Below are 57,671 nucleotides of genomic sequence, written 5' to 3' on the forward strand. Positions count from 1 at the left end.
AGCCTTGAAAAATCCAAGTGAGAACAAAAGTAATACGCTCCATAGTTTTTGACATCGTAAAGACCTGATGGGCAGCATAACGATGTAAGAAGAATGATTGGAAAAATAAGCCACCATACCAAAGCACTAAAACAAAAATAATAATAGTCATATCTTTTTTTTGCAAAGATAAATTGATGTTTTGTTCGAAACAATGAACCTAAATCAATAAAAAGCCACAGGTTGTTAATATTTCAATAAAAAAGCTCCAAATAACAAGGTGAATAAGATTCTCATTCTTTAATTCAAAAAAATTGTGAACATTCGTGTCCACAAAGAGCCGAAACTAGCTCGCATTATTTAAGAATAAAAACGGCCAAATACTATATATAATTTTAGCTTCATTTCCATTTTTAAATTCAATTTCAAAAGATTAAATACGCTTTCTAATTCTGCTTAATGCTTGAGGTGTTACGCCAATATAGGAGCTAATATATTTTAGTGGGATGACTTTTAATAATTCTGGTCGTTCTTTGAAAAGACTCAAATAGCGTTCTTCTGCAGATAAATTCAATAAGTTTTGTTCACGTTTAGATTTTAATAAAAAGAGACGTTCTGCGGTTAGCCTGCCAATAAGATTTCCCATTTTTGTATTGTTGTAAACGTCTTGTAAATCTTTATAAGTAATACTGAGAATTGTTGTACCGGTTAATGCTTGTAGTTGATAAGCAGATGGTGTTTGTGTTAGAAACGAATCATAAGCACTGATAAACTGATCTTTAAAACTAAAACCAAAGGTGATTTCCTTTTCCGAATCTTCCTTTGGAATAAATAATCGCACCACACCAGATTCTATAAATGAAATATGATCTTCAATCTCATTTAACTTTAAAAAAATAGTTTTCTTCGTAATTTCGCGACGTTGTAATTTGGACATGAAAAACTGCCAATCTGAGTTAGAGATAGTAGCAATTTGATCTAGATAAGCTTTGATTTGTTTCACGTTTATGATAGTCGTAAATATTAAGTTAGCAAGATAAGGATTCCTATCACTAGACAAAATAATTAATGCTGATAAAAGCGCCCATTATCAGTATATCATAAAAGATTAAAATATTTATTTTATAAGATTTAGCTAAGTTAAACTGCTCATCAGATGTTGGTAATACAGAGGTAGAAAATACTATAGATCTTAATTTTATAAACCTTTCAATATTAACACCTCAATTTACTTGTGACAATTTATGTGGTTAAGTAGGTTAATAGTGATAGAGAAAGCCACAACATATACTTCAGTGAAGCTTATGAAACCTCTGTTTATGGAGACATAGAATTAAACAATGATTTATAATTCTCCTGAAAATAGCCCAATTGCTACTCATCTATAATCGTTACTCCATGTATCCTACAGTTATTTAATTATATTTGAAATAAAAATAAATACTATGAAAAAAATATCCATTCTATTCCTATTTTTTATATCGTGTTTAGTTTTTTCACAATCTTCAGCTCCAAACAAATCAAGTGATTTATATAAAACTGCCCCAGAATGGGCAAAACTTATGTATACAGATAATCCTAATGTTGATAATGTAGATAACTTGTATAAGGCGTATTTCCGAAGTGCTTCTTTTAAAAAAACATTTCATACACAGTACTATAAGCGATGGCGTAAAGCTATTAATAATTTCATAGGAGAGAATGGTTTTTATGATCCTTCAAAGAAACTTAAACTTAGAGATATTCTCTATGAAAGAGAAGCTAATAATGACCAAGATGTACATAGAAGGGTGGGAAATTGGTCTGTTCTTGGTCCTTTTCAAAATTTTAAACAGGGAGGTGTCGTTTCAAGTGGCGCACAAGCTAATGTGTATAGTATTGGCCAATGTGCTGCTATTCCAAGCGTCATGTATTGTGGGACGGAGAATGGAGAGGTTTATAAAACCTTAAACGGAGGAGATTCTTGGGTTAATGTATCACTTAATTTATTAACAGCACTTGCGCCTCAAGTTGTTTTAGCAAACGCTGGTATAGCAGCGTTAACTGTTCACCCTACAAATCCTGATGTTGTGTATATCGGTTCTGGTAGTGAGATTTTTAAGACTATAGATGGCGGTATCAATTGGAATGTTGTGTTTGATAGCGCTATTACTTTATCTGGATATATCGAAAATCCAGCAGAAATTTTTATCAACCCAAATAATCCTCAAATTGTACTAGTTGCTAGTAAAGCCGGTATGCATAGATCGACCTCTGGAGGGGCTTCTTGGTCACAGGTACTTAATTTTGAGTGTTTTGACGTAAAAGCCCAACCTGGAAACCCAAATACACTCTATACCATAAGGCGTAACAATAACAATACTATACACCAGTTTTTGAGATCTACTGATGCTGGTTTAACTTGGACAGCTCAAACAACAGGTTGGTACACGTCTACAAATCCAAACCGTAGCGTTGTAGGAGCAAGAATAGCAGTTACAAATGCTGATAACCAAAGAGTTTATGCGTATTTAATTGGTGATTCCAAACCTGAGGATAATGGTTTTATTGGTATTTATAGAAGTGACGATGGTGGTACAAGTTGGACTAACACGATGACTTATGATGGTGCTCCTTACACAGATCCAGAACATCCAAACCTTATATCTTCTACCCCTGTAACTAATAATTTTAGCTTTAACCAAGGTTTTTATAATTGTGCTATAATGGCTTCAAATACCAATGCAGACGAGCTTTTGGTTGGAGGTATTGGCATGTGGCGCTCTAGTGATGGCGGACAATCGTTTCAATGTATCTTTAATTATGGTTGTGGAGATTATAACCCGATGCACGTAGATATGCAAGATTTTAGAGCTTTTGGAAACGAATATTGGGCAAGTACCGATGGGGGTATTTATAAATCTTTAGATTTATTTAACTCGCAACCAGAATTTAAAATGAATGGCGTACATGGTGTTGATTTTTGGGGCTTTGGTTCTGGTTGGAACAATGACTTATTAATTGGAGGTACGTTTCATAATGGTGTTGATGTTTATTATGAAGGATTTCCTAATGGTGCTTTTTTAGATTTAGGAGGAGGAGAACCTGCTTCAGGTTACGTTAATCCTGGTAATGATTTACGAATTTACTCTGAAAATATTGGGAGTAAAATTATTCCGCAATCTATAACTGGTGCAGTCATCAATGCTCCAATGGGGCTATTACCTACAGAGAGTCCTTGGTTTGCAGAATCTTCAGAAATGGAATTCCACCCAAGTTGTTATAACCATGTGTATCTTGGTAATGCAAATCAGCTTTTTAAAAGTATCGATGGTGGTGCTAATTATAGTGCAGTGTATACATCAGCCTCTCCAAGTAATGACGTTTTAGGTATAGAAATTTCTCGCACAAACACAAATACTATGTATGTTGTAGAGCGAGTTCCAGGAAGCACACCAATACTTATGAAGACAACAAACGATTGGGAAACTTCAAGTACAGTCTCGTTGCCAACAGGTTCTAATTTTGGGCCACTAGCGATAATTAGTATGGATCCAGAAAATGATCAAATTATTTGGTTAGCGTATCCAAGAGGTAATGATGGTAATAAAATATTTAAGTCTATTAACGGAGGTGCTTCATGGGCTAATGAAACCTCTAGCGAGTTAGATGCTCAAAATATTCAAGATATGACGACTATTGGTGGAACTGATGGCGGTGTTTACATTAGTACAAGTGCTTCAGTATATTATAAAAATAATACGATGAGCTCTTGGGCTATTGATAATGCTAATCTGCCTGCAACTATTGGAACTCAAGGTATCAGACCTTTTTATCGCGATGGAAAAATAAGACTAGCGAGTTATGGGAAAGGTCTTTGGGAAAGCCCTTTATTTGAGACGCCTAGTCGTCCTGTAGCTAAAATCATGGTAGATAAGTTAGCCGCTAATTGTATTAATGACATCTTTTATTTTGATGATTATTCTATGCTTGATCATGATGGAGCAACTTGGGCTTGGACCTTTGACAATGGAACTACCCCTACATCAAATCTTAGAAATCCTCAAGTCACATTTACAACAACAGGAAGTCATGTAGTGACACTTACAGTTACAAATGCTGCTGGTATTCAATCTAGTGATTCAATAACTGTTGATGTCTTAGCGATAGAGTCTACTGCAGTTATGGAAGATTTTGAAACTGAATTTGTACCTCAAAACTGGACACTAAATACGACAGGGAATTTTACTTGGACATATAATAACACCGTTGGAGGATTTGGAACAACAACAAACTCAATGTCAGTCAATAATTTTGTAGTGTCAGACGTTGGCGCGTATTGTGATGCCATCATACCTATAAATTTATCCAACACAAGTACTTCAAATAGCACTTTAACGTTTGATGTGGCTTACGCTTTGTATGCAGATAATTATGCAGATGCACTTGAAGTATTGGTCTCTACAGATTGCGGCGAAACCTATACCTCAGTTTATAATAAACTAGGTGCAGATTTGGCAACAGCCCCAAATACGACGGAACAATTTGTGCCAACTGCAGATCAATGGCGTACAGAAAGTATAGATCTTTCAGCTTATATTGGATCAGACTCTGTATTTATTGCTTTTAGAAATATAAACGGATACGGACAGGTAGTATATGTGGATAATATTAATCTTGGCAGTACTTTAGGAGTAGAAGAAACTATTTTAAATACCTTAACCGTATTTCCAAACCCTGTATCTTCTAGTGGAGCCCTAACAGTGAAGAATAATTTAGAGGATGATATAGAATTTAAACTATTTAGTATTCAAGGTAAACTGGTAGGTACTAGATTTACACAATCAAATACACCAATTCCTTTAGCACCTTGGAATTTAAGTACAGGCGTCTATTTATATAGTATTAGATCAAGTAATAAAATTCAAAAAGGTAAAATAATTGTAGCCAATAGGGAATAATTACTAATCTCGATACATTAAAGAAGCCACAAATACTCACTATTTGTGGCTTCCTTAATTTTATATCATAACGGAAAAGCTAAATTAATTTGTTACTAGCAACGATTTCTCTTTGAGAAGTCGTGTTCTCAAAATCTTTTGAATATCTATATTATCTTTCTGCGGAATGAGGTAATTGTTTAATTCTTCTTGATGATTGACTTGTTCTTGTTTATCAATAAATCCATATCCTAAATACACATTATCTTTAATCCAGATAAATGCTTCTTCATTTGAGATTCTACCTTTTTCTTTTAAAACGATATCTTTCTTATCTTCAGAAATATCTTGGATGGCTTTTAGTACTCTTTCATTATAGTGATCGCTAGTTTCTTCATTTCTGCAAATCCCTTTGCAATCTGTGATATTATAATGAGAACATTCCCAAACCACTTCTTGTAGGTGGCAATATTTCGGACATAGATTATATGTAGAGCAAATGTCTTCCATATATAAGCGTACATCTCTTATATTGAAAAACGTAATAATAGGGTTGGGAACCAAACGACCTTTGTTCATCGCAAGATGAATAATTCCATTTCTATCTTCATAAGAGAAAATAGAGTAGGACTGGATGGTTCTTTTCGATACCTTATTATAAATAGGAAAGTTGTGTTTTATAGCAGCATCTTCCATTAATAGTGCAATAAGTTCACTACCTGACAAATCAAAATCAATATCTCGCGTTTCCCTAACCATATCGAGCGATTTTTTAGTTTTACTATAAAAATGGCTCAACACTCTTTTTTTGATGTCTTTTGCTTTACCAACATAAATAATAGCCCCTTTTTTATCCTTAAAATAGTAAACACCAGGCGTATTTGGTAGCGCTTCAAAAGTGGCTTTAGGTAAATTTGGAGGTAAGGTCGCTTCTCTAGAATTTTTATTCAAAAAATCACTGAACACTTCTGTCGCTTTAGGTTGCTTTAATAATAATTCAAATAAAATTACAGTCGCTTCTGCATCACCTCTCGCTCTGTGTCTACCTACTAAATCAATCTTTAAATCTTTACAAAGCTTGCCTAAACTATACGATCTATGTCCTAATAATAAGTGTCTCGAAAGTCTTACTGTACAGAGCTTCTTTCTTTTAAAATCAATCCCAATTCTTTTAAACTCACCTCCAATAACGTTATAATCAAAATTCACGTTATGAGCGACAAAGATGGCGTCTTCAGTTATGTTGAGAATATCTTGTGCGACATCAGCAAAAACGGGCGCATCAGCAACGAGTTGATTATCGATTCCTGTGAGCGCAGTAATATGACCAGGTATTGGGCTTTCTGGGTTGACAAGCGTTGTGAATTCATCAATGACTTCATCTCCATCGTACTTAAAAATGGATATTTCAGTCATACGATTCCCTCTGCCTGTAGTTTCAACATCAATAATTGTATACATCATTTCATTATTTTTTCTAAGGATTTCAACTCAATACCTAATTCATTAAACATAGTTATGATGCTACTCAATTTTAGTTCTTCTTTACTGTATTCTTGAGTATTAATACTACATGTAAACTCCCATAATTCTAAAATCTCATCTATTGGAACGCTATAATCATGATAGGTTTTATTGTCAGACATCAATAAAAGTGAGTTATTCAATTCAATATTATTATACACACGTTTATAAACCATACCATCATTTAGCGTTAACAAAATATAGGTTTTACCTGTTTTAATATCTCTTCTGTCTTCAATAAAGCGTCCAATTACAAACGAACCATCTTTCATAGGCAACATAGAATCGCCCCTGATGGGGAATGCGCGATGTTTTCCTGTGGGTAAAAAAGGAAGTTTTATTTTTTGGAGTTGTTCAATATATTCTGGGTCATCATAGCCAGACAAATAACCAGCAGAAGCTTTTACAGGAACCACTTCGATGAGATTCTCATTATCACTGTCAACCATAATTGGAAACAAAACCCGCTGATTTCCAATTTCAATAAAAGAGGCGCTACCAGACTTTTTTAAATCGTGCCGAATCAAAATATCAACAGGTATTTTTGAATAATCAGATAGCTGAATCAATTTTTCAATAGACGGTAATGCTCTGTTTTCTTCATAAGCACCTATTTGAGACTTAGACCAACCTAACTCGTCAGCAAACTGACTTTGAGAAAATCCTTTTTGACTTCTTATGAATTGAATATTTTTTTGAACAATTGACATAAAACTAAAATTTTGAGTTAACAAAGCTACAAATTTGAGTTAATTTTACCAAATGCAAAAGAACATTTTACATCTCGATCTAGACACCTTCTTTGTCTCTTGTGAACGACTCATTGACAGTCGGTTACAAAACAGACCGCTATTAGTTGGTGGCACAGGAGATAGAGGAGTTGTTGCAGCTTGTAGTTACGAAACGCGTTTATATGGCGTTCATTCTGGCATGTCCATGACCGTTGCAAGACGTTTATGTCCGCAAGCAGTGGTCATCAAAGGCAACTCTGGAATTTATACTAAATATTCCCATTTGGTCACCGAAATCATTAAAGAGCACGTTCCTGTATTTGAAAAAGCAAGTGTTGATGAATTTTATGCAGATTTAACAGGTATGGATAAATTTCATGGCACTTATAAATATGCGTCAGAGTTAAGACAAAAAATCATTAAAGATTCTGGGCTTCCTATTTCTTTCGGGTTGTCTTGTAATAAAATTGTTTCTAAAGTCGCGACAGGAGAAGCCAAACCCAATAACCAATTAAAGATAGATTCTGGTTTTGAGAAATCATTTTTAGCACCTTTATCTATTCGTAAAATCCCTTCCGTAGGAGAGAAAACATATCAAATTCTTAGAAATTTAGGGGTTGATACAGTGAGTGTCGTTCAACAAATGCCAGTAGAACTAATGGTAAGTGCTTTGGGTGCTAATGGGATGACAATCTGGAAACGCGCTCAAGGTATTGACAATGCACCATTAATCCCATTTCATGAACGGAAATCTATTTCTACAGAGCGTACTTTTAATAAAGATACTATCGATACAACACGATTGAGAACGACTGTTTTTGCCATGGCAGAAAATCTAGCATTTCAATTACGAAGAGCAAATAAATTAGCAGGAACACTCAGTATAAAAATAAGATATTCAGATTTCAATACCTATAGCAAACAGATTAAGATTACGTATTCTAGTGCAGACCACACCATTATTCCAAAAGCTTTAGAATTATTTGAAAAACTATATAACAGACGATTATTGGTGCGATTGGTTGGTGTGAAATTTACAGATATCGTCAGTGGCAACTACCAAATCAACCTATTTGATGATACTGAACAACTCTTAAACCTATATAGCGCAATGGATCATGTGAGAGAAAAATATGGTGATTTAAGTATCATGAGAGCTTCTTCAATGGGAGCAAAAACGATAGGGCGTTTTCAAAATCCTTTTAACGGTGAACCACCAGTTTTATTAGCACATAGAAAACAATAATGTATCTCAATTGTCACACCTATTATTCATTGCGTTATGGGACATTTTCAGAATTAGACCTCTTGGAACTTGCTAAAGATAATGGTATGTCTTGTTTGGTCTTGACAGATATAAATAACACCTCTGCCTGCTTAAATTTTATTAGACAGTCCAAAAAACACGATATCAAACCTGTAATTGGGATCGACTTTAGAAATGGTGCAAAACAACAGTTTGTTGGTATCGCTAAGAACAATGATGGTTTTACAGAGTTGAATGGATTTTTATCATATCATTTAGAACATAAGATTACGATTCCAGACAAGGCGCCAAAACTATTAAATTCCTTTATTATTTATCCGTTTGAACAAGTTTTAGAACTCGAAATAGACGCTTTTGAGGATTACGAATTTATAGGTATTTCTACTGCTGAAATTAGAAAACTCCGCTTTTCAAAATTAAAAGAACTCAAGAATAAACTCGTCATCCTTCAAACCGTTACCATTAGAAATAAGCGTGATTTTAATGCACATCGATTATTGAGAGCTATCGATAACAACTGTTTGTTGAGCAAGCTCCCAAAATCTGAAGAGTGCAAACAAGACGAGAAGATGCTGCCTAAAGCGGACTTGGAACTTGCGTTCGCTGATTTCCCTCATATCATAGACAACACGGTTAATGTGATGTCACAATGCGAGATTCATTTTAACTTCGGAAATGAGCGACAATCACAAAACTTGAAGTTGTACACCAATTCTGCCGAAAACGATTTAAAACTCCTGAAACAACTCTGTGAGGAAGGCTTGCCTAAGCGTTATAAAAATCCGACTGCGAAAGTTCACGAGCGTTTACAACGAGAATTGGATACTATAGAGGATTTGAATTTTGTGAGTTTCTTTCTCATCAATCACGATATTGTATCCTATGCCAAAAGTCAAGGCTATTTTCATGTTGGTCGTGGGAGTGGAGCTAATAGTATTGTCGCCTATATTATTGGAATTACAGATGTTGACCCTATTGAGTTAGACCTTTACTTTGAGAGATTTATAAATCCGTTTAGAGCCTCACCACCAGATTTTGATATCGATTTCTCATGGAAAGACCGAGAGGATATGACCAATTATATTTTCCGAAGATTTAAAAATACAGCACTTCTGGCAACATATAATACTTTCAAATATCGCGCAGTTGTTCGAGAATTAGGCAAAGTATTTGGCTTACCAAAAGAGGAGATTGATAAATTGAGTAAACGAAATGTGCCACAAAATCAACTGGATGATGTGGCGCAATTGGTCTTAAAATATGGACAATTAATTGACGGGTTCCCGAATTATGTGAGCGTGCATTCCGCAGGAATACTCATTCTCGATGCAGCTGTTCATGAGTATTCGGCAACATTTATGCCACCAAAGGGATTTCCAACAGTGCAGTTTGATATGATTATTGCTGATGATGTAGGCGTATTTAAATTCGACATTCTAGGACAGCGAGGTCTAGCTAAAATCAAAGATGCTTTAGATATTATCGCAGAAAACAGACCAGAATTACCTCCAATTGATATCCATGACTTAGAAACATTTAAAACCGATAAAAAAATAAATAACCTCCTTAAAAGTGGTGGTGCCATTGGTGCTTATTATGTAGAGTCTCCTGCCATGCGAGGCTTAATGACCAAACTACAAACTCAAGATTATTTAGGCTTGGTCGCTGCAAGTTCTATTATACGACCAGGTGTTTCTGGCTCAGGTATGAAAGAAGAATTCATAAAACGACACCGTTTTCCAGAGCGTAGAAAAGACGCACATCCTATTCTTTTAGAAATTATGCCAGATACGTATGGTGTGATGGTGTATCAAGAAGATGTTATGAAAGTCGCTAGTCAATTTGCAGATTTAACCTTGGGAGAAGCTGATGTATTGCGACGTGGTATGAGTGGTAAATTTAGATCTCGCAAAGAGTTTGAGGCAGTTGAGCAAAAATTCATTTCTAATTGCAAGAAGAAAGGCTATACAGAGGATTTGATATTTGAAGTTTGGAACCAGATTAAAAGTTTTGCGGGTTATGCGTTTGCTAAAGGACACTCGGCCTCTTATGCTGTAGAAAGTTATCAAAGTCTGTTTTTAAAATGCTATTTCCCTATAGAATTCATGGTCGCAGTATTGAATAATGGCGGTGGTTTTTACAGCGCAGAGCATTATATTCATGAAGCTAAAATGCAAGGTGCTACTATTGAGTTGCCCTGTATTAATACCAGTGATCATCCCAACAGAGTGGAAGGAACAGCTATTTACTTAGGGTTTGGCTATCTACGGAATTTAGAAAAATTAGTGACTCAGCGGTTTCTAAGTGAACGTCAGTTAAATGGTCCTTATGCATCGCTAGAAGATTTTATAGATCGCGTGACGATTAGCATTGAGCAGCTCACCATTTTGGTTAGAATAGGCTGTTTCCGTTTTACGAAAAAATCAAAAACGCAATTGTTATGGCACGCTATTTTTAAACTCAATGCGACTAAAGACAACAATAAGCAACCTAAATTGTTTAAACCCAAACATAAACATTTTGAATTACCAGAATTAGCGACCAATGCCGTTGAAAATGCTTTTGATGAACTCGAGTTGCTAGGGTTTCCTATATGTGGTTATTTTGAGTTAATCGATGAGCAGATATCACATGATATCACCGCTAAGCAAATGTGTGAACATGTTAAAAAAGAAGTGATTATGTTCGGTAATTTGGTGAATACTAGACATAATAAAACCTCTCAAGGTAAATTAATGCGACTCAGCACCTTTGTGGATAAGCAGGGGCATTACTTTGATGCGGTTCATTTTACAGATACGGTTCACCAATATCCAATCCATGGTTTAGGCGTTTATAAGTGCTTAGGTTTTATTACTGAAAAGTTTGGGTTTTGTAGTATGATTATTTCTAAAAGTAGAAAGGTTAAGGTTTTAGAGAATCCGAGGGTGGCTTAATTTATGATTTAATTAACTAATTATTAAGCTTTTAAGTCAATAACCTCAATTACTAAAACACTTCGATAACGTAGGTGTTTAGCCTATTTTTGAAGTAAAAATAAAAACAATAAAAAATCCAACTGCTTAAAAAATCACATTTAAAATCAACTAAAAGGTCCTACAATTTTCACAAACTCTTTTATTTGTTATTTTTGCACTATTAATGAGCTGTAGTAATACATTAAGCTAATAAGTTACTACAGTAGATAGTACAAACACAAAACAGAAGTAATGATTAAATGGATAAAAAGCTTATTTGGATCTAGCGAAGGTTCTAGTTCAAGCAAAGGAGCGAGTTCAAAAGGAACACAAGAAGGTACCGTGAAATTTTTTAATGTTAGAAAAGGATTTGGATTTATAACGCTTAAAGATTCTGAAGAAGAGATCTTTGTTCATAAAACAAACCTCAAAAGCAAGATTAAGGATAAAAACAAAGTCACTTTCAATATCGAACAAAGTGATAAAGGACCCATTGCTACAAACGTTCGTGTAGTCAAAAAGTAGCACATCACAATAGCATAAAAAGCCTTCTTAATTGAAATGCCCCCAAAAAGTTAGACACTATTTGGGGGCTTTTTTTATGGAAAAAATTCATTATCTTTAAGTAAAAAAGAAACAACGATAAAGGCTATCAAGTTACTTGTAATAGTAACAATTTGGACTACATTATTGTTGTGAAATCAAAAGGAATAAAAAGCGCTATACATTATGAAATACTTATTATTAATACTACTATTTTTTAAAATTAATCTTTTGTTCTCACAAGAGATGATTTCGACTGAATTTCCAAACTTGGAATTAACTTATGAAAACGAAGTTAGGAATAGTGAGACTTACATCTGGGAAAATGTGACTTTCACAAATGCAAATCCTGAAATGAGTTACGAATTTAAACACCATGACCGAACAATGTTGGTGGCGTTTTTTTTCGGAGAACCAAATGGAGCTGCTAATCTTATTGTTACTTATTTAAATTTTGCAGACACCTGGCAACCTGTTAATCAAAAGAAGTTTGAGTATGGACAAGTTTATAAAGAATTAAAATTCCTGAATACTGAAAAAACTAAATACGTTCACTTTGAGTATATGGCTGCTGATGATTCAACCGATAAAGCAAGTCACACATTCGCTCTTTTTGATATTATCAATAATGAGCTTTATGAATTGACTTATAAGGGACAAAATGATTACGAGAAAGATTATACACGAGTTAGAAATGGAACGTTTGAACTAAATAATTTATTGAAACACCCAAAGATATTACGTGTTTTAGAAAATCAAGCAAAAGAATCAAAATACATCGTACGGAATTAAAAAACTTGCAGCGACAACCTCTATAAGGTAAAGGATAAGCCCGCACTAATAAAAAGGTTTGGTCATTTTCAGAAAGGCGCTAAATTTTTATCCCGATCATTAGAAAAACGAATTTAAAAAAAAAATAATGAGTAAAATTTAATACCAATGCTTCGATATTGCTTGTGTTTAATCCAGAAAAAACACTGCTTTTTATTGATTTATAAATAGAAATCGACCTCTTCTAAAATCAGTTTCTTGTCTGAATAGTAATGGCAACGATTTATCGGGTTCCCAAGCGCAGTATTCTTACCTTTGCCAAAATTATTTTTTATGTCAAAACGTTTTCTAGAATTAGGAATTAACGAACAGTTACAACAGGCCTTAGCAGACTTACAAATCTCTTTGCCTACAGATATTCAAGAAAAGGCTATACCTGTAGTTCTTAATCAAACTGAAGACCTTGTTGTTTTAGCTAAAACCGGTACAGGAAAAACTGCAGCTTTTGGCTTGCCTTTATTGCAGTTGGTTGATTTAGAAGACAGCACTATACAAACACTTATATTGGCACCAACAAGAGAATTAGGACAGCAGATCTATACTAATTTAGTAGAATTTTCTGGATATAGTCCTAATATCTCTATCGCATCTGTATGTGGAGGTATTCCTATAAAACCTCAAATAGAACGTCTAAAAGCGACGACCCATATTGTGGTTGCTACGCCTGGACGTTTGGTCGATTTAGTGAAACGTGGCGCTGTTGATATTAAAAACTTAAAGTACTTAGTATTGGATGAAGCTGATGAAATGGTCACTGCTTTAAAAGACGAAGTCGATTCTATTATAAAAGGCATTCCAAAAACGCGACGTACATTATTATTTACAGCAACGATGTCTGGAACCATCAAACAAGTGGTTCAAAATTACATGTCAAAACAGGTGATACATCTAGAAGCCGATATGAAAACGATTGGTAATCAAGGCATCGATCATCAATACGTAGTTGTAGAGCCTATTGAGAAACTAGAGGTGTTACTTCATTTTCTAAATTCTAAAGAAGGAGAACGCGGAATTATATTTTGTAAAACTAAAGCTGCGGTTAATAAATTAGCCAAAAAACTAGCTATCAATAAATTCTCTTCTGGTGCGATACATGGTAGTTTAACACAAGGGATTCGTGATCGTATCATGGGACAATTTAGAGAGGGTTATATCGATATCTTGGTCGCTACAGATTTGGCAGCTCGTGGTATTGATGTCAAAGACGTGTCGTACGTCGTTAATTATCACTTACCGGACACCTATAACACCTATGTGCATCGAAGTGGGCGAACAGCTAGAGCAGGAGCAAAGGGCCTATCGTTAAGTGTCATCCAGAAAGAAGAAGTAGAAGAAATTCCTGAATTTGAAGCTGAATTAGGTCTCGTTTTTACTGAATTCAAAAAAGCAGATGCTCAAAGTATTGAAGAAAATAATGGTCTCATATGGGCCAAAAAGATATTTAAAGCGAAACCAAATCGTGATATTTCTGAAGATTTTAAATCTCAAATCAAAACAATCTTTCATCATCTAACAAAAGAAGAACTCGTTGATAAGATACTCGCTGATTATCTAGCTCAAAACAGTACAGATAAAGCAAAATCTGAAGATTCAAAAAAGGCTAAAAAGAAATAACATGGCAAATGATATAAAAAATCAGCAGGATATTCTGGCTAAATTAAATATTGAAGCTTTAAATCCTATGCAAGAGGAAGCTGTTTCGATTATAGAAGTAACCGAAAATATTGTTGTTTTATCTCCAACAGGGACAGGAAAAACATTAGCATTTTCATTACCGCTTTTGGATCTTTTAGATCCTGAATCAACTAATATTCAAGCATTAATCATAGTGCCCTCAAGAGAATTAGCCATTCAAATTGAACAAGTGATTCGTTCTATGGGTTCTGGTTATAAAGTGAACGCTGTTTATGGAGGTCGTCCAATGTCTAAAGATAAAATTGAACTTAAGCACAATCCAGCTATTTTAGTTGGAACTCCAGGGCGACTACTAGACCATTTTGACAATGATCGTTTTTCTAAATCAGCTATTAAAACACTTATATTAGATGAGTTTGATAAGTCTTTAGAGAATGGTTTTGAGGAAGAAATGAAAGCTATCTTACATTATTTACCTAATTTAAATAAACGCATTCTAACCTCTGCCACTCAAGCAGTTGATGTTCCTAACTTTGTAGGCTTAGACAATCCCTGCGTCATTGATTATTTAAAAGAAAAAGACGCATCGAGACTAGCACTCAAACTAGTGATCTCTCCAGATAAAAACAAACTATCAACGCTGTTGGAATTAGTGAAGTATATTGGTAATGAACCCGGTATTATTTTCTGTAATTTTAGAGAGAGCATTGATCAAGTGAGTGCATTTTTAAACAAACAGAATATTGGTCATGCCTGCTTTTCTGGAGGAATGGAACAAAAAGATAGAGAACGTGCACTCATAAAGTTTAGAAACGGAACATGTCAGTTATTAGTCGCTACAGATTTAGCAGCCAGAGGTATTGATATTCCTGAAATGAAATTTATTATTCATTATGAATTGCCAGTTCATGAAGAAGAATTTATTCATAGAAATGGTAGGACTGCTCGCGTGAATGCATCAGGTACGTCTTATGTTCTAAAATGGAAAGATCAATTACTACCAGACTTTATTAAAGCTTCAGCACCAATTGACATATCTAAAAAAGCTCCACATAAAAAGCAATATTGGGAAACCTTATTCATTTCCGGAGGACGAAAAGATAAAATTTCCAAAGGTGATATCGCAGGTTTGTTTTTTAAAATAGGAGGTCTAAAAAAAGACCAATTAGGCGCCATTGAGCTCAAACCAGATTGTGCGTTTGTAGCGGTTCCTTTTGCACTTGCAAATCAGTTAGTGGGTACATTGAATAATAGTCGTTTGAAAAAGAAAAAGGTGCGTATATCTGTTCTGTAATTGATAATGAGTGAGTTACATAAAATTAATGTAAATTACACCCAAAATCAATCATATGCCACTATTTTTAGATTTGCATGATCTTCCCGAAGGTATTACAGCGCAACATGTCGCAGAAATGCACCAAGCCGATTTAGATATTGAGCACAAATACAATTGTCGTGGACTGACCTACTGGTGTGACGAAAAAAGAAAAACAGCATTTTGTTTAATAGAAGCGCCAAATAAACAAGCGCTTATAGATTTGCATCAAAATGCTCATGGCGCTATTCCCACAAGTATTATTGAGGTTAATGATACAATTGTGGAATCTTTTTTAGGACGTATTGAAGATCCTGAAAAATCAAAGAACATCAGCCTCAACATAATCAACAACCAAGCTTTTAGAGCCCTAATGGTTGTTAAGCTAAAGCATAAAACGCTTAGAGCAAAAGATATAAACACAGTAAAAGCGGCTATTAGAGGCTATTCCGTATCTATTAGTAATTTGGCCTCTCAATACAATGGACGTATCGTTGAGCAGACCGTTTCTAGATTTTTAATATCATTTGTATCGGTTACAGATGCCATTCAATGTGGTATAAAAATTCAAGAATCATATCATTCTGTTATTATCCCAGATTTAGAATGTAAGATAGGAATAAGTGCCGGGATTCCTGTTTCTGAAAAAGATAGTATTTTTGAGGACACTATAAAAACTTCTGATTATCTAAGTGATATCGCTAAAGGTGATTTTTCTATTACTGCAAAAGTCAATGATCTCTTCGAAGGGGAAAACCAAAATAAACCAATACATGAAAAGAATGGAATTACTGTTTTAAATAGTCAAAATGAAGGGTTTTTGATGCAATTAATGGAATATACTGAAACGATATGGTCACATACGTCTTTAACTGTTAATGATTTTCAAAAAAATCTAGGTTATAGTAAATCTAAATTGTACCGCACTATGATGAATCTTATTGGTAAATCCCCCAATACATTCTTAAAAGAGTATCGTTTAAATGAAGCCTTAAAATTACTAGAAGAACAAAACTGTAATATTTCTGAAGTGGCGTATCAAACAGGTTTTAGTAGTCCGGCTTATTTTTCAAAATGTTTCCATAAAAAATATGGTATTCTACCTTCAACTTTTGTTTACCACAATTAAAATACTGTTTTAAAGCTAGTTATAAGTAAATTTCCTCTTGGTCTAAAAGTCCTTTTATTTGGTCTAAATGTAGAATAATAGAAAAAGATTCTATTCTACATTTGATAAAAACCAAATACATATAAAATTATGAAGACAAATTTAACGGTCGTATTGATTATGATTTTTACAATCGTAGTCCCTGGGTGTGACAAACAAGCTCAAGAAACAAATGACATTCAAATCGATTTAATAAACAATGAGTTTCCTGAAGCAAAACAAGAGGTGATGGAAACATTCGGTGCTATTGCACAAAGTATTATGGACGGCGATATGGATCAACTCATTTCGTTCCACGCTTATAGTCCGAAGTTTACTGAATTTAAAAATGGAGAACCAAGAAATGGTAGTGAAGCAAACGAACTTCACGAACGAAGTGTTTTTGGTTCTGTAACCGAAGTCGTTAAGTTTGATGCAAACGATTTAAAAATTGCGGTGTATGGTGATGTTGCTAATTTGACCTTTCACTCTGATTTTCAATTAAGATTTGGAGAGGATTTAGTGGTTGTAAATGACCAAATAACACTATTATTTGTGAAGACAGGTGAGGGTTGGAAAATGGTTCACGAACACCATTCACCTTTGAATTAAGAAGCAACTTGTAAGACTCACTATGAATGTAATGCAGAATACAATATCAGTAATTCACTAAATAATTGTTTTGCTTTCTGCATTTATAATTTGTCATATTCAATTATTTATTGAAAAACTAAAAAATTTAAAACATGAAAAATTTAATAAAAGATATTGCTCCAGACATTATTAACACTTTCAAATCACAATTAAGAGGTAGGCTTATTTTACAATCAGATGCGGACTACAACGAAACACGAAAGGTGTATAACGCGATGATTGATAAAAAACCAGGATTATTTGTCATATGTGTCGATGTTGCCGATGTTATAGCATCTGTAAATTTTGGACGAGAAAATAATTTACTAATTGCTATAAGAGGTGGAGGTCATAACGGAGGCGGCTTAGGACTTTGTAATGATGGCTTAGTTATAGACTTATCCGGAATTAAATTTATAAGAGTAGATACCTCAAATAATACTGTAAGAGTAGGTGGAGGAAACCTTTGGGGAGAAGTAGATCATGCCACTTATCCTTTTGGATTAGCTGTTCCAGCTGGAATAATTTCTACAACAGGCGTTGGAGGACTAACACTCGGCGGAGGTGTTGGACATTTATCAAGGAAATACGGATTAACCATAGATAATTTATTAGAAGCAGATATGGTATTAGCAGATGGTTCGTTTCTAACGGTAAATGCACAACAAAACACCGATTTATTTTGGGCTATTCGAGGTGGTGGTGGAAACTACGGCATCGTAACTTCATTTAAATTCCAAGCACATTCTGTTAAAAATGTTATTGGAGGACCAACCTTATGGCCTGTTGAAAAAACAGAAGAAATTATGGAATGGTATCATGAATTCCTTCTTAATGCTCCAGACGAATTAAACGGGTTTATAGCCACTATGATTATACCGGGACCTCCATTTCCAGAACAGTTGCACAACAAGCAATTTTGTGGAATAGTTTGGTGCTATGTTGGTGATCCTACTAAATTTGATAAACTCTTTAAGCCCGTTAGAGATTTAAATCCTTTATTTGAACATGTTGGTGCAATGCCTTATCCATCCATTCAAACATTATTTGATGGCTTAATGCCGCATGGTTTACAGTGGTATTGGAGAGCTGATTTCTTTAAAGAGTTAGGCCCTGAAGTGAGAGCACAACATTTAAAATTTGGTTCAAAGATTCCAACACCATTATCTCAAATGCACTTATACCCAATTAGTGGTGCAGCAAGTAGAGTTGGACCAAAAGAGACACCATGGGCCTATAGAGATGCCAATTATGCTGGTGTAATAGTTGGTGTTGACCCTGATCCTAAAAATGCTGATAAAATCACTAATTGGTGCAAGGATTATTGGGACGCTTTACACCCGTATTCGGCAGGTGGTGCTTATTCTAATTTTATGATGGAAGAGGGACAAGACCGCATAAAAGCTAGTTATAAACACAATTATGATAGATTAGTTTCAATAAAAGAAATCTACGATCCAGAAAATTTATTCAGGGTTAATCAGAATATTAGACCTAAAAATTAATACGCTTTTCACCGCATTAATATGATATTTGATTGCATTACAGTTTAGGATAGTTATTTTCATGAAATGATAGGGTGGGCAATCTATCTTTATCGCCTAAAAACTAAGGCATAATATCTCTAGATACAATAATTCTAATCTATTGTTTAGTACGGTATGATTACTATTAAGGAATAACTTAAACAAATAAAAACGCATATTCACGCTTTGTTCAGCTGTTTTGGCTAATAGTTTGACCTTTTTTTTCTTCGGAAATAGATAAAATTCAAAGAATAAACTACTCCTTAACCAAAGGCTTCAAAACTTCCCAAACCGTATTGGCTACAATTTGATGCCCTTTTACTGTTGGATGAATGCCATCGCTTTGGTTGAGGGACGCAATGCCTCCAACGTCTTTTAAGATAAATGGAATGAACTCCAACTGATTTTCTTGCGCTAATACTGCATATATCTGTCTAAATTCTTTCGTATATGCTTGTCCCATATTAGGCGGTAATTCCATACCAGCAAGCACAATAGTGGTGTCTTCGCTTTTTTGTTGTACTACATCTATAATGAATTGTAAATTAGAGCGTGTTTCAGATAACGCCACACCGCGTAAGCCGTCATTAGCTCCAAGTTCTAAGACGAAAATAGCAATATCCTGTTTTAAAATCCAATCAATTCTACTTTTTCCACCTGCACTTGTTTCGCCACTTAAACCCGAATTAATCACTGTGTAATTAACTCCTAAAGAATCTATTTTTTGTTGCAGCAAGGCAGGAAAAGCATCATTAGTATCATCCAATCCATAACCCGCAGTTATACTATCTCCAAAACACAAAATGGTCTTGATTTTATTGGTAGCCACTGGTATTTGTTCCGTTTGCGCAGAATCTTCTTTAGCTTGTACATTTTGAGTGGCCGTTTCTGACTTTCCATTGCCACATGCACACATTAAAAAGCTAGGGATAAAATAACAAAACTTTAAGAATTTCTTTATACATGAATTAGGTGGTTTTGAAATCAATTGTTTATTTTGAGCCATAGACATAACGTGTCAACTTTATTAAAATGAATACACCAAAGATATTAAAGATTACTGGGTTAGAAAAGACTTATTCTAGCGGTAACAAACAATTAACGGTTTTGCAAAACATCTCTTTTGATGTAGATCGAGGTCAAACTTTTTCAATCGTTGGGCCATCAGGAAGTGGTAAAACAACCTTACTTGGTTTATGCGCAGGACTAGATGAGCCAAGTGCAGGTCAAATAGAATTATGTGGTCAAGATTTAAGTACTTTAAATGAAGACCAACGTGCTCAATTACGTAATAAAGAGGTTGGTTTTATATTTCAAAATTTTCAGTTATTACCAACGCTCACTGCGTTAGAGAATGTTAGTGTTCCTCTAGAATTACAAGGCGCAAAAGATGCCGAAAAGCGAAGTATGGTTTTATTGGAAAAAGTAGGACTAGCAGACCGCTCTCATCACTATCCGTCACAACTTTCTGGAGGAGAGCAACAACGGGTTGCTTTAGCAAGAGCTTTTGCAAACCAACCGTCTATATTATTTGCAGATGAGCCTACGGGAAATTTAGATGAAGATACTGGTGAAAAAGTTATCAAACTCTTATTTGATCTTAATAAAGAAGCAGGTACTACATTAATAATAATTTCCCACGATTTAGAACTTGCCAATCGAACTCAACAGATTTTAAGATTGAAAGGCGGACAAATTTTAACCAACCAACGTACTTCAGTACTTCAATCATAGCTCCTTTTCTTATGAATCAAAGCACAAAATGGCTTTTTAAAATGGCATGGCGAGACGCCAAGGCGAGTAAAGTCCGTTTGATATTATTTATGAGCTCTATTGTTTTAGGGATCGCTGCAGTCGTTTCCATTCAATTATTCAGTACCAATCTTAAAGATAATATTCAGCGCCAATCTAAAGTATTGATGGGAGCAGATTATGTGATAGATTCGAGACAGGAGCCTACCCAAAGAGCGCAAGCCATTATCGATTCTCTGCAACCTAACGCTTATGAAGTAAATTTTGTCTCCATGATTGCGTTTCCTGAAAATGGAGGTGCTAAATTGGTTAAAGTACGTGGTATGGAAGGTGACTTTCCATTTTATGGTACTATGGATACGCAACCTATATTAGCTGCAACACGCTATCAAGATTTAGGTGGCGCTTTAGTTGATGCGACATTACTACTTCAATTTAACATTAACGTAGGTGATTCTATTAAAGTTGGACAGCTCACATTACCCATTGTTGGTGCCTTAAAATCAATACCTGGAAGTAATGCGATCTCTAGTTCTGTAGCTCCACCCATTGTAATACCATATCGTCTTATTGCAAATACGGAATTACTACAATTTGGAAGTCGAAAAGAATATCAGTTTTTTTATAAGACGACCAATGATTTTGATCTCATTGCTTTTGAAGAAAAGATCGATCCCCTTTTGGATATCGAAAATGCCGATTTAGACACCCATACAAGTACAAGTGAACGTTTGGGTAATCGTTATGATAATGTGGGGAAATTTTTGAACTTAGCTGCCTTTATTGCCTTATTGTTAGGTTGTATTGGAATTGCCAGTTCTGTACACATTTATATCAAAGAAAAATTAAAATCGATTGCTGTTTTAAAATGTATGGGAGCATCGAGATTACAAAGCTTCTTGATTTTTTTAATACAAATAGCAGGAATAGGCGTTATTGGCGGCTTAATTGGCTCTATAATTGGCATTGCTCTACAGGAACTATTTCCGTATATCTTAAAATCATTTTTGCCTTTTACGGTTGAGATTAGTATTTCACTACAACCCATTTTCACTGGCGTTTTTCTTGGATTATTTATGTCCGTATTATTCGCGTTATTACCACTTATAAACACTTGGTATGTGTCGCCATTAGAAGTCTTACGAGTTGGTCAAAGCACTTCTAAAAGTTCAAAAAAAGCACAAGTCTTGGTGTCTATTGCGATTGTAATATTCTTACTTTTATTCTCATATGTTTTATTGGATAATCTCATGTTTGCTATGGGATTCGTTTTTGCAACGCTTCTAACGTTCGCCATTTTAGCAGGAATCGCCTTGTTAAGCATGAAAGGGATTAGAAAATTTTTTCCAAAACGTTTTGGTTTTGCCGCGCGCCAAAGTCTGTTGAATTTATTTAGACCCAACAATCAAACTGTTGTTTTGGTTGTGGCCATTGGTTTAGGAACCTTTTTAATTAGCACCTTATATTTTACTAAAGATATTTTATTATCCAAAACAGAAGTTTCGCAGACTGCAGAATCTGCTAATATCATTATTTTGGATGTGCAAACAAATCAAAGAGATGCTGTTGAGCAGAGCATACAAGATTTAAACTTACCTATTCTTGATAATATTCCTATTGTCACTATGCGTATGCATCGCATCAAAAATAAATTGGTTAACAAATTACGTCAAGACTCTTTACGTCAAGTTCGCGGTTGGATATTAAATCACGAATTTAGGGCCACGTACAGAGATAACTTGACGACTTCCGAAGACATCATAGAAGGTGATTGGACACCTCAAATAGCACCTAATGCGCCTATACTCATTTCCTTATCAGAAAATTTAGCGTCGGATGCTAAAGTTGGTATTGGCGACGAGATCGTTTTTAATGTTCAAGGGGTACTCATGGAAACCACTATTGGTAGTATTAGAAAAGTTGATTGGGCACAATTACAGCCTAATTTTACCGTCCTATTCCCAAAAGGTGTTTTAGAACAAGCACCTCAATTTAATGTGATTACCACAGCAGTACCAGATGAAAAAAGTTCTGCAGATTTACAGCGTGATCTCGTTTCTAAATTTCCTAATGTGTCTATTATAGATTTGAGACAAGTTTATACAGTTGTTGAAGATATCTTGAATAAAGTATCGTGGATTATAAACTTCATGGCCTTTTTTAGCATCCTTACAGGAATCATTGTGCTCATAGGGTCAGTAAGAACGAGCAAATACCAACGTATAAGAGAAAGTGTTTTATTACGAACTCTAGGTGCTCAAAACAAGCAAATTTTAAAAATATCTGCTTTTGAATATGTCTTTTTAGGCGTACTTGGTAGCTTGGTAGGTATTTTATTGGCTTTAATAGGAAGCCTGTGTTTAGCGTTGTTGGTTTTTAATGAGCCTTTCGTACCATCGATAGTTCCTTTTTTGGTGTTTTTACCAGGAATTAGCTTGTTAGTTGTAGCTATAGGATTGAGTAATATACGAACCGTGTTGCGCAGTTCTCCTTTAGAAGTTTTAAGGCGAGAAGGCTAGGAAGGAAGTGATAAGGTGTTTCTTTGAGGTTCTATTTTATTAAGCTGAAAATAGCCAGAATCAAAATCCGTTACAATCAATTGTATGGTCTCAGACTCATAGTGTTGTTTTCCAATTTCCGAAGTTCTAAGAAAAAAAAGAGTGTAAATAGTATTCTTGGCTGTTGAGACCTTTTATCTATTTTCTAATATTATAAATATGTTCAATATTTTTTAAGAAAGCATACAAGTAAAAAACCTTATGTATATCTTGCGAGCGAAAATACAAATGGTCTAGAACAGACATCATAAACTTGCTTTTTTACAATATAAGATGTTTAAAACAAGACTTACAGTGCTTTAATGACATGAGTGACACTAAATCAAACGAAGACATAGAATTCTGTATTACAACATTACAGAAGATGTTAGATGACTCCAATCAACTTTATGAACTCCCAGAAGCTCAAAGAGTGGCTCTTATAACGGTTGCTGGTCAATTATCTCGTCCAAACCGTGACGAACATAAACGTCGTAAAAAAGATGCTAAAAAAGCAATAAAACGCAAGATGATTGCTCGAGATAAGCATGCTAGAAAAGAAACAGGAATTAGATCTGCAAGAGAAGCCAGTATTTTTACTGCGCCTAAATTATTAGCACCAACCGAAGCTCAAAAAGACACATCGGAACTAGAATCACCAAGAAATTGTTACGTCTGTAAAACGGTCTATACCAAATTGCATCATTTCTATGATACGATGTGTACAGATTGTGGTGATTTAAATTACGCCAAACGTTTTCAAACAGCAGATTTAACAGATCAAGTAGCTGTAATTACAGGTTCGCGATTAAAAATCGGCTATCATATCTCCTTGATGTTATTACGATCTGGAGCTACCGTTATCGCTACCACACGTTTTCCTGCAGATTCTGCTATTCGGTTTTCTAAAGAAGAGGATTACAGTATGTGGAGTGATCGTTTACACATTCACGGACTAGATTTACGTCATATACCAAGTGTAGAGATTTTTTGTAATTATATAGAACAACACTATTCGCGATTAGATATTTTAATCAATAATGCAGCGCAAACTGTCAGACGACCTTCCGGGTTTTATTTTCATTTAATGGACAATGAAAAGAAGCCAATAACAGAATTACCAGAACGCGCGCAAGAGTTATTAAAAAGCCATTTAAGTTGCTTACAAGAATTATCAGATTTGAGTATTCCAACGTCTAAATCAGCTAAAAATGATATGTTACCGGTTACATGGCATGGTCCAGAACCTGGTATAGGTTTACGGTCTTCTGCCGAGTTATCTCAAATACCGTATAGTTTTGATAATGCATTGCAAGCTAAAGAAGTCTTTCCTGAAGGTGAATTAGATGCTGATTTACAACAAGTCGATTTACGAAAAACGAACAGTTGGCGTTTAACACTAGGACAAATTGAAACGACCGAAATGGTAGAAGTTCAATTGGTAAATGCAGTCGCTCCTTTTGTGTTATGTAATCGTTTGTCGCATCTAATGATGAAAGAACATACAGGCAAAAAACATATTATTAATGTATCTGCGATGGAAGGGAAGTTCCATAGATTCAAAAAAGAGGATCGTCATCCACATACTAATATGGCGAAAGCTGCTTTGAATATGTTAACACACACCTCGTCTGCAACCTTTGCGAAATCTGGAATTTATATGAATGCTGTGGATACAGGTTGGGTGACCGATGAAGATCCAGCAGCATTATCTAAAAAGAAAATAGAAGTTCACGATTTTCAACCGCCTTTAGATATTGTAGATGGTGCAGCTCGTGTTATGGATCCTTTGATTGATGGTATTACTACTGGAAAACACTGGTGTGGAAAATTCTTAAAAGATTACTTTCCTATTGATTGGTAGTTTTTTATTTTCAATATATTTATAATGAGAAAATTTAATCTAACTCACTCCAGATAATGCCAAAATTAAGTTCGAAAGCCTCAATAATTATAGCGTTTTTTGCCATATACGTTATTTGGGGTTCTACGTACTTGCTAAATAAAATTTCAGTCACTGAATTGCCTCCATTTTTCCTAGCGGGAATTCGGTTTTTAAGCGCAAGTATCTTAATTTTTGGGATTGCAAAAGCATCCAACTTTAGTCTTAAAATCTCTAAAAAACAGCTTATAAATTCCTGCTTTGTGGGCTTTTTATTTTTAGTCTATGGCAACGGTGTTTTCGTTTGGGCTTTAAAGTATATAGATAGTGGGTTTGGAGCCTTATTAGCATCTACACAACCGCTATTTGTTTTATTATTAATGCGTTTAATTGATAATAAAAAAATGAAACCAAAATCTCTCATAGGTGTTGGACTTGGTATTGTTGGTATGTATCTCTTAGTTAGTCAGCAGGAACTGGTAACAAACGAAGAGACCTTATTAGGCGTTTTTATGATTTTTACTTGTGTCTTTGGCTGGAGCTATGGTAGTGTGTTTGTTGCTAAAGCGGATTTGCCGAAAAATTATTTTGTAAGTACAGGATATCAAATGCTAATTGCCGGTAGTATTCTTTTATGTACAAGTATCTCGTTTGGAGAAGTGTGGATATCGCCATTGCATTGGAGTACGAATGTTCAATTATCCATGTTAGCTCTTACAACATTTGGAAGTATTGGTGCTTTTACGGCCTTCAATTATCTTTTAAAACAAGTATCTACAGAAAAAGTAGCGACTTCGGCTTACATAAATCCAATTATTGCCATGCTTTTGGGATGGTATGTGCTAGATGAAACACTAAGTGCACAATCTATAATTGCAGCATCAGTGCTGCTTACAGGCGTTTATTTTATTACATCGAAAAAAAAGTGATTCTTAGAGGAGTGCTTTTTTATTGGTTAGCAGTCTCTTAAAAACTTTTAAAACAAAAAACCCTCACTAAGTATAGCAATTCATTTGAAAATAGGACGTACTTTTGCGCGCTCAAACAATATTTGGAATGAAACGCATAAAACAATACAAGAAACTTTTTGGAATAGAAAACGAGATCGAATTAAAATCTCTTAAAAAGGCTTATCGTGACTTAGTTAAGGAATGGCATCCTGATAAATTTCAAGACGGACACGAATTACAAGAAGAAGCAGAGATCCAAAGTCGAAATATTATTGATGGCTATCACTTTTTAGTAAGTATGGCTCCAGAAACAAAAGCAGCAAATTTAGAGGCTTATACAGAAACTATTACAAATGCAGGTATCGATGATTACCAGCATAAAGGCATGTTACTCGAAATCACTTTTCTTGACGGAACAACGTATGAGTACTTTGGTGTTACTAAACAAGTCTATATAAAAATGGTTAATAGTGGTAAGATCAATCGTTTTGCTAAACGTGCTATTTATCCTAAGTACATTTATAGAAAATCTAAGCGTACGCTTGAGAATGCATAAATACTGGTGTTTACAGTACGTAATTATAAAGCATAAAAAAAGGTTGTCCATTATAGACAACCTTTTTTATGCTTAAGAGTTATATCAATTAAATTATTTTAAACTCTCTAATAATTTTTCGGCAACGAGCTCTGATGACGCTGGATTTTGACCTGTAATTAAATTCCCATCTTGAATTGCATAAGCTGCCCAATCCTCTTTTTTAGAGTAGATTCCACCATTATTACTCAACATATCCTCAACTAAAAATGGAACAACAGCTGTTAAACCTACAGCAGCTTCCTCAGTATTAGTAAATCCAGTCACTTTCTTACCGTTTACTAATGGAGAGCCATCTGTGTTTTTCACTCCTTTTAAAGCCGCAGGAGCATGACATACAAAAGCAATAGGCTTAGCTTGTCTATTGAATTTTTCAATTAAAGCAATAGACGTTGCATCGTTTGCTAAATCCCATAATGGACCATGGCCTCCTGGATAAAATACAGCATCAAAATCGTCTGGATTCATATCTGCTAATACTTTTGTATTTGCTATTCTTTCTTTTGCATCTGCATCGTTATCGAAACGCTCTGTCGCTTCTGTTGCAGCATCAGGTGAATCACTACTTGGATCTATTGGTGCGGCACCTCCTTTAGGTGTTGCAATAGTTATGGTAGCACCTTTATCTAATAATGTGTAATAAGGGTTTGCAAATTCTTCAACCCAAAATCCTGTTTTTTTTCCTGTATCACCTAATTTATCGTGAGATGTTAGTACAAATAATATGTTCATGTTTTTATCTTTTTTAATTTCTTTTTTTTCTTCTGAAACGTTTTCTGAAGACACTTCTTTTTTTGTGTTTTTACAACTTGAGAGCGAAACGATTGTTAGCACTAAAGCCATAGTTTTTATTAATTTCATAGTTAAAATTTAATTGATGATGTCAGTTTGGGCACATTGGAAAACCTCGAAATATAGATTTCCAATGCATTTCGACTGCGCCCAATGTAACATCGTAATGCAATTTAATAAGCCATTTTTACGATTTTCTCCACTTTATCTGGTGATAATGATTGATGCTCACCTAATCCCATCCATCCACGATCTGTGAAACGTTCTGCTATTTTTTCAGCAGTACCTTCGTAATCTTGTGTATAATCTGATAGCTTTGTATCAATTCCTAACTCACGGAAAAAAGCTTCCGTCTTTTCAATAGCAGCATAAGCTTTATCATCTATACTACCTTCAGTTATATTCCAAACACGCTCTGCATATTGTGCTAATTTTTCTTTTTTAGCTTCAAAGTTGAACTTGTAATGACTAGGAGCAATGACTGCTAAAGTTCGCGCATGATCAATACCAAACAAAGCAGTTAACTCATGCCCAATAGCGTGAACAGCCCAATCTGTAGGGACTCCTTTTTGTATCAATCCATTTAAAGCCATGGTACAACTCCACATAAAGTTTGATGCCGCTTTATAATCTGTTGGATCTTTTAATACTTTTGGTGCTACTTCAATAAGCGTTTGTAAAATACTTTCAGCAAAACGATCTTGTAATAAGGCACCAATTGGATACGTCATATATTGCTCAAGAACGTGGGTAAAAGCATCTGTTAATCCGTTTGCTAATTGACGTTCCGGAATTGATGTAATCACTTGAGGATCTAATATCGAGAACTCAGGAAATAAGCCTGGTCCACCCATTGCTAATTTCTCTTGCGTTTCTTTTCTGGTTATTACTGCTCCAGAATTCATTTCAGATCCTGTAGCTGGCAATGTTAAAACGGTCCCAAAAGGCAATCCTTTTTCAGTTTTAATATTATTAGCCAAAATATCCCAAGGTGTTTCGCCCTTGTAGTTTGCAGCAGCTGATAAAAACTTAGTACCATCAATTACAGATCCACCACCAACGGCTAATAAATACGTGATTTTCTCACCTTTAATAACTTTTAGTGCTTCCATTAATACTGAATATTCTGGATTTGCGGGAATACCTCCAAACTCAATAACATCTACTTTAGCTAAAGCGGTTTTTACTTGGTCGTAAATTCCGTTTTTCTTGATACTTCCGCCTCCATAAAGAAGTAATACTTTGGAATCACTAGGTATTTCAGATTCTAGTTTTTTTATAGTGTCTTTACCAAAAATAATTTTGGTCGGATTTTTAAATTCAAAATTGTTCATCTTCTTTTTCTCTTTTGTTTAATTAAATTTTTACTACCATTTTTCCTTTGTTTTTACCATCAAATAAATCGATAAAAGCATTCGGAATATTTTCAAAACCATCAACGATAGTTTCAGTGTATGTTAATTTTCCTTCAGCGAGCCATCCTGATAAATGTTGCATAGCTTCTGGAAATTCATCTACATAATTAGATACGATAAAACCTTGCATCAGCGCGCTATTTTTTACTAAGAAAGGTTGCACACTGATACTTTTTGGTAGTTCTGTATTGTTGTATACCGAAATTGCCCCGCATACAACGATTCTAGCGAATCTATTAATATTAAATAGTACAGCATCAGATATTGGTCCACCAACATTATCAAAATAAATATCCACTCCATTTGGCGCCGCTTTAGCGATATCTTCTTTAATATTTTTACTAGTCTTGTAATTGATACCAGCATCAAATCCGAACTTATCTTTGAGCATGTCAATCTTTTCGTCAGTTCCAGCAATCCCAATCACATGAAGTCCAAGAATTTTTGCTATTTGCCCAACAACACTCCCTACAGCTCCAGCAGCTCCAGACACCACTAGCGTTTCACCAGCTTTAGGTTTTCCTATTTTATTTAAACCTAAATAAGCAGTTAAACCGGTCATTCCTAAAATTCCTAAATAGGTACTTAAAGGTGCTTTAGAAGCATCCACTTTTAAAAGTCCAGCACCTATAGATACTTGTTTCGTTTTCCAATCTAACATTCCAGAAACAAAATCACCAACTTCAAAAACTACATTTTTAGAGGCGATGACTTTAGCAACAACACCAGACTGTATTGGCCTATGTAATTCAAATGGAGGAATGTATGATTTTGCATCACTCATTCTCCCTCTTAAATAAGGATCTACAGAGACATAGGCAGCTTCTAAAAGGATTTCTCCTTTTTGCAGTGTTAATTCAATATCCTCAGTGATACATTTAAAATCGGAACTTGTGGGTTTTCCCTTTGGTCTGCTATTTAATACTATGGTCTTCATCATTTTTTTAATTTTTAATCTATTACAGTCACTAAATCTTTCATAGGTTTTCTAACTTTTGTAAGATTTACTAACCAATCTGCGTCTTCTTTTCTATAACCTATTGCTAATAAAGCAGAGCTACGTAATCCTTTCTCTCTTAATCCTAAAATATCGTCAACAGCATTGGCATCAAAACCTTCCATTGGAGTACTATCTACTTTTTCTTCTGCAGCAGCAACCATTGCCGTGCCTAAAGCGATATAGGCTTGTTTAGCAGCGTGATTAAAGTTCTCTTCTGCATCTTGTTGCGGATATGAACTTAATAACATGTTACGGTAATTTTCCCATCCTTCATTTTTAAATCCACGAATCTCGTTGGTTAAATCAAACATATAATTGATTCTATCTGCTGTATATGTATCCCATGCTGCAAAGACGAGTAGGTGAGAGCATTCTGTAATTACAGATTGGTTCCAAGCCACTGGTCTTATTTTTTCTTTAAGGTCTTTATTTTTAATTACAAAAATCTCAAAAGGTTGTAATCCACTTGATGTTGGTGCCAAACGTGCAGCTTCTAAAATACGCTCTATTTTATCTTCTGTTACTGTTTCTCCATTCATTGCTTTTGCAGCATATCTCCAATTTAAGTGGTCTATTAATTTCATGTGATCAATTTTTTTTAGTTGTTTTTTGCTATTCTCTTTATATCGTTTGACGTGATAATGACTTCGGCATGACTTGTATTGTTTGCCAAGTTGATCATGGCTTGTGCAATTAGTTTTGGTTCAATTATTTTATATTGCTTAAAACTCCCTATAAATAATGGTTGTATAATTTGAAACACAAACAATGCTATTTTTTCTAGTGTGCGGCGTTCTTTGCGTTCTCCACCAATTAACGATGGTCTTAATAAAGATGTATGCTTAATGTTCTCTTGTAAAACATCACGTTCCATTTCGCCTTTAGTTTTATTGTAAAACACTTGGCTTTTTGCGTTTGCTCCCATTGATGACATCACCAAAAACGTACTAATACCATTTGCTTTTGAAAGTCTTGCAGCATTTACTGGAATACCGTAATCTATTTGTTTGTATAGCTTTTTGTCAGGTGTTTTAGTGTTCGTTGTACCAATACAACAATACACTTCATCTGCAGTAAAGTCTGCTCTAAACTGTTCTAAGTTTAAAAGATCACCTATACACTGTGTCACTTTATTAGACAAGCCTTCAATTTTAGAACGTGAAAACAATTTAATACTTTCATACCGATTATCTTCAATTAATGCATGCAGTAAAATATTCCCTGTTAATCCCGAGGCACCTAATATAATTGCTGTTTTTTTCATATTAACTACAAACTTTTATGCTGCTCCAAGCAGATTGGTAAGCTTCTTCTAAATGTGTTTGATTCAATTGAAAATCACCTCTTTTTTGAACAATCATCAAAAAGGATAATGGATTTATAGAATACGCATATAGTAAAAAATCTGATATAGGTTTTATAATACCTTCTGTTTTACCTCGTTTCCATAGATCGAGTAGTGGTTGTAAATGCTTAATACCTTCTTGTCTGCTAGGTTCATCAATTATTGGTGTATTGTCACACTGAGCCAAAAACATGGCATTTTCACACTCCTTTAATTTAAAATCTGCAATACGTTTCCATATCAATTCAAAACCGGCTTCAACAGGCATATTCGAATCAAAGGTTTCAAAAGCATATGTTGTGTATTGTGCTTTTACATCTATATAGGTTTGATTGACTAAATCCTGTTTGTTTTCAAAATACAGATAGATTGTAGCAGGAGATACGTTGGCCATTTTAGCAATTTTACTCATAGGAGTAGCGTGAAAACCATTGTTGTTTACAAGCTCTATTGTTGCTCTAATTAAAGCGTTTCGTTTGTCAATACTTTTTTGAAGTTTCCCCATTTAATTTTAAATATAGTACAAATATACAAGAAAAATGAATGTTCATTCTTTTTTTAACAAAGAATTATAAACTGGAGTCTTGGAGTAGTTTTAACGTCTATTCTAAACAGAGAAGGAGATTAATACACTATCAACATAGAGAAGAGTCTCACTAGCACATCACCAATTTCTATGTTTTTCAATAAATTCCATCGTGTTTATTACCACTATGAGAAGTATACAGCGTTATTCATAATATTGACATTCACTATTTGTACTTTAACATAAAGTACAATTTATATAACTTTTTATGTTTGTAATTACATCACCTTATTCAAATACTGCAAATTTTTTGTTATTAGAATCCTCTACTTCTTATAATAGATTCTTAGATCGTTTATATTTCCTGCCAAATAATTGAAAATTACAATACTCTATTTGAGTTAAGAATTTAATCGTATCCACTAAGCCGAGACATTCATAATTAGGATATTGTAAAAAAAACAAATGGAAAACGTATTAGTAGTAGGTGCCACAGGTACCACAGGAAAAAAAATAGTTAAATTATTAAAAACATCACAATATTTTGAGCCTATCGCCATGGTTAGAAATGAACATCAACAAGTTGAGTTTCTAGCTCATGACGTAAAAACGGTAATTGGAGATTTAGAAAAAGATGTATTACATACGGTCAAAAACATAGATAAAGTAGTCTTTGCAGCTGGTTCTGGAGGAAAAAAAGTAAAAGCTGTAGATCAAGATGGAGCCATCAAAATGATTGATGCGTCTATGACTGGAAAGATTAAAAAATTTGTAATGCTAAGTTCAATGGGAGCAGACCAACCAGAAAAAAGCGAAGTACTTCAAGACTACCTCCAAGCAAAACATAATGCCGATGAACATCTTAAATCATCAAATTTGAATTATGCAATTGTAAGGCCTGGCAGTTTAACCAATAACGCAGGTCAAGGAAAAATTAAATTAGCCAAATCACTAAATGAACAAGGTGAAATAACGCGTGATGATGTTGCTCAAACTTTAGTTAGAGCGTTACACGATGATGCCGCAAACAAAGTAACATTTGAGATTATTAAAGGCGACGCTTTAATTGGTAAAGCTTTTGAAACTATTTCATAGTTACCATTTAATTTTAAAACATACTTTACTAAAATTTAACCTTATTATGATTAGACCAAGAGCCAAAATATCAAATACAGGTATACATTTATTGAACGACACTAAATAAAATCTGAGTGATCAGCATCTAGAGCGCTTTACGATGGTTCATTTTTATCGGTCAAAACATTGTACAGTATGTAATTTATAGATGTAAACAATTGAAAATCATAGAGATGATTTCGTTAATAAAGGAGTGAATGCGATAGCTAAAGCGATTTCTAATGAGTGGGATATCGATGATATACCTTTAGGTTATGAATTTTTAATTAAAGAAGCGCGACAATGGAGTCTTTACATTTCCGAGGGAATAAAAAATGAACCAACGCATTCTATAGAGCCTAGATTGTTTCTTATTACTCCAAATCAAACGCTATATTAGTCATCTATGCCATTTGCCAAAGTCAAAATTGATGACCTTATGAAATGATTGATGACCTTATGAAATGTTTAAATTTTATAATCCATAAAGACTATCCTGCTCGATGTGAAGCCTAATAATTATCTATTTTGTTTAATGTTTTGTTAATAATAGTAAACAAAAGAAAACATTCGCATATATTTGTATATAATATTTAACTAAAAACAAAAGAACCAATGAAAATTTTAAAAACATTTACAGTCTTAGCAGTTGCAGGTTTATTCTTTGCATCATGTGGAGAAGCTAAAAAAAACACTGAAGAAGTAGTAGAAACAGAAGTTGCTGAAGCATCTGAAGAAATGGCTATGTCTGAAGTTCAAGAGACACCAACAATTGTCGGTGTAGCTGCAGGGAATGAAAATTTCTCTACACTAGTAGCTGCTGTAAAAGCTGCAGATTTAGTAGATGCTTTAAATGGTGAAGGACCATTAACAGTTTTTGCTCCAACAAATGCTGCATTTGCGAAGTTACCAGAAGGAACGGTAGCTACTTTATTAATGCCAGAAAATAAAAGTACGTTAGCAGGAATATTAACATACCACGTTGTTGCAGGAAAATTTGAAGCTGCAGCAGTAATTGATGCTATCAATAGCAACGAAGGAAAATTCACTGTTGACACTTTAAACGGGGGACAAATTACTTTGAGTTTAAATAACGGAAACGTTATCTTAACAGATGCTAATGGTGGTACATCTACTGTAGTTATAGCTGATGTAGCTGCATCTAATGGCGTAATTCATGCTATTGATTCTGTTGTAATGCCTAAATAATTAGTACAACATAACATTTGGAAAAAGAAGTCAACATTGTGTTGGCTTTTTTTTGTGTCTTTTATTTTATGACATAATATAACAATTATTAAATGTCAATTAAATTCTAGTTGGGTTTCAAACTACCTTAATTATAAAAATATAGACCGAAACACACTGTGTTACTTAGCATAAAGAATAAACAGTATTTACTGCTACTTCCTATACAATACACTTATTACCTCACACATATCACTTATAGCTTCTACGCAATCATAAATAGATTACTATTTAGTATCATTAGTTTTAATAGATTTGGTATTCTAAGATCGTACAGTTAGTCTTATGAAAATTTATTGAAACAGGTTTTAAAAAAGTTATGAAAAACATCAATACTTCTATTTTTATTTTAGTCTTTTCCTTATTTTTTTCAACAGCTAGTTTGGCACAAAATACGGCTATAGATAGTTTGACAAACAAACTATCACTTCACACACAAAAAGATAGCACAAGAGTAAAAATCCTTAATAATTTACTTTTTCTTATTACAGTAAAGATGTCCCTAAAACTTTAGAATACTTATCGGAGTCTGAATTTATTGCTGATTCACTGGGATTTAAAAAAGGAAAGGCCAGAAACATTTTGTTGAAGGGGTTTACCGATGTGGTAGAATCAAATTTTGATAGAGCAATTCAATATTTTCAAAACGCTAGTGAATTATATATTATTATTAATCACAAAACAGGCATATCTAATTGCTACAACGGTATGGGAGTAGTATACTATTATCAGAGAAATTACAATCAATCTTTAGTTTATTACAAATAAATATAGAATTGAAAAAAAACATTTCAAATCAAGTTTATAATATAGGAGGTATATATGCTAAGACTGGTAATGATCAATTATGAAAAAGCCCTAAAGTTATACACAGAAAGTGGTTATGAGCAGGGTGTAGCAAATTGTTTAAATTCTATGGCTGTTACTTATCAAGAACAAGGAAATTATCCACTAGCACTAAAATACCATAATAAGTCACTATCGCTTGCAGAGAAAAATAAAGATTCTATAGGAATCGCTCGATCTTTTCACAATATACCAGCTATTTACAAAAGATAGAAAAAATATGATAAAGCTTTAACATTATATTTTAAAGCTCTTGCTTTTTTTGAAAGTAAAAAGAATAAAAATAATATTGCAGCAGCAAAAAACAGTATTGCTGGTGTACATGCGCTTATAGGACAATATGATACAGCTCTTAAATTTTTAAACGAATCTTTAGCTATTAGTAAAAAATAAAATGATGAAGCACAAATTACTGAATGTTTAAATAATCTTGGAGATATTCATATATCACTAAAAAATTATCCTGAAGCTCTAAATTATTATGGAAAAGCTAAAAATATCAACATTGAAATTAATAACCAATTAGGTTTAATCTCGTCTTATATTGGTTTAGCTTAGGCATATTTTAAACAAAAACAATATAACGAAGCTTTGACAAATGTTCTAAAAGCTAACAAAATCTCTAACGAACTAAATCTTTTAGAACAACAAAGAGAGACGGATAAATTACTTTCAGAAATCTATGAAAATACAGGCAACTATAAAAAAGCACTCTTATGTCATCAACAGTTCAAAATTTTAAATGACAGCCTTTTCAATAAAGAAAACATTCAAAAAATCACACAATTAGAGTACGAATATAAATATAAGCAAGCGTTAGAATTAGCTAGTTTTAGAGAATTAAAGTTAACCAAAACAGTTAAATCTACATTTCAGAATTTAGAAAAATCACAGCGCAATTTATTGCTAGGAGTGATTGCTTTTTTAACGATGACTTTAATATTAGGCACCATTATCTTCTTTTTAAAATTGAGACATGCCAAATCAAAAGCTCAAAACATAGAAATAGAACAGCGGTTATTGCGATTTCAAATGACACCTCACTTTATATTTAATTCGCTGTCTGTTTTGTAAGGCATGATATTAAATAAAGAAAATGAAAAATCGTTGTTATACCTCTCTAAATTCTCAAAACTACTGCGTATTACTTTAGAAAACTCCAGAGATAAAATAGTACCTCTTCATCAAGAACTTGAAGCGGTCAACAACTATTTAGAACTTCAAAATTTAGAAGTAAGTCAATCGTATTAATATACAATTTTAGTAGATGAGAACATGGATGCCTCTTTATTTGAAATACCTCCAATGCTTATCCAACCCTTTATTGAAAACGCTATAGAACACGGATTTAAAGATCAAAAAGAGAATCGGAAAATTGATGTTCGTCTTACCTATTCCAATAAAGAGCTCATTTGCACTATTAAAGACAATGGGATTGGTATTGGTACTCAAAAAGAACATAACCAAAGACATAAAAAATCTTTAGCGACGACTATAACATCAGGGCGATTAAACATCGTATCAAAAGATTTTAAAACAAAAGGGGGTCTTACTATTGAAAATAGAAAGAAATACAACGAGCGAGGGACAATTGTGACTTTAGTAATTCCTTATAAAATACACATCGCATAATGAACGCACTAATCGCAGAAGATAAAGCATATATAAGGAAAGGATTACTTAACTTATTACAATTAGTAGACACAGACATACAGGTTATAGGCGAGTGCGAATCTGTAAAAGAAGCTGTGATTGTCGCTAACGCCTGCAAACCAGACTTGATTTTCTTAGATGTTAACTTTACTGATGGTACAGGTTTTGATTTTTTAGAGCAAACAGAACAGCTCAGCGTTAAAGTGATCTTTATTACTGCGTATGAAGAATTCGCTCTCCAGACCTTAAAAATTGGAGCGGTAGACTATCTTTTAAAACCTGTAGATATAGAGGAGCTACAAACAGCATTACGAAAAGTTAAAATACTGCCTATTTTCGAACAAAAACAACAAATAAATAGGGTAAAGCAGGTCTGGAATAATGAAGGGTCTCAATTAATATTATCACTCCACGATAGTTTTCAAGTGATTGATTTGAACACACTACTATTTTGTGAAACAGATAAAGGATACACTACTTTTTATTGTAACGATGGTAAAAAATATATGGTCTCAAAAACATTAAAGGAATTTGAAGAGCAGCTTTCTAATGCTAATTTCACACGTCCGCATCAATCGTTTATGGTCAACTTAAAGTTTATAGATAAGTATGATAAGTCAGGACAAATTCATTTAAAAAACGGAAAAAAAACACCAGTATCTTCAAGAAAAAAAGAATCCTTCTTATCGACCTTTTTGAACTGGAACAAGCTATAAATCACTCCATTTTACTTGGTCTTCAATAAATTGCACCATTTTCGTTTTACACATATTCTATAAAACACGACACTTATTTATGCTAAAACCTCAGAAATAGATTCCCTATTTCTTTCTTCAAGCTTAGCCTATACTTTTATTTCAATAATAGATAAAATCAGTGTATAGAAACTATTAATTCGATATTGGGTAAACGAGGTCTGATACTTGCAATTTTGGGTATTATGTCTATAGTTTTCTCCATTTTTAATGACACTATTAGAGGGCTTTCATGGATAGATCTTTGGGGCAATACTAAGGAATGGGTTATTAGAATTCTCCTAATAGTTGGAGGAGTCGTCTATTTTTTTTCTTCGAAAGCGATGAAGATGATGACTAATAGCATAAACGAAAAACACAATAGAATGAAAACATTACAATGCATAACTCTAGTAGTAATAGTCTCTATGGCACTTATGTCTTGTGGAAGTGATTCGGGAAATGAACCAGCAACGGCAAGCGGTTTTTCGGACATAGAAAATCAAATAAAAAGTGAATTTGGCGACGAGGCATATTTCACAGATATTAGTATTATCTATAATAAGTCTATAGGTAATATTGTAGGAGTTACTGTGACCAAAGATCCAAACTCGTTAAAAATGGGGCAATGGAATGAGACGAAAGGTCATTGGAAGCAAAATCAAGAAATCTCGCTAGAAGTACCTCAAGGTACTAAAGCAGAAGACTTCATGTACCAATTAAACAATCAAATTAGTCTCACAACGTTGGGAGCATTGGCTGAAAAATCTAGCAAACAATTAACCACTGACGAAAGTATTGAAGCCCAATCTTGAATATGGCATTCGTGAAATTTCCAAAAAATGGAGATATCTCCAAAACCGAATATACCATCATGTTAAAAACAGAAACTGGAGAAACTAAGTTCACGTTTCGTTATACTCTCAATGGAGACTTTATAAAACTGGTGTATTAAAAATCAAACAAATTTACGCTAACCTTTGATTTAAAACCAAAATATCATGAAAAAACAACGACTTATTTTAACCGCTCTTTTTATATCTATGATAGGGTATTCGCAAACATTTACAGATAGTAATTTTATTACATATACTATAACGTCTACTACCGCCAATACTGTTGAAGTTACTGATTACGACTATACAAATGGTGGTGCTTCAGTCAATATTCCTGTTGCTGTCGGCTTTAATTCTGCAACCTATAATGTGACTAGTATTGGTAATAATGCTTTTACAGTTAATACGGCAACAGGTGAACACATAATAAGTGTTATAATTCCCAATGGTGTTACTAGTATAGGTACTTTGGCTTTTGCCTATAATCAATTGACAAATGTTAACATACCTAGTAGTGTTACAAACATCAATCTTGCTGCTTTTCAAAGTAATGCCCTTACGAGTGTTACAATTCCTAATGGTCTGACGAGTATAAGTCATAATGTTTATAGTATTAATCAGTTAACGAGTGTTACAATACCGAGTAGTGTTATAAGTATTGGTGATCTATCTTTTGCAAGTAACCCCATAATTTATGTTATTTCTGAAGCGCTAACACCACCTACAATAACTACTAATAATACTGGTACAGATAGTTTTGGAAACCGTAGTGGTATTGATTTATCTATAGAAACTATTATTAACAAAAAAGAACTCATTGAATATTTAAAGTACGAGAACTCAAAATATGAGTAATAGTATGTTATTTATGATTTAGCAATTTATTAATTATGTAAGTAATGAAAAAACTTCAAATACTATTAATTGCAATAACCTTTATCGGATGCGGAGGCAGTGGCTGTAACTTTGAGACTATTGCCACATACCGAGCAGATCGTTCAAACCTTACAATTGTCTCAGGGCAATAGGAGATGTTTTAGATGGCGCTGTTATTGGATATGGCAAAGCAAAAGGAACCATTTTAAGCTCTAGCTTTTTAGATACGATTTACTTAAAGACAAACGTCGCAAAGTCAACCGCTCTGAGATACAAAAAAGACCAAAAGCGCATTATCGCTTGGATTAATAACTAATTTTTTGAAACTAACGAGACATAACGCAGCGCCATAGATATATTTGGTTGGTTTCATTTTTACCGTTGGATTAAAAACCAAATTCTAAATGTAGATTTTTGTTTTTACGGTAACGACAGTTTTAAAGGAAACACCGATTTAGAGCAACGGACAATGCTTTGCGATTAAATTCGTATTTTAAGAAAGGACACTAACGTATTGATCACAAAATAATTGGCAATACGCAAAAACTAGATTATGAACTTTAGAAAAGCGACTATAAACGATGTTTCAGCAATTGTAGTACTCATAGCAGATGATGCCCTAGGACGAAAAAGAGAAAACTTTCAAAACCCGTTACCTAAAGAATACCTAAAAGCATTTGAAAACATAAATGCTGATAAAAACCAAGAACTCATTGTTTTAGAAAACAAAAACCTCGAAGTCATTGGTACCTTACAATTATCATTTATTCAATACCTGACGTACAGAGGCGGCATTAGAGCCCAAATAGAAGCTGTAAGAATTAGAAAAGACCAAAGAGGAGTAGGTATAGGAAAAACGATGTTTGAGTGGGCTATACATAGAGCTAAAGTACACAATGCCCACCTATTGCAATTAACCACCGACAAAAAAAGACCCAAAGCCATTCAGTTTTACGAAGATTTAGGATTTAAACCAACGCATGAAGGCATGAAAATGCACTTGTAATAAAAACGGCATCAATCTGTTCAAGGCTTATGAGCACTACTATAGTCATAGATAATAGGAGATCTAAGATTGTTAATGGATGTATTGAACAAGACATAGTCATCGGCTGTCTTTAGAAATAGATCGATGAGTAGTCTAGATGACCTCTCCTTTTATGAAGCTGAAACCTCTATTGTAAGGCTCATCACAGTTTATGAGTTTATAGAAACTGATACACTAGAAGGACAATTCACCTTTGTGAGTCTCCGCCACATTTATGATGGCCTATTTCTCAATATCAATGCTTATTTTAAAATTGCTAGTGATCACTTCGGAAATGAGCAAGGCTAGTGTTTTCAATCTTTTTGATGAGGTATCTATAAGTTTAACTACGGAAATAGCTGCGCTTTGCGCAATCTTGCTATTGCATGGATAACTGCGAGGTGTAGATTAGAATTAATCAATTATCTTTATGAGTTTAACAGTAAGTTATAACCACTACAGTTTTTACAAATAGATCCTAATGAAACATACTTTGGAGCATAAAACGAATCAAATCTTACCTTTAAAAAAGTTCCTCTTAAGAGTCGTCAAATATTTCTTATTCTCTATTGTTTTAATACTATTCTCGTTGGGAATTGGTACGATTGGCTACCATCACTATGCTCATATTTCATGGGTGGATGCGTTTTATAATGCCTCTTTAATCTTAACAGGAATGGGACCTGTAGATCCAATGCCAACAGATAACCCTAAATTATTTGCTTCTTTTTATGCGCTTTTTAGTGGGATTGCTTTTCTAAGTACGGTCGCCGTAATTTTCGCACCAGTTGCACATCGCTTACTGCATATTTTACATGTTAAGGAAGAGGATTAAATGCAATAGCATGATTCTATTTATATAATCAACCGCACCTCACCAAGCTCTTGCAATTTGTAAGGGAATTTTTCTCCTGGAGCACCAATAAACATAAAGTTAATTGGGATGTTCCAGCGTTTTGAGAGTTCTTTAATTTTCTCAGGACCAAACACACCAGATTCTTCAATAAATTCGACTTCAATTAACGGGAACGCTCGGTCTAAGACGTGGATATCATTTTTTAAATTCGGAGCAATATGCCTATTTTTACTAACTACAGCTACGATTTTTAAACGTTTGGTATTTTCATTTTCTGTAATATATTGTAGAACATTCTTCAAGGTTGCCACATCATCATGATTGGTAAAAAACACAAATTGCTGACTATTAATTTTTCTAATAGCCTTATAGATTCTTAAATTAACACGATTAAAGACGGGATGTTTATCTGGTGTTAAATAATTTAAAAACGATAAAAGCCCTTTTAAGATTGTTGTTCTATAGAGCATAAAACCAACCACTAAAAGTGTCGGAATGAGATAATCAAAAAAGATAACTAATTCTTGAGGGTTAAGAATTATGTTACCAATAAGTGCGACAACAATTCCCGAGATTCCAACAACTATCGAAATCCAAGTGGCACGTTCTGGTCTTGGGAGATGTTTCCGGTTGACTTTTAGTAAAATATTTCCAATTCCGAATAAAATCATAACCCCTAAAAATGCGATGGTATAAACGCCTGCCAAAGATTCTAAATCTCCAGCTGTGAGTATTAAAATAGAGGTGCACAATAAAAAGAAGGTGATGAATATAAAATAAGAACTGCCTCTTTTATTCTTTTTGAGTAGGAATTTCGGCAGAATTCTGTCTAATGCCATACGTTCAACCAAACCGCCAACACCAATATAAGAGGTTAATACTGCACCACTCAACACTAAGGCTGCATCTATTGAGACTAGGTACAACAGCCAATTTCCGCCGGTAATATTACCCATAAACGATAATAAGGTTTCCTCGTTTGCATTGATCTTAGATAATGGGATGATTGCCAAAGCTAAAAAGGCTAACAACGGATTGAAAACGGTCACGATAATCCACATATTTCGCAATGTTTTTGGAAACACGCCTTTCTGTTGTTCCTCAACATAATTGGCTGAGCTTTCAAATCCGCTAATACCCAACATGGCTGCAGCAAACCCAAAGAATAAAGCGGTCATAATACTACCTTCTGTAGGTGTTTTAAAATTTTCTATGAGAATATCAAAACCAGTATCAAAAAGAAAGTACACACTAAACAGACATAAAATAACTAAGGAACTTAAATGAAAAATAAAAATAACAATGGCCACTTTTGAAGATTCTCCTATCCCAGAAATAGCCAAACCCATAAATGCAATTAATAAGAAAATAGTCGCATATACAATTGGGATGGCACTCCACAAACCATGTACATATTTAATCGCTTCACTCGCTGAAATAACAGCAGTCGCCATATAAGATAATACGGTTAACGATGCTGCAAATGATGCCGTTGATTTTTTTGTGGTGTTTAATAATGCATTATAAGCACCTCCATTTAATGGTAATGCGCCAACAACTTCTCCGTATATTTTTCTAAATACATACAAAATTACAGATACGAGCAATAATGAAATCCATGCGTATTGTCCCGCATACACTATGGCGAGTGCAGATACATATAAACATGAAGAACTAATATCATTACCACAAATGGCTGTAGCAGCCAATTGATTTAGTTTTTTTTTCATTATTCTGCATTAGAGCTCTACAAATAAAGGTAGCTCGTTAATTTAAGACGATACCGTATTTACTAATTTATATTTGTTTAATTTAAAGTGCATTAAATGGATCTATTGTATGAAAACATTTATAAGTAGTCTCAGCAAAAAAGAATATCAAGACAGCGAAAAAGTGTTTGGTAAGAGCATTTGAAAAGCCATTTTTAATGTGATCCAAATTGAGCATCTAGATTTTAACTTAAAACCTGTGCTCTCTATTTCTGAATTGAATCAATACCGTCAAAAATACATCGCCAATTATTTAATTAGCGAAGTAGGCGAGTTGAATGCCTTAGAACACGATGTTTTGAAAACCTTACAAGATCACGATCCCATTTCTAATAAAATTAATTTAGAATCTGATAGCTCTAAATTTACATTCGGACAACGTTTAGCAGACCATATAGCCACTTTTGGAGGCCATTGGAGATTTATTATAATTTTCGGAGTTTTCATAGTCGTCTGAATAACGTCTAATAGTGTATTCCTCGTGAATAAGGGTTTTGATCCGTATCCGTTTATTCTACTAAATCTCATATTGTCATGTTTAGCAGCGTTGCAAGCTCCAGTAATCATGATGAGTCAAAACAGACAAGAAGTCAAAGACAGAAAGCGCTCGAAACAAGATTTTATGGTGAATTTAAAATCGCAATTAGAACTACGAATGCTGCATGAAAAAATAGACCACCTCATTATCCATTAACAACAAGAACTACTTACTATTCAACACGTTCAAGTCGAAATGATGGAAGACATAATGAAACAAAGCCGTGCAAAAAATTAAAGAAAATAGTCTAGTTTCGGTGCTTTCTTAGAGGAGGAACAAGGGCGATTACTCCTATCGGTGTGCTACAAGCTTTTCAATTAAAAGTCTGAAGAATTATATAAAATAGGCTATGATACAACCATATCTAAAAGGGATGCCATCTTAAAACCTGTACACTAAACCCAACTACAATCAAGCTCAAAACCTCGAAGTATTAAGTTGCTAAAGTTGGCTAGAACTTTAAGAGAGCATTGTGAAAATAGGGAAGGAGATTTCCTAGTTTTTTTATACCTTAGGAAAAGGGAGTTGCATTAGCACATTTAAGAAACAATAATAACTCAAAACAGCGATCCACATGTTACAAAACGTCTTATTACCACGCGACATTTACGCCTCAGAAGAACATAAAATGATGCAAGAGATGATTCGAGATTTCATTAACAATGACATTATGGATCACTTAGACGAGTGGGAAAAAAATGGTATGGTGTCTCGAGCTATTTGGAAACGTGCAGGCGCTCTAGGTTTGCTCTGTATTGATATGCCAGAGGCCTATGGAGGCAGTGGCTTGGATTTTAGCTTTAGTGCTTTATTCATTGAAGAATTGGGACGAGAAGGGATCACAGGCGTTGGTTTTTCATTGCACTCAGATATCGTTGCACCTTATCTCTTAAACTATGGTACAGAAGCCCAAAAGCAAACCTATCTCCCTCAAATGGCTACGGGTTCAATAATTACCTCTATTGGTATGACTGAGCCCAACTGTGGTAGTGATCTTAAAGCCATCACAACACGTGCTGTAGATAAAGGCGATCACTATGTCGTCAACGGACAAAAAAGCTTTATTACCAATGGGTATATGAGTGATCTCTCTATCGTTGCCGTAAAAACCAACGTTGGTACAGACAACGAAGGTGTGTCTTTATTACTCATGGAAAGCGCTTACGAGGGTTTTGAAAAGGGCGTTCCGTTCAAGAAAATAGGGATGAAATCTCAGGATACCTGTGAATTATTTTTTGATAATGTCAAAGTGCCAAAAACCAATTTATTAGGAGAAGAGGGTTTGGGCTTTAAAATTATGATGACCGAATTGGCTAGGGAGCGACTAACTGTAGGACTCAATGCCATTGGTGGAGCAGAAGGCGCTATAGAAAAAACGATTGCTTATACCTCGACAAGAACCGCTTTTAATCAACCTATTGCAGGATTTCAAAACACACAATTTAAATTGGCCGAATGTGCAACGCAGTTACAAATACATCAAGCGTTTTTAGATCGCTGTACACAATTGTTATGTGATCACAAATTGACTGCTGAAAGTGCTTCCATGGCGAAATATTCGGCTACAGACATGCATGGTAAAGTGGTTGATGAATGTCTCCAGTTATTTGGAGGTTATGGGTATATCTGGGAATATCCAATTGCCAGAATGTATGCCGATAATCGCGTTGCCAGAATTTATGCAGGCACCAATGAGATCATGAAAGTATTGATTGCTCGTGGGTTGTTTAAGGAGTTGTTTGAGGAGATGAGGAAAGACAGTAGAACATCCCGATAAAAATCAGAACTTATAGACTATAGACTTGATGGTCACTTAATGGTATCCATGTTATGGATTGATTTAGTTAGGGAGGTATAAGTCCCTGAAAAGCTTAAAAGGTAGAAAGACGTCTAAAGGCCACAATGTCATTTTATAAAAAACTTCCAAAAACAAGAGTGCTCAGGAAGTTTGTTAGCTGCTTTTAACGTAATGTTAGCTTAGGATTAGTATAGTTTACTAATTTCCGAAGTGGTTATTATGCACTGCTTTTGATTAGCAAATTTATCAATCGTACTACTTACAAAATCTCGAATGTTTTGCGACTTTCACATAAGCGAGTTGTGGCGCCTTAGCCATTATACATGAGCTCATAACATCTGCCACTTTCATTTTCATATGCGCTTTAATCTTGGTCTTAATCTCTGCTTTAATTTTCGCCTTAATTTTTTCTTTAATCATTGTTCTTAACATCATACTATTTTTTATTGAAAGATACCTCTTTTTGTTTAATTGCAAACTACTATTATTAAACAAAATAATTATTTTGACATGGTTTTATAAACTGTACTGACCACTAGAATTGACTAGAATACATTTGAAAATTCAAGACGCTTTTTAATAACAATAATATCCAGTTTTATATAGACCTGGTCTATTTATAGTACTCGTAATAGGAGCGGAGCACACCTGTTTTAAGTAAGAACGATTAGTTATACAAGGAAATATTTCAGGGTTTACGATAGCACTGCATGTTCTTTTAAAAGCTCTAAAGACACAAATTTCAAAGCCAGCTCATGGGTTGCATTTAGAGCTACTTTTGGCGCACAATTGACTTTTTCGGCTTGTTTCCAGCGCGATACACAGAGACACCATTTATCACCAGGTTTGAGTCCGGGGAAATTCCATTGTGGAATTGCGGTCATGAGATCGTTTCCTTTAGATGCAGAATAGTCTAAGAATTCTTTAGTGACAATAGCACAAACAACATGGGTTCCAAAATCATCTGGTGTGGTGTTACAAAAACCATCACGTAAATACCCTGTCATAGGATCGCAAGAGCAGTTTTCTAAAGGGGTTCCTAATACGTTTAAGGTTGGTTTTGTAGTGCTCATAACTGTTACTTTTAGTAGTGGTTGCAAAGGTAACGGGAATGCCATACATTCTCTAATATATTCCTATTTAAAGAAGACTAATTAATCTAGTATTTTAAAACTTAGAAGACCTATTTTAAGGCCTATGTACGAGGCTTCGTAATACTGCTTTTAGTAGTACCTAAAATTGCCATGAAAAACTTATTTTTAGCCCGAGACCTTTTTCTGAGGCTACCGAAATGACACCTTTATTTTCAGACACGATTTTATTTACAATGGCGAGTCCAATACCACTACTTTGAGTAGCGTCATTTACTTGTAATTGACTAAACATTTCAAAAATTTTAGTGTGATATTTCTCGTCAATCCCAGGACCGTTATCACTCACAGAAAACAAATATTTAGTGGAAAGCTTAGACACAGTGATATTGATAATTATATGGTCCTTGTTATTATGTGTAATAGCGTTACTAATGAGGTTTTGAAACACGTGATACAATTCAATTTTGTTAGCATAAACCTCTAAGTCCTCTTTGGGTAGAATTATAGTATTTTTATCCAATAAATTCATTTCGCTTATAAGGTCATTTAACAATTCATTGAGATTAAAGAGCTCTTTATCCTTTTCTCCTTTGGCTATTTTAGAATATTTTAAGAGACTATCTATTAATGAGCTCATTTTTGAAACCCTATTTTTTAATAATTTTAAATGGGATTTTGTGTTTTCATTTAAGGTCGATTTAAGATCCTCTTGTATAAAAGAAACTAAAGCGTGCACTGCGACTAATGGTGATTTTAGATCGTGAGAAACAATGTGGTTAAAATTATCTAATTCAGCATTGTTATTTTTTAAAACTCTTAGGTTTTCATTAAGTACAAGATTGGCATTGGACAGTTGATTTGTCTTTAAAAAAAGCTCATTTTGTTGATCAAGTGCCAACTTTTTTGACTGTTCAAGTTCTTTAAATGAATTAGAAAATCGCGTCATTAATAGTGTAGAAAGGATTAAAAACACAACGATATAACCAAAATTCACGTAGACTATAGCGTTACTATTTCCACCCAAAAAGAAGAAAATATGAATATAAAAAATAATTAAACCCAGCACCATACTTACTAATAGTAAAATAGAATCGTACCGTTTACCAAAAATAGCTTTTACAAGTATGAACGTCATATAAAGTAAATTAAGTAGCATTAAGATTAAGAAGGGTAGAAGTAATTTGGTGAAATAGGGAGCAGGCAGAAAAATAACGAGTAAGGCGAGTACATAAAAACCATAATTCGCAATTTTTGAATAGGCCTTGTGAATAAAATCATAGAAAATATTCTGGAAAAATAAGGTTGCAGCAATGCCAGATAAAAATAAGGATAAATACTCAATTTTTGTTAGCAGAATCCAACTTGTAGATTCAAAAATGACTGCCAAAGGCGCATATCTATCACTCAATGCCATATAAGATAAAGAGATACAGAGCACAGCAAAATAGAGCACTGCTTTATCTTTATTCCAATACAGTACATAGAAGACTAAAAAGAAAAATCCAATAAAACCTAAGCATCCAATAAAAATCATATCTGCAATGATTTGCTTAGATTTTGTATTGTAAAGCTTTTGACTAGAACCTAAAAGTACTGGTCCAATAATGCCACCTTTATTATGATAAAAATTTGCGACCTGAATAACAATTTCAAAATCAGTTTCGTTGGTATTTAGGGGAATAATCTGAGAAAACCGTCTATGTAAGGTCTCTGCTTTAGTGATACCAACATGACCAATTTCGGATATAAACGTGCCATTCACCCATATTTTAGATGCTGTATATATTCTTGGAATGTATAATGAAACGTGTGGTCTTTCTTTGGGAATAGAAATATTTAACCGATATGTAGCAAAGCCAAAAGAGGGTGGGTTTTCGGTCTCAGGACCGTTAAACTCTGTCCAATTATGTAGTGTAACGACTTTATGAGGTATCTCTTCTTTAAAATGTCCTGGAGCAATTAGTTGCTTCCAATAAAAGGCCCAACCAGAATCCAGTGGTATTTCTGTTGTTTCAGTAATAATGGCATTCTTAAGATTTATAATGTCGTCCTCTTTGTGTTGCTCTTGACCAAACGAATGGTGTATAGAAAGCGCCATTAAAATAAAACAACACATCCACTTTAAGCGCTGCTTGTTTAGCAACCAATTATTCGTTAGGAAAATTATTGCCTGCAATTGTAATATCATATTTAAAATAAAACAAGGTGAAAATAGACATAATAGTTAGGATTAATAGAAATTATAATGCCTTTATTTGATACGACTATGACTTTATGATTTTTTATAAGGAACATGTTACGTTGGTTTATAGTGCTTTTTTTATTTATATGTTAATCGGCAGCTATTTCAACGGCAACTACATAATGTTATAATGCCGTTTTAAGAGATCATAGAATATGGCGGTTAGCTGCAGTTCTATTAGATGATTTTTGCTTTTGGTTCACCTTATGATTCAAATAGATTATTTGTATTTCTGTATCTAAGATTTTAGACGCTTGGGAATTACGAAAGCCCAACAGGTATTATACGAATAGTATTAGTTTGGATTGTAATCTCCAGTGTAGTTAAAGAATGGTTTATTTATAAGGCATAAGGAATCCCATTTTGCAAGCGTATAGTGAATAGGCAGAAGCACATAGGAAGATCAAATGATTTACCGTATATTTCTATTTTACATAATATAAATTATAGAACATTTTATAAATAGGTTTATCCTGAGGATGAAGCTATTTATAACACAGATGGCGCTGGCGAAATTATGACGTTTGTACTTATTTTTATATTTATAAAAAAAATGATAGCTATAATTCTATACTATGTAAAATATCCCAGAACCATTTGTTTTCTAAAGAAACTACAGAACTAGAACTTTATAGCTATAATTTACTTATCGGTTTATATTTTAAATTTTTGTAGTCGTGATTGCTACGCAGTTGACGTTATGTGAAATATCCGCTGCCAACCGCATGATCGCTATATAACCACAAATGCGACGCATTCAGGAGCTCCTTATTAGGACAATAAAAATCAGCGAATAATTATCCATTGCTTGCCAACGCCAAAATAAAAGCTAGCCTTTTTGCGTCTATTAAAAATCGCGTATTCGATAAAATGTACGTCATAAAAAATTTTAGACGATTCTCGTGAATTGCCACAAGAGCATAAATTTTAAGAAAAATTAAACTCTCGCTTATTAGCGGTATTTGACATAGTTGCAGATATAATGTCTTTAGACTTATATCGATAGTAATTATGTTCAAGCTAATTGTGGCGAATCCGTTAATATTATAAAAAATTTTGAAATAAAAAACTAAAAAGACATCACCATTTTATGATACGTTATAATCTTTATTTGATAGGTATAATTCTTGTGTATTCAAAACAAAACCATCCACTGGATGCTTTCATTTAAACAGTATGTAAAACACCCTAGAAACAGTTGTCTATTAAAGAATATACAGCACATTATAGTACATCATTAATATTTGATTATCCAGTTAATCATTTAATATTAATACCGTTTGTGGCCTCTATAAATGATATTAACTATAAGTAGGTCACAAATTTAAATTATATATAAATAATTTAATAATACAATCTAAAATCAAGTAATTTACAGACATTGTAATGTCTTTGATGCAACTCCTCTACAACATCTAAGATATTATGATCTTCTTTAAATAAGTTAAAGAATGCTTTATCAAGATTTGAGCTAGTTATTCCATTACAGTCATTGCCGTAACCCGAAACACCTTTTGCGCCAGTGATATCCAAAAAATATTGTGCTTCTTCTTCGTCTAAATCTAGAACTTTGGCATTTGAAAAATGTACAATCTTTCCTTCTAATCGTCCTTCAAAAATTTCTGCAATTTCTTGGAGACTATAATAGTAGTCATTCAAACAAATACTATTTGCTTCACCAGCTATAACCAAGTAGATTATCTCATAGTCATTAAAGTGATGATCATCTGAAACCAATGCATTTAAGCTCGCTTCTAGACCTTCAATAGTGTCACATGTTTTATAAATACTGGCTATTCCATATTGCATGGTCAGTTGTTCTAGGTTTTTTTGTGCTTCGGTAACCTTGTCCGTTTCTATGTCAAGAACCGCTTCTAAACAGTAAATGAAATGATCTGTATCTATAAATTGTTCTTGGGGTAATTGCTGTCTTTTCTTTATCAAATTTCAGATTTTATAAAAGGTATATAACACACAAAATTAATGTAACTTTTTTATCTTTTTCTGCGATTTCATATAAAATACATGCAAAATTTATACAATTTTGAAAGAAACATTTGAGAAGAAAAACATTCACAAGACACTTTTAATTGCATAGATTTTAAAACACAACATCAGCATTTGTTTTTATAAGATTCATTAGAACTTGAGTTGGTATTATTAATTGAATAGCCAAAAAATAAAAAAAGGAGACTGTATGGTTTATGTATGGTAGCATTTTTGTCTAAAAAATCTTAAATACCTTAACTTTGGATTGAACAATAAAACAATCATGAAACACCTCCTCTTTGTAACGATTACTTTATGTTTTTCTCTCACTATTTTTTCACAAGTTACAAATGTAAATGATGATTTTGAAGGAAACGGAAACATAACAACCTGGCTAGGAGACAACAGCGCAATTGATACGGCGTTTTCAAACCCATATCCTGAAGACATTAACCCGTCTAATACGGTATTGAAATACGAAGATACTGGTGGTCAATATGCCAATGTTAGTTTTCTAACCAGTGAAAATTTTGACCTTTCTACTAACAGTTCCTTTTCTTTAAAAATCTATGTTCCTTCAAATAGTATTACTGGAACACAAGCAAATCAAATGTCATTGAAATTACAAGATGGCACTATCGACCAACCTTGGACTACTCAATCTGAAATTATAAAACCTATTGTACTGAATCAATGGCAAGAGGTTTCTTTTGACTTTGCTACTGATAATTATATCAACCTAGATGAAAACTCTCCTGATCCAACTACCCGAACAGACTTTAATCGGGTGCTACTTCAGGTAAATTCAGAAAATAACTTTGATTTTGTAACCGCCTATATTGACGACGTTTTATACCTCACTACTGTTTGCGGGGAAGGTGATTTAGACACAGAAACATTTACAAATAGCAATTTACCCATTGTTATTATAGACACCGAAAACGGTGATGAAATTCCTGATGATCCGAGAATTTTTGGTTCGATGAAAATAATTCAAAGACCTGATGGCGCCAGAAATTTTGTTTGTGATATTGATAATGACGCCTTTTTGGATTATTCAGGCACTATTAGCATAGAAACTCGAGGGTCTTCATCTCAATCATTACCTAAAAAACCTTATGGCCTTTCGACCTTATCAGATGACGGTTTAGAAAATGATAATGTAGAATTGCTTGGAATGCCAAGCGAGAATGATTGGATTTTAAATTCTTTCGCTTTTGATGATAGTATGATGCGTGATTATATTAGCTATACTATGGCCAGAGAAATGGGACAATATGCTGTGAATCTAAAGTATTGTGAAGTTATTGTCAATGGTGATTATAAGGGCTTATACGTGCTTTCAGAAAAAATAAAACGCGATGGAGACCGTGTAGATATCGCAAAATTATCTGATGATGAAAACACACTTCCAGAGGTTACAGGAGGATATCTTATGCAAACGGATAGATTACCTGAAGGTGAAAATTATGCCTGGTATTCTAATGGTGCTGGATATCTTCATGAAAAGCCAGATGCTGATGATGTTACAGCAGAACAAACTGCTTATATCGAATCTGTCTTTCTAAATCTAGATCAAACTGCTCAAAATGCAGACATTATAAGTGGCTATCCATCTGTTATAGATGTGCCTTCATTTGTAGATTATATGTTGGTGGCAGAAATTGCCTCAAATGTAGATGCCTATGCACTCAGCACATATTACCATAAAGATCGAGGTGGCAAATTACGTGCAGGTCCGGTTTGGGATTATAATTTAACCTATGGTAATGATTTATTTGACACTTTTGACACCTATTATGACCGAAGTTTTACTGATGTGTGGCAATTTAATTTTAGTAATGTTGGTTCTAATTTTTGGGGTGATCTTTTTGCAAATCCAACATTTAAATGTTATCTATCTCAACGATTTGACGAACTCACCCAAATTGGAGAACCCTTAAGTTATGATTATATATCTGATTTAATTGATAGCACGACTGCATTAATTTCGGAAGCTCTAATTCGTGAAGATGAACGTTGGGATACGATAGATGACTTTCCTGCAGAAATAACCAATATGAAAAATTGGATACAGGAGAGAATTACTTGGATGACAAACAACCTTGGTGACTTCTCTAACTGCAATTCGGTACAAACACCATCTTTGGTCATTACTAAAATTGATTATAATCCTCAAGAAACAGCTACATTTCCAGAAAGTGATGACTTAGAATTTATAGAAATTCAAAATACAGGAAGTACAGTTGTAGATCTCACAGGAATATACTTGGTCAAGCTAGGTGTATCCTATCAATTTCCTCAAAATGCGACTATCGAAGCGGGAGAATCTATCTCTTTGGCAGGAGATGCTGCAACATTTCAAGCTAAATATGGAGTAGCCCCTTTTGACACATTTACTAGAAGTTTATCAAATAAGAGTCAGAATTTAGTATTAGCAGACGCTTTTGGAAATGTAATTGATCACGTGGAATATTTGGATAGTACACCTTGGCCAGAGGAAGCAGATGGTGATGGTTTTTATTTAGAACTTATAAATGTTAATTCAGATAATTCTTTAGGTATCAATTGGATCGCAACCCCTTCTGAAGTTCTAAATACTGCTGATTTTGATAATAGTGACTTTAATTTCAGCATATATCCGAATCCAGCAGAAGAAAAGTTGATCATTAACTCAAAACAAACAATACAAAAGATTGTAATTTTTAATCTTCTTGGACAGCAAATAAAAACGTTACAAGTCAATTTCAAATCAGGAGAAATTAATATTAGTGACCTTAATACTGGAGCCTATATTATAAATTTGAAGTTCATAGAGGGTACTCGTGTTTCGGCTATGGTTTTAAAAAAATAAGTTGAATAGCCTGCATGGTGTATAAATTAAAAGTGCAATTGAATACTGCAAAATAATCATTGCATTCTACACACAGGTATCTCTTAAAGACGAGGCTATTTGGAAACAGTTGATGCTCTGGAAAAACAATGAAGCTTTATCTATTCATTATAACGCATTGCAAATCACTCACACTAAATAAACTGCCAAAACCTGTGATTGCGTCTAAACCATTATTTCTAGACAAATCTAATTCCCTTTGTATAATGTCCAATTTATTGACACTTGAAATTGTTTCTCTTAAATGACTTTGTATAATCTCATAAGAATACTTCGAGTCTTTTAATTACACTAAATTGATCCTACTTAAAGACTATAAATCTTAGATTCATATAATTTAATTACAACAGGCACAACATATAATAGTTGTTTTATCTGCATCAAAATTGACAATTTAAGGTGTTAAAAAGTCACCAGACCAATCGGTATCAGTTCTAGAAAACAAAATTCTTAGATGATTAGGACGTTTTAAATGTAAATATTCAATCGTATTAGGTATGAGTTTTACTGGACAGAAATAATTTTCTTCTAACTTATAATCTACATCATCAGGGTTTTTTATTGGTGTACCAGGTGCTATATTCGTGGTATAATCTTTTTTAGACGCCTCTTGTATGGTATGCCAGTAGGTAGCAATTTGTGCTTTATCTGTTATTAATTCAGCTGTTCCTTCGACCCGTATTTGCAGCAGTTTTTTAGAATGATAAAATAAGGCGCTAAATTCAGAATTATTTTGAATATCTCTTATTTTTTGAGTTCTGCTATCGGTATAAAATACTAAACTTAAGTCCGACAATGTTTTTCGCAAGACCACTGTGCGCTGTCGTGGTTTACCATTTTCATTTGTAGCCAAGACGAAATAACGAAACGGATGTCGTTTTTTTGAATGTCCATTAGCAAGTTCTCGTTTGGCTTCTTCTAGGAATTGATTTTTCAATTGTATGGGTTTAATTAAAACTAATTGATGTTAAAATGGCTTAAAAATGTTGATACTTTGAGGTGAATTTTAATGTTAAGTTGTACTGATAGATGGTCATTGTAAGCTTAATATCTTTTCATCTCAAGTAGAAAAAGACTTAAGCTTATATTTTTAATAAAATTAAGGTTATTTATTTTATTTTTAAAAAAATAAGATCATCTTTTTTAGTAAACTAACTTTTGGTTTTATTTTTACAAACTTAGCTTCCTATTGTCCTAAAAGAGTATTAGATACATGATTACTTAAAAGAGTGGTAACTAATTCCTATGGATCATTTAGTTTTGATACAATAATTCTTTTTAGAATACGATCATTAACTTATAACAGCACAAAGTATTTTATATCCATTATATAAAAGCCAATTGTGACCAGTGATTAATCATCGCCTTTACGCTCATATCGATAGACAAACCCACTTTGGGAGGTTCACAACATGCAAAAAATAAATATGTGAGTAGTATTTTCATATGAAACCTTTGTATTTGAGTTTTGAAACATTAGCGTTTAGGGTTTTCATTTAGTTGCAGTATTCTGAACAATTTACATGAATTTTCAAATACGCGATTCATCAGAAGCTTCAGAACTCGACATTTGTAGCTATCATTTACTCACTCGTTAATATTTTAAATTAACGTATAGTTGCTTTTTAAAACCAAATTACTCCCAGTCGCATCAACTCGTAGACTTTTAAAATACTATATTTTGCATTATATACTTCAGTATAACAAATACATTTATTGTATTATTTTTTCTTAAAAATTTAATTTGTAAATATTCTTTATGTTTTTAGTACTAATCTATCAAATCACCACAAAGCTTAACTTTTAGTTTAACTGCACCAGGTAGATATGCCAAAGGAATGGATTCTTTTACTAAAATACTAATACTGTCTTCTGAAGCACCATTTTTCAGTAATTCACTTCCTACGTTGGTTAAAAGTCGCTCTAGTTCTTGTTTTTCATCACATTGCAATGTATTCACAATCAGTTCGTCTTCACTACTTATTTGAGCTATACATGCTCCGAAAGCATTAGCAACCTCTAAATGTTCTGGGAATATAACGTTTGATGCGCCTTCAATTTTTTTTGGCAATAAAAATGCACCACCACCACATGCAATTACTGGAATTTCCTTGGAGTCTGTTTTCAATTTATCTACTAACTTTTCAATAGATAATTGTATTTGATATTTTACTAATGCTAAGGCTTCAGAAAAATGTAGTCCAGAAATTTGCTCAATTTTCTCTGTTATAGCCGTTTTTTCTATAGAACCATTGATTTCTAATTGATTATTAGCCAAAAAGAAATCAGAAATTGTGAGTGTATCACCTTTAAAAGCAACTGCCTTTTCTTTAAGCCTATACCCCACAGAATCCGGGCCTAATTGACAGGTTTTATCCTTAAACCGAATAATAGTACCTCCGCCAATACCAACAGCAACAACATCTGGCATTCTAAAGTTGGTAAGTACCCCTCCTATTTGCGCGGCTTGTGTGCTTTCTCTAGGAAAAAAATTGACTAGCACACCTCCATCTGAGGTTGTGCCGCCGACATCAATCACAATACCATTTGCAACCTTGGATAAAGCTCCAGCTCCTCGAATACTATTTGTTGGTCCTGACGAAATGGTGAGTACAGGGAAATCTTGCGCTTGATCTAAAGACATAAGCGTTCCATCATTTTGACCGATAAATAATTGCGATGAAAAACCTAAACGTTGCACTGTATCTTTAAAAGCCCTTACCATTTTTAAAGCGACTCCCTGTAAGGCCGCATTAAGTATTGCTGCGTTTTCGCGTTCTAACAAGCCTAAACCGCCTAATTGATGAGAACAACTTGTTCTTACAGCATCTCCTAGAACCTCTTTAGCCCAAACAGCGACTTGCAACTCTTGATCTGGTATTGTTTTTGAAAAAATACCTGTAATTGCTAAAGATTCTATGTCGCCTTTCATTTTAAGAAGGCAGGCTTTAACTTCGTCTTCCTCTAAAGGACTAATCAGTCTTCCATCAAATTCGTAGCCCCCATGAACCATATATAAATGACGTCCTAAAATTAGTTTTAAATCTTCAGGGAAATCAGTCATTGTTGGGATCGCACTGCTTGCCGGTAAACCTATTCTTATGGCTCCTATTTTATTTAGCTCCTTGCGTTCGACTAAAGCATTAGTACAATGTGTCGTCCCAAGCATGATGTATTTAATGTCTTCTTTAGGAACATTTGAATCTAACAGCACTTGCTTGATGGCATTTTCTATACCACTGCTGACATCTAAAGTGGTGGTTTGTTTCGTTTTTGCTAGTATATTATTATCATGAGATACCAATACAGCATCTGTATTGGTACCACCAACATCAACTCCAATTTTGTAGTACATCTTTATTCTTTTTTATTTAATTCTTCAATCGGAACATATTTTTCTGTGTATCCAAACTTTTTTGGACCTGCTAATTCGATGCCTTCTGGTGTGCGCCATTGGTCGTCAGATTTCATTGCTAAAACAACGACTCGCGCACCATATTGAATGGTTTCGGCTGTAATTGGTCGTGCATTTTCAGCATCAATAAGAACAATTAAATCTGGGGTCATAGCCACTGGTTTACCGTCTATTTTTGCCATTAAAAATTCATTTTGAAAATCGAGTTGCATGTTACAACCTTGATTGTCATCTAGCCCCATAATTTCGCAAACTCCTTTATTCCAACGCCCATCAATTTTAATAGTAACATTACTTACCTTTCCTGTAAACAATTTTATGGCCGCTGCATTTTCTATTAACGCATCTAACGGATTACGATTTTGTGCTTTCGCGTTCAAAATAGCCTCACCAAGCATTTGAGCATAAGAAACTATACCGTGAACAGCAGCTTTTTTTACTTGTGCACCACTCATGGGATAGCATCCAATAGCACAACTACCACCCATTTGTATAGCAGTCGCCCCAACTAAGAGTTCTCCCCATTCATTAGATATGGTATCATATACATTTTTATTACCTTTTTCGTCCGCTTGTGTTATCGGTGAAACAGGAATGTCGTGCAAGGTAAATGTGACCATCTCTAATCTTGGAAAAGCCCTTCCCATGCCATCTGCATCGACTAATGGAATTTGTTTTTGAGCTGCAATTGAAAATGGTATAACCCCGTTAAGTCCTCCTGCCTCAGCGGGCATTACGGCATCAATTTTTCTTCCAAGATAGGATTCCATCATTTCAAAAGCTTTGATGAATTCGTCACCTGAAAATAATTTTTCTACTAGGATCAATGGTGCTCCAAATGCGGCTATTGGTACAACCAATGCATCATCTTTTAATTCTTCAGCTTGTATTAATGAGACATCACCATATTTATTAATCGCCGCTTTCGCTAATAGTTTTC

General features: G+C 34.0%; 53 protein-coding genes and 1 pseudogene (2 of these 54 cut by a window edge). 35 read left to right on the top strand and 19 right to left on the bottom strand.

Annotated elements, in window-relative coordinates; all coding sequences use genetic code 11:
* A protein-coding gene (locus H593_RS18330) for an acyl-CoA desaturase (protein ID WP_051229593.1) crosses the window boundary here: on the bottom strand, nt 1-151 show its 5' portion. The gene continues 626 nt to the left of window position 1, outside the view; 151 of the gene's 777 nt are visible here — the first part of the coding sequence; the start codon lies at nt 149-151; its stop codon lies off the left edge, out of view.
* A 261-nt stretch (nt 152-412) separates the two neighbouring features.
* Nucleotides 413-982: a Crp/Fnr family transcriptional regulator gene (locus H593_RS0101825; protein ID WP_028870846.1), complete on the bottom strand. Its 570-nt coding sequence runs from the start codon at nt 980-982 to the stop codon at nt 413-415.
* A 442-nt stretch (nt 983-1,424) separates the two neighbouring features.
* Here H593_RS0101825 and H593_RS0101830 point away from each other — a divergent pair, with 442 nt between their 5' ends.
* Nucleotides 1,425-4,919, top strand: coding sequence for a T9SS type A sorting domain-containing protein (locus H593_RS0101830; protein WP_028870847.1), 3,495 nt, complete (start codon nt 1,425-1,427; stop codon nt 4,917-4,919).
* Between the two features lie 84 nt (nt 4,920-5,003).
* Here the strand turns inward: H593_RS0101830 and H593_RS0101835 are convergent, their stop codons facing one another.
* Both H593_RS0101835 and H593_RS0101840 read right to left on the bottom strand, forming a co-directional pair.
* Nucleotides 5,004-6,362 carry an exonuclease domain-containing protein gene (locus tag H593_RS0101835; protein ID WP_028870848.1) on the bottom strand — a complete coding sequence of 453 codons (1,359 nt, stop codon included), beginning with the start codon at nt 6,360-6,362 and terminating at the stop codon, nt 5,004-5,006.
* Nucleotides 6,359-7,132 (bottom strand): XRE family transcriptional regulator, encoded by a 774-nt coding sequence (locus H593_RS0101840; protein ID WP_028870849.1) that lies wholly within the window; start codon nt 7,130-7,132, stop codon nt 6,359-6,361. Before H593_RS0101840 ends, H593_RS0101835 begins: the two co-directional genes overlap by 4 nt.
* A 52-nt stretch (nt 7,133-7,184) precedes the next feature.
* Here H593_RS0101840 and dinB point away from each other — a divergent pair, with 52 nt between their 5' ends.
* The 9 genes from dinB (at nt 7,185) to H593_RS0101885 (ending at nt 18,986) form a co-directional block, all read left to right on the top strand.
* Nucleotides 7,185-8,399, top strand: a complete 1,215-nt coding sequence (gene dinB / locus H593_RS0101845; protein WP_028870850.1) for a DNA polymerase IV — start codon at nt 7,185-7,187, stop codon at nt 8,397-8,399.
* Nucleotides 8,399-11,356: a DNA polymerase III subunit alpha gene (locus H593_RS0101850; RefSeq protein ID WP_028870851.1), complete on the top strand. Its 2,958-nt coding sequence runs from the start codon at nt 8,399-8,401 to the stop codon at nt 11,354-11,356. The genes dinB and H593_RS0101850 overlap by 1 nt, the downstream gene beginning before the upstream one ends.
* A gap of 273 nt (nt 11,357-11,629) precedes the next feature.
* A complete protein-coding gene (locus H593_RS0101855; RefSeq protein ID WP_084142243.1) occupies nt 11,630-11,902 on the top strand; it encodes a cold shock domain-containing protein in 273 nt (90 codons plus the stop codon).
* A gap of 204 nt (nt 11,903-12,106) precedes the next feature.
* Nucleotides 12,107-12,712, top strand: a complete 606-nt coding sequence (locus H593_RS0101860; protein ID WP_157588748.1) for a hypothetical protein — start codon at nt 12,107-12,109, stop codon at nt 12,710-12,712.
* A gap of 312 nt (nt 12,713-13,024) precedes the next feature.
* Complete coding sequence (locus H593_RS0101865) at nt 13,025-14,365, top strand: DEAD/DEAH box helicase (protein WP_028870854.1); 1,341 nt, start codon at nt 13,025-13,027, stop codon at nt 14,363-14,365.
* Nucleotide 14,366: 1 nt separating this feature from the next.
* On the top strand, nt 14,367-15,680 hold the full coding sequence (locus tag H593_RS0101870) for a DEAD/DEAH box helicase (protein WP_028870855.1): 1,314 nt from the start codon (nt 14,367-14,369) through the stop codon (nt 15,678-15,680).
* A gap of 55 nt (nt 15,681-15,735) precedes the next feature.
* Nucleotides 15,736-16,830, top strand: a complete 1,095-nt coding sequence (locus H593_RS0101875) for a nickel-binding protein (RefSeq protein WP_028870856.1) — start codon at nt 15,736-15,738, stop codon at nt 16,828-16,830.
* A gap of 129 nt (nt 16,831-16,959) precedes the next feature.
* Nucleotides 16,960-17,460 carry a YybH family protein gene (locus tag H593_RS0101880; protein WP_028870857.1) on the top strand — a complete coding sequence of 167 codons (501 nt, stop codon included), beginning with the start codon at nt 16,960-16,962 and terminating at the stop codon, nt 17,458-17,460.
* A 134-nt stretch (nt 17,461-17,594) separates the two neighbouring features.
* Nucleotides 17,595-18,986 (top strand): FAD-binding oxidoreductase, encoded by a 1,392-nt coding sequence (locus H593_RS0101885; RefSeq protein ID WP_028870858.1) that lies wholly within the window; start codon nt 17,595-17,597, stop codon nt 18,984-18,986.
* 277 nt (nt 18,987-19,263) lie between these two features.
* Here the strand turns inward: H593_RS0101885 and H593_RS0101890 are convergent, their stop codons facing one another.
* Nucleotides 19,264-20,019, bottom strand: a complete 756-nt coding sequence (locus H593_RS0101890; protein WP_028870859.1) for an arylesterase — start codon at nt 20,017-20,019, stop codon at nt 19,264-19,266.
* A gap of 20 nt (nt 20,020-20,039) precedes the next feature.
* Here H593_RS0101890 and H593_RS0101895 point away from each other — a divergent pair, with 20 nt between their 5' ends.
* The 5 genes from H593_RS0101895 to H593_RS0101915 all read left to right on the top strand — a co-directional run bounded on the left by H593_RS0101895 (nt 20,040) and on the right by H593_RS0101915 (nt 26,684).
* Nucleotides 20,040-20,741 carry an ABC transporter ATP-binding protein gene (locus tag H593_RS0101895; RefSeq protein WP_028870860.1) on the top strand — a complete coding sequence of 234 codons (702 nt, stop codon included), beginning with the start codon at nt 20,040-20,042 and terminating at the stop codon, nt 20,739-20,741.
* A 41-nt stretch (nt 20,742-20,782) separates the two neighbouring features.
* Nucleotides 20,783-23,278, top strand: coding sequence for an ABC transporter permease (locus H593_RS0101900; RefSeq protein ID WP_028870861.1), 2,496 nt, complete (start codon nt 20,783-20,785; stop codon nt 23,276-23,278).
* A gap of 346 nt (nt 23,279-23,624) precedes the next feature.
* A complete protein-coding gene (locus H593_RS0101905; protein WP_028870862.1) occupies nt 23,625-25,160 on the top strand; it encodes an SDR family NAD(P)-dependent oxidoreductase in 1,536 nt (511 codons plus the stop codon).
* Between the two features lie 56 nt (nt 25,161-25,216).
* Nucleotides 25,217-26,107: an EamA family transporter gene (locus H593_RS0101910; RefSeq protein WP_028870863.1), complete on the top strand. Its 891-nt coding sequence runs from the start codon at nt 25,217-25,219 to the stop codon at nt 26,105-26,107.
* 127 nt (nt 26,108-26,234) lie between these two features.
* Entirely contained in the window at nt 26,235-26,684 is a 450-nt protein-coding gene (locus tag H593_RS0101915) for a KTSC domain-containing protein (protein WP_028870864.1), read from the top strand.
* 93 nt (nt 26,685-26,777) lie between these two features.
* On the opposite strand, the gene H593_RS0101920 is transcribed toward H593_RS0101915, so the two are convergent.
* The 6 genes from H593_RS0101920 to H593_RS0101945 all read right to left on the bottom strand — a co-directional run bounded on the left by H593_RS0101920 (nt 26,778) and on the right by H593_RS0101945 (nt 31,780).
* On the bottom strand, nt 26,778-27,584 hold the full coding sequence (locus H593_RS0101920; protein ID WP_028870865.1) for a type 1 glutamine amidotransferase domain-containing protein: 807 nt from the start codon (nt 27,582-27,584) through the stop codon (nt 26,778-26,780).
* 104 nt (nt 27,585-27,688) lie between these two features.
* Complete coding sequence (locus tag H593_RS0101925) at nt 27,689-28,849, bottom strand: iron-containing alcohol dehydrogenase (RefSeq protein ID WP_028870866.1); 1,161 nt, start codon at nt 28,847-28,849, stop codon at nt 27,689-27,691.
* A 22-nt stretch (nt 28,850-28,871) separates the two neighbouring features.
* Complete coding sequence (locus H593_RS0101930) at nt 28,872-29,870, bottom strand: NADP-dependent oxidoreductase (RefSeq protein ID WP_028870867.1); 999 nt, start codon at nt 29,868-29,870, stop codon at nt 28,872-28,874.
* Between the two features lie 11 nt (nt 29,871-29,881).
* Nucleotides 29,882-30,514, bottom strand: coding sequence for an NAD(P)H-dependent oxidoreductase (locus H593_RS0101935; RefSeq protein WP_028870868.1), 633 nt, complete (start codon nt 30,512-30,514; stop codon nt 29,882-29,884).
* Nucleotides 30,515-30,528: 14 nt separating this feature from the next.
* Nucleotides 30,529-31,194, bottom strand: a complete 666-nt coding sequence (locus H593_RS0101940) for an NAD(P)H-binding protein (RefSeq protein WP_028870869.1) — start codon at nt 31,192-31,194, stop codon at nt 30,529-30,531.
* 1 nt (nt 31,195) lies between these two features.
* Complete coding sequence (locus H593_RS0101945; protein WP_028870870.1) at nt 31,196-31,780, bottom strand: TetR/AcrR family transcriptional regulator; 585 nt, start codon at nt 31,778-31,780, stop codon at nt 31,196-31,198.
* A gap of 486 nt (nt 31,781-32,266) precedes the next feature.
* Here H593_RS0101945 and H593_RS0101950 point away from each other — a divergent pair, with 486 nt between their 5' ends.
* The 16 genes and pseudogenes from H593_RS0101950 to H593_RS0102015 all read left to right on the top strand — a co-directional run bounded on the left by H593_RS0101950 (nt 32,267) and on the right by H593_RS0102015 (nt 40,972).
* On the top strand, nt 32,267-32,896 hold the full coding sequence (locus H593_RS0101950) for an SDR family oxidoreductase (RefSeq protein WP_028870871.1): 630 nt from the start codon (nt 32,267-32,269) through the stop codon (nt 32,894-32,896).
* Between the two features lie 235 nt (nt 32,897-33,131).
* On the top strand, nt 33,132-33,317 hold the full coding sequence (locus tag H593_RS19810) for a hypothetical protein (RefSeq protein ID WP_051229594.1): 186 nt from the start codon (nt 33,132-33,134) through the stop codon (nt 33,315-33,317).
* A 215-nt stretch (nt 33,318-33,532) separates the two neighbouring features.
* Nucleotides 33,533-34,126 carry a fasciclin domain-containing protein gene (locus H593_RS0101960; protein ID WP_028870872.1) on the top strand — a complete coding sequence of 198 codons (594 nt, stop codon included), beginning with the start codon at nt 33,533-33,535 and terminating at the stop codon, nt 34,124-34,126.
* Nucleotides 34,127-34,987: 861 nt separating this feature from the next.
* Nucleotides 34,988-35,224, top strand: coding sequence for a tetratricopeptide repeat protein (locus H593_RS21165; RefSeq protein ID WP_245584990.1), 237 nt, complete (start codon nt 34,988-34,990; stop codon nt 35,222-35,224).
* Nucleotides 35,225-35,284: 60 nt separating this feature from the next.
* Nucleotides 35,285-35,404, top strand: a pseudogene (locus H593_RS21170) (hypothetical protein); the annotation flags it as partial.
* Between the two features lie 51 nt (nt 35,405-35,455).
* Nucleotides 35,456-35,569 carry a hypothetical protein gene (locus H593_RS21175; RefSeq protein ID WP_245584999.1) on the top strand — a complete coding sequence of 38 codons (114 nt, stop codon included), beginning with the start codon at nt 35,456-35,458 and terminating at the stop codon, nt 35,567-35,569.
* A gap of 33 nt (nt 35,570-35,602) precedes the next feature.
* A complete protein-coding gene (locus tag H593_RS21180; protein WP_028870874.1) occupies nt 35,603-36,085 on the top strand; it encodes a hypothetical protein in 483 nt (160 codons plus the stop codon).
* 3 nt (nt 36,086-36,088) lie between these two features.
* Nucleotides 36,089-36,262, top strand: coding sequence for a histidine kinase (locus H593_RS21185; RefSeq protein ID WP_245584991.1), 174 nt, complete (start codon nt 36,089-36,091; stop codon nt 36,260-36,262).
* Nucleotides 36,263-36,286: 24 nt separating this feature from the next.
* The gene (locus H593_RS21190; RefSeq protein ID WP_028870875.1) at nt 36,287-36,643 is read left to right on the top strand and encodes an ATP-binding protein; all 357 of its coding nucleotides are present in this window, start codon (nt 36,287-36,289) and stop codon (nt 36,641-36,643) included.
* Nucleotides 36,643-37,380, top strand: a complete 738-nt coding sequence (locus H593_RS0101985) for a LytR/AlgR family response regulator transcription factor (protein ID WP_037051264.1) — start codon at nt 36,643-36,645, stop codon at nt 37,378-37,380. Before H593_RS21190 ends, H593_RS0101985 begins: the two co-directional genes overlap by 1 nt.
* A 224-nt stretch (nt 37,381-37,604) precedes the next feature.
* On the top strand, nt 37,605-38,213 hold the full coding sequence (locus H593_RS0101990; RefSeq protein ID WP_028870877.1) for a hypothetical protein: 609 nt from the start codon (nt 37,605-37,607) through the stop codon (nt 38,211-38,213).
* A gap of 2 nt (nt 38,214-38,215) precedes the next feature.
* Nucleotides 38,216-38,353: a hypothetical protein gene (locus tag H593_RS20960; protein ID WP_169338341.1), complete on the top strand. Its 138-nt coding sequence runs from the start codon at nt 38,216-38,218 to the stop codon at nt 38,351-38,353.
* A 46-nt stretch (nt 38,354-38,399) separates the two neighbouring features.
* Complete coding sequence (locus H593_RS19815) at nt 38,400-39,089, top strand: leucine-rich repeat domain-containing protein (protein WP_051229595.1); 690 nt, start codon at nt 38,400-38,402, stop codon at nt 39,087-39,089.
* Between the two features lie 574 nt (nt 39,090-39,663).
* Nucleotides 39,664-40,116: a GNAT family N-acetyltransferase gene (locus H593_RS0102005; protein ID WP_028870878.1), complete on the top strand. Its 453-nt coding sequence runs from the start codon at nt 39,664-39,666 to the stop codon at nt 40,114-40,116.
* Between the two features lie 126 nt (nt 40,117-40,242).
* On the top strand, nt 40,243-40,446 hold the full coding sequence (locus tag H593_RS0102010) for a hypothetical protein (RefSeq protein ID WP_028870879.1): 204 nt from the start codon (nt 40,243-40,245) through the stop codon (nt 40,444-40,446).
* Nucleotides 40,447-40,618: 172 nt separating this feature from the next.
* The gene (locus H593_RS0102015) at nt 40,619-40,972 is read left to right on the top strand and encodes a hypothetical protein (protein WP_028870880.1); all 354 of its coding nucleotides are present in this window, start codon (nt 40,619-40,621) and stop codon (nt 40,970-40,972) included.
* Nucleotides 40,973-40,992: 20 nt separating this feature from the next.
* Here the strand turns inward: H593_RS0102015 and H593_RS0102020 are convergent, their stop codons facing one another.
* The gene (locus tag H593_RS0102020; RefSeq protein WP_028870881.1) at nt 40,993-42,723 is read right to left on the bottom strand and encodes an APC family permease; all 1,731 of its coding nucleotides are present in this window, start codon (nt 42,721-42,723) and stop codon (nt 40,993-40,995) included.
* Between the two features lie 199 nt (nt 42,724-42,922).
* Between H593_RS0102020 and H593_RS21465 the strand changes: the two genes are divergently transcribed.
* The 3 genes from H593_RS21465 to H593_RS0102030 all read left to right on the top strand — a co-directional run bounded on the left by H593_RS21465 (nt 42,923) and on the right by H593_RS0102030 (nt 45,077).
* Nucleotides 42,923-43,219 (top strand): hypothetical protein, encoded by a 297-nt coding sequence (locus H593_RS21465; RefSeq protein WP_315969276.1) that lies wholly within the window; start codon nt 42,923-42,925, stop codon nt 43,217-43,219.
* The gene (locus H593_RS21470) at nt 43,220-43,456 is read left to right on the top strand and encodes a DUF1003 domain-containing protein (protein ID WP_342663065.1); all 237 of its coding nucleotides are present in this window, start codon (nt 43,220-43,222) and stop codon (nt 43,454-43,456) included.
* Between the two features lie 418 nt (nt 43,457-43,874).
* Entirely contained in the window at nt 43,875-45,077 is a 1,203-nt protein-coding gene (locus H593_RS0102030; RefSeq protein WP_028870882.1) for an acyl-CoA dehydrogenase family protein, read from the top strand.
* Between the two features lie 276 nt (nt 45,078-45,353).
* Here the strand turns inward: H593_RS0102030 and H593_RS0102035 are convergent, their stop codons facing one another.
* From H593_RS0102035 to H593_RS0102050, 4 genes are all read right to left on the bottom strand, one after another.
* Nucleotides 45,354-45,533, bottom strand: coding sequence for a hypothetical protein (locus H593_RS0102035; protein WP_157588751.1), 180 nt, complete (start codon nt 45,531-45,533; stop codon nt 45,354-45,356).
* A gap of 260 nt (nt 45,534-45,793) precedes the next feature.
* Nucleotides 45,794-46,171: a DUF2237 family protein gene (locus tag H593_RS0102040; protein ID WP_028870884.1), complete on the bottom strand. Its 378-nt coding sequence runs from the start codon at nt 46,169-46,171 to the stop codon at nt 45,794-45,796.
* Between the two features lie 160 nt (nt 46,172-46,331).
* On the bottom strand, nt 46,332-48,380 hold the full coding sequence (locus tag H593_RS0102045; RefSeq protein WP_084142244.1) for an ATP-binding protein: 2,049 nt from the start codon (nt 48,378-48,380) through the stop codon (nt 46,332-46,334).
* Between the two features lie 1,398 nt (nt 48,381-49,778).
* Nucleotides 49,779-50,378: a DUF6642 family protein gene (locus tag H593_RS0102050; protein ID WP_028870886.1), complete on the bottom strand. Its 600-nt coding sequence runs from the start codon at nt 50,376-50,378 to the stop codon at nt 49,779-49,781.
* Between the two features lie 328 nt (nt 50,379-50,706).
* Here H593_RS0102050 and H593_RS0102055 point away from each other — a divergent pair, with 328 nt between their 5' ends.
* Nucleotides 50,707-53,277, top strand: a complete 2,571-nt coding sequence (locus tag H593_RS0102055; protein WP_028870887.1) for a CotH kinase family protein — start codon at nt 50,707-50,709, stop codon at nt 53,275-53,277.
* Nucleotides 53,278-53,710: 433 nt separating this feature from the next.
* Here the strand turns inward: H593_RS0102055 and H593_RS0102060 are convergent, their stop codons facing one another.
* The 3 genes from H593_RS0102060 to H593_RS0102070 form a co-directional block, all read right to left on the bottom strand.
* A complete protein-coding gene (locus H593_RS0102060; protein ID WP_028870888.1) occupies nt 53,711-54,253 on the bottom strand; it encodes a pyridoxamine 5'-phosphate oxidase family protein in 543 nt (180 codons plus the stop codon).
* An 834-nt stretch (nt 54,254-55,087) separates the two neighbouring features.
* Nucleotides 55,088-56,671: a hydantoinase/oxoprolinase N-terminal domain-containing protein gene (locus H593_RS0102065; RefSeq protein WP_028870889.1), complete on the bottom strand. Its 1,584-nt coding sequence runs from the start codon at nt 56,669-56,671 to the stop codon at nt 55,088-55,090.
* A gap of 2 nt (nt 56,672-56,673) precedes the next feature.
* A protein-coding gene (locus H593_RS0102070) for an S-methyl thiohydantoin desulfurase family protein (protein ID WP_028870890.1) crosses the window boundary here: on the bottom strand, nt 56,674-57,671 show its 3' portion. The gene runs 88 nt beyond the window's last position; the window shows 998 of its 1,086 coding nt (coding positions 89-1,086); the start codon falls outside the window, past its right edge; its stop codon occupies nt 56,674-56,676.

The sequence above is a fragment of the Psychroserpens burtonensis DSM 12212 genome, assembly GCF_000425305.1.
Classification (GTDB): Bacteria; Bacteroidota; Bacteroidia; order Flavobacteriales; family Flavobacteriaceae; genus Psychroserpens; species Psychroserpens burtonensis.

What these genes read in the sequence shown, in the direction of transcription:
- H593_RS0101925 (WP_028870866.1), bottom strand. Translation starts at nt 28,849, where the DNA reads ATGAACAATTTTGAATTTAAAAATCCGACCAAAATTATTTTTGGTAAA.
- H593_RS0102005 (WP_028870878.1), top strand. Translation starts at nt 39,664, where the DNA reads ATGAACTTTAGAAAAGCGACTATAAACGATGTTTCAGCAATTGTAGTA.
- H593_RS0101870 (WP_028870855.1), top strand. Translation starts at nt 14,367, where the DNA reads ATGGCAAATGATATAAAAAATCAGCAGGATATTCTGGCTAAATTAAAT.
- H593_RS0101855 (WP_084142243.1), top strand. Translation starts at nt 11,630, where the DNA reads ATGATTAAATGGATAAAAAGCTTATTTGGATCTAGCGAAGGTTCTAGT.
- H593_RS0101905 (WP_028870862.1), top strand. Translation starts at nt 23,625, where the DNA reads ATGAGTGACACTAAATCAAACGAAGACATAGAATTCTGTATTACAACA.
- H593_RS0101920 (WP_028870865.1), bottom strand. Translation starts at nt 27,584, where the DNA reads ATGAAATTAATAAAAACTATGGCTTTAGTGCTAACAATCGTTTCGCTC.
- H593_RS0102045 (WP_084142244.1), bottom strand. Translation starts at nt 48,380, where the DNA reads ATGATATTACAATTGCAGGCAATAATTTTCCTAACGAATAATTGGTTG.
- H593_RS21190 (WP_028870875.1), top strand. Translation starts at nt 36,287, where the DNA reads ATGGATGCCTCTTTATTTGAAATACCTCCAATGCTTATCCAACCCTTT.
- H593_RS0101860 (WP_157588748.1), top strand. Translation starts at nt 12,107, where the DNA reads ATGAAATACTTATTATTAATACTACTATTTTTTAAAATTAATCTTTTG.
- H593_RS0102030 (WP_028870882.1), top strand. Translation starts at nt 43,875, where the DNA reads ATGTTACAAAACGTCTTATTACCACGCGACATTTACGCCTCAGAAGAA.
- H593_RS0102015 (WP_028870880.1), top strand. Translation starts at nt 40,619, where the DNA reads ATGAAACATACTTTGGAGCATAAAACGAATCAAATCTTACCTTTAAAA.
- H593_RS0101895 (WP_028870860.1), top strand. Translation starts at nt 20,040, where the DNA reads ATGAATACACCAAAGATATTAAAGATTACTGGGTTAGAAAAGACTTAT.
- H593_RS0101985 (WP_037051264.1), top strand. Translation starts at nt 36,643, where the DNA reads ATGAACGCACTAATCGCAGAAGATAAAGCATATATAAGGAAAGGATTA.
- H593_RS0101900 (WP_028870861.1), top strand. Translation starts at nt 20,783, where the DNA reads ATGGCATGGCGAGACGCCAAGGCGAGTAAAGTCCGTTTGATATTATTT.
- H593_RS0101960 (WP_028870872.1), top strand. Translation starts at nt 33,533, where the DNA reads ATGAAAATTTTAAAAACATTTACAGTCTTAGCAGTTGCAGGTTTATTC.
- H593_RS0101830 (WP_028870847.1), top strand. Translation starts at nt 1,425, where the DNA reads ATGAAAAAAATATCCATTCTATTCCTATTTTTTATATCGTGTTTAGTT.
- H593_RS0101935 (WP_028870868.1), bottom strand. Translation starts at nt 30,514, where the DNA reads ATGAAATTAATAGACCACTTAAATTGGAGATATGCTGCAAAAGCAATG.
- H593_RS0101890 (WP_028870859.1), bottom strand. Translation starts at nt 20,019, where the DNA reads ATGTCTATGGCTCAAAATAAACAATTGATTTCAAAACCACCTAATTCA.
- H593_RS0102035 (WP_157588751.1), bottom strand. Translation starts at nt 45,533, where the DNA reads ATGATGTTAAGAACAATGATTAAAGAAAAAATTAAGGCGAAAATTAAA.
- dinB (WP_028870850.1), top strand. Translation starts at nt 7,185, where the DNA reads ATGCAAAAGAACATTTTACATCTCGATCTAGACACCTTCTTTGTCTCT.
- H593_RS0101950 (WP_028870871.1), top strand. Translation starts at nt 32,267, where the DNA reads ATGGAAAACGTATTAGTAGTAGGTGCCACAGGTACCACAGGAAAAAAA.
- H593_RS19815 (WP_051229595.1), top strand. Translation starts at nt 38,400, where the DNA reads ATGAAAAAACAACGACTTATTTTAACCGCTCTTTTTATATCTATGATA.
- H593_RS0102040 (WP_028870884.1), bottom strand. Translation starts at nt 46,171, where the DNA reads ATGAGCACTACAAAACCAACCTTAAACGTATTAGGAACCCCTTTAGAA.
- H593_RS0101930 (WP_028870867.1), bottom strand. Translation starts at nt 29,870, where the DNA reads ATGATGAAGACCATAGTATTAAATAGCAGACCAAAGGGAAAACCCACA.
- H593_RS20960 (WP_169338341.1), top strand. Translation starts at nt 38,216, where the DNA reads ATGGCATTCGTGAAATTTCCAAAAAATGGAGATATCTCCAAAACCGAA.
- H593_RS0102065 (WP_028870889.1), bottom strand. Translation starts at nt 56,671, where the DNA reads ATGTACTACAAAATTGGAGTTGATGTTGGTGGTACCAATACAGATGCT.
- H593_RS0101835 (WP_028870848.1), bottom strand. Translation starts at nt 6,362, where the DNA reads ATGATGTATACAATTATTGATGTTGAAACTACAGGCAGAGGGAATCGT.
- H593_RS0101865 (WP_028870854.1), top strand. Translation starts at nt 13,025, where the DNA reads ATGTCAAAACGTTTTCTAGAATTAGGAATTAACGAACAGTTACAACAG.
- H593_RS21165 (WP_245584990.1), top strand. Translation starts at nt 34,988, where the DNA reads ATGCTAAGACTGGTAATGATCAATTATGAAAAAGCCCTAAAGTTATAC.
- H593_RS0101910 (WP_028870863.1), top strand. Translation starts at nt 25,217, where the DNA reads ATGCCAAAATTAAGTTCGAAAGCCTCAATAATTATAGCGTTTTTTGCC.
- H593_RS21185 (WP_245584991.1), top strand. Translation starts at nt 36,089, where the DNA reads ATGATATTAAATAAAGAAAATGAAAAATCGTTGTTATACCTCTCTAAA.
- H593_RS0101940 (WP_028870869.1), bottom strand. Translation starts at nt 31,194, where the DNA reads ATGAAAAAAACAGCAATTATATTAGGTGCCTCGGGATTAACAGGGAAT.
- H593_RS0101885 (WP_028870858.1), top strand. Translation starts at nt 17,595, where the DNA reads ATGAAAAATTTAATAAAAGATATTGCTCCAGACATTATTAACACTTTC.
- H593_RS0101875 (WP_028870856.1), top strand. Translation starts at nt 15,736, where the DNA reads ATGCCACTATTTTTAGATTTGCATGATCTTCCCGAAGGTATTACAGCG.
- H593_RS0102055 (WP_028870887.1), top strand. Translation starts at nt 50,707, where the DNA reads ATGAAACACCTCCTCTTTGTAACGATTACTTTATGTTTTTCTCTCACT.
- H593_RS0102020 (WP_028870881.1), bottom strand. Translation starts at nt 42,723, where the DNA reads ATGAAAAAAAAACTAAATCAATTGGCTGCTACAGCCATTTGTGGTAAT.
- H593_RS0101840 (WP_028870849.1), bottom strand. Translation starts at nt 7,132, where the DNA reads ATGTCAATTGTTCAAAAAAATATTCAATTCATAAGAAGTCAAAAAGGA.
- H593_RS0101945 (WP_028870870.1), bottom strand. Translation starts at nt 31,780, where the DNA reads ATGGGGAAACTTCAAAAAAGTATTGACAAACGAAACGCTTTAATTAGA.
- H593_RS0102010 (WP_028870879.1), top strand. Translation starts at nt 40,243, where the DNA reads ATGAGTAGTCTAGATGACCTCTCCTTTTATGAAGCTGAAACCTCTATT.
- H593_RS0101880 (WP_028870857.1), top strand. Translation starts at nt 16,960, where the DNA reads ATGAAGACAAATTTAACGGTCGTATTGATTATGATTTTTACAATCGTA.
- H593_RS0101915 (WP_028870864.1), top strand. Translation starts at nt 26,235, where the DNA reads ATGAAACGCATAAAACAATACAAGAAACTTTTTGGAATAGAAAACGAG.
- H593_RS0101850 (WP_028870851.1), top strand. Translation starts at nt 8,399, where the DNA reads ATGTATCTCAATTGTCACACCTATTATTCATTGCGTTATGGGACATTT.
- H593_RS0101990 (WP_028870877.1), top strand. Translation starts at nt 37,605, where the DNA reads ATGTCTATAGTTTTCTCCATTTTTAATGACACTATTAGAGGGCTTTCA.